This is a genomic window from Oleiharenicola lentus (assembly GCF_051660365.1).
Classification (GTDB): Bacteria; Verrucomicrobiota; Verrucomicrobiia; order Opitutales; family Opitutaceae; genus Lacunisphaera; species Lacunisphaera lenta_A.
Genome location: NZ_JBOZXB010000001.1, coordinates 3718701 through 3765525, shown reverse-complemented (window position 1 = coordinate 3765525; position 46825 = coordinate 3718701). Strand labels below are relative to the sequence as shown.

General features: G+C 59.2%; 41 protein-coding genes (1 of these 41 running past the window's edge). 15 read left to right on the top strand and 26 right to left on the bottom strand.

Features of this window, described 5'->3' with window-relative positions; translation table 11 throughout:
• The 7 genes from ACRRQW_RS14770 to ACRRQW_RS14740 all read right to left on the bottom strand — a co-directional run.
• Positions 1-129, bottom strand: a 129-nt coding sequence (locus ACRRQW_RS14770) for a GDP-mannose 4,6-dehydratase (RefSeq protein WP_438482330.1), incomplete at its 3' end; no start/stop codon positions are given.
• Positions 130-148: 19 nt separating this feature from the next.
• On the bottom strand, positions 149-1120 hold the full coding sequence (locus ACRRQW_RS14765; protein ID WP_438482329.1) for an NAD-dependent epimerase/dehydratase family protein: 972 nt from the start codon (positions 1118-1120) through the stop codon (positions 149-151).
• Positions 1121-1261: 141 nt separating this feature from the next.
• Complete coding sequence (locus ACRRQW_RS14760; protein ID WP_438482328.1) at positions 1262-1816, bottom strand: GbsR/MarR family transcriptional regulator; 555 nt, start codon at positions 1814-1816, stop codon at positions 1262-1264.
• An 85-nt stretch (positions 1817-1901) separates the two neighbouring features.
• A complete protein-coding gene (polX, locus tag ACRRQW_RS14755) occupies positions 1902-3656 on the bottom strand; it encodes a DNA polymerase/3'-5' exonuclease PolX (RefSeq protein ID WP_438482327.1) in 1755 nt (584 codons plus the stop codon).
• Between the two features lie 49 nt (positions 3657-3705).
• Positions 3706-4875 carry an AMP-binding protein gene (locus tag ACRRQW_RS14750; protein ID WP_438482326.1) on the bottom strand — a complete coding sequence of 390 codons (1170 nt, stop codon included), beginning with the start codon at positions 4873-4875 and terminating at the stop codon, positions 3706-3708.
• Positions 4876-4916: 41 nt separating this feature from the next.
• Positions 4917-5936: an o-succinylbenzoate synthase gene (locus ACRRQW_RS14745; protein WP_438482325.1), complete on the bottom strand. Its 1020-nt coding sequence runs from the start codon at positions 5934-5936 to the stop codon at positions 4917-4919.
• A gap of 49 nt (positions 5937-5985) precedes the next feature.
• Positions 5986-6747 carry a WecB/TagA/CpsF family glycosyltransferase gene (locus tag ACRRQW_RS14740; protein ID WP_438482324.1) on the bottom strand — a complete coding sequence of 254 codons (762 nt, stop codon included), beginning with the start codon at positions 6745-6747 and terminating at the stop codon, positions 5986-5988.
• A 203-nt stretch (positions 6748-6950) separates the two neighbouring features.
• Between ACRRQW_RS14740 and guaB the strand changes: the two genes are divergently transcribed.
• On the top strand, positions 6951-8522 hold the full coding sequence (guaB, locus tag ACRRQW_RS14735; RefSeq protein WP_438482323.1) for an IMP dehydrogenase: 1572 nt from the start codon (positions 6951-6953) through the stop codon (positions 8520-8522).
• A 21-nt stretch (positions 8523-8543) separates the two neighbouring features.
• On the opposite strand, the gene ACRRQW_RS14730 is transcribed toward guaB, so the two are convergent.
• From ACRRQW_RS14730 to ACRRQW_RS14705, 6 genes are all read right to left on the bottom strand, one after another.
• Positions 8544-9950: a hypothetical protein gene (locus ACRRQW_RS14730; protein WP_438482322.1), complete on the bottom strand. Its 1407-nt coding sequence runs from the start codon at positions 9948-9950 to the stop codon at positions 8544-8546.
• The gene (locus ACRRQW_RS14725) at positions 9950-10543 is read right to left on the bottom strand and encodes a redoxin domain-containing protein (RefSeq protein WP_438482321.1); all 594 of its coding nucleotides are present in this window, start codon (positions 10541-10543) and stop codon (positions 9950-9952) included. The genes ACRRQW_RS14730 and ACRRQW_RS14725 overlap by 1 nt, the downstream gene beginning before the upstream one ends.
• A 3-nt stretch (positions 10544-10546) precedes the next feature.
• Complete coding sequence (locus tag ACRRQW_RS14720; RefSeq protein ID WP_438482320.1) at positions 10547-11344, bottom strand: glycoside hydrolase family 16 protein; 798 nt, start codon at positions 11342-11344, stop codon at positions 10547-10549.
• Between the two features lie 12 nt (positions 11345-11356).
• Positions 11357-12769 carry a glycoside hydrolase family 30 protein gene (locus ACRRQW_RS14715; RefSeq protein ID WP_438482319.1) on the bottom strand — a complete coding sequence of 471 codons (1413 nt, stop codon included), beginning with the start codon at positions 12767-12769 and terminating at the stop codon, positions 11357-11359.
• A gap of 4 nt (positions 12770-12773) precedes the next feature.
• On the bottom strand, positions 12774-14147 hold the full coding sequence (locus ACRRQW_RS14710; RefSeq protein WP_438482318.1) for an MFS transporter: 1374 nt from the start codon (positions 14145-14147) through the stop codon (positions 12774-12776).
• 156 nt (positions 14148-14303) lie between these two features.
• Complete coding sequence (locus ACRRQW_RS14705; protein ID WP_438482317.1) at positions 14304-17387, bottom strand: TonB-dependent siderophore receptor; 3084 nt, start codon at positions 17385-17387, stop codon at positions 14304-14306.
• 342 nt (positions 17388-17729) lie between these two features.
• Between ACRRQW_RS14705 and ACRRQW_RS14700 the strand changes: the two genes are divergently transcribed.
• The 6 genes from ACRRQW_RS14700 (at position 17730) to ACRRQW_RS14675 (ending at position 24630) form a co-directional block, all read left to right on the top strand.
• A complete protein-coding gene (locus ACRRQW_RS14700; protein WP_438482316.1) occupies positions 17730-18782 on the top strand; it encodes a LacI family DNA-binding transcriptional regulator in 1053 nt (350 codons plus the stop codon).
• Between the two features lie 15 nt (positions 18783-18797).
• Positions 18798-20153 (top strand): GH1 family beta-glucosidase, encoded by a 1356-nt coding sequence (locus tag ACRRQW_RS14695; protein ID WP_438482315.1) that lies wholly within the window; start codon positions 18798-18800, stop codon positions 20151-20153.
• Between the two features lie 216 nt (positions 20154-20369).
• Positions 20370-20939, top strand: a complete 570-nt coding sequence (locus ACRRQW_RS14690; protein WP_438482314.1) for a hypothetical protein — start codon at positions 20370-20372, stop codon at positions 20937-20939.
• On the top strand, positions 20929-22380 hold the full coding sequence (locus tag ACRRQW_RS14685) for a matrixin family metalloprotease (RefSeq protein WP_438482313.1): 1452 nt from the start codon (positions 20929-20931) through the stop codon (positions 22378-22380). The genes ACRRQW_RS14690 and ACRRQW_RS14685 overlap by 11 nt, the downstream gene beginning before the upstream one ends.
• Positions 22381-22386: 6 nt before the next feature.
• A complete protein-coding gene (rrtA, locus tag ACRRQW_RS14680) occupies positions 22387-23013 on the top strand; it encodes a rhombosortase (RefSeq protein WP_438482312.1) in 627 nt (208 codons plus the stop codon).
• 93 nt (positions 23014-23106) lie between these two features.
• Complete coding sequence (locus ACRRQW_RS14675) at positions 23107-24630, top strand: adenylosuccinate synthetase (RefSeq protein WP_438482311.1); 1524 nt, start codon at positions 23107-23109, stop codon at positions 24628-24630.
• Positions 24631-24681: 51 nt separating this feature from the next.
• On the opposite strand, the gene ACRRQW_RS14670 is transcribed toward ACRRQW_RS14675, so the two are convergent.
• From ACRRQW_RS14670 to ACRRQW_RS14630, 9 genes are all read right to left on the bottom strand, one after another.
• A complete protein-coding gene (locus ACRRQW_RS14670; RefSeq protein WP_438482310.1) occupies positions 24682-25170 on the bottom strand; it encodes a DUF456 domain-containing protein in 489 nt (162 codons plus the stop codon).
• A 60-nt stretch (positions 25171-25230) separates the two neighbouring features.
• Positions 25231-26346 carry a DegT/DnrJ/EryC1/StrS family aminotransferase gene (locus ACRRQW_RS14665; protein WP_438482309.1) on the bottom strand — a complete coding sequence of 372 codons (1116 nt, stop codon included), beginning with the start codon at positions 26344-26346 and terminating at the stop codon, positions 25231-25233.
• Positions 26343-27347, bottom strand: a complete 1005-nt coding sequence (locus ACRRQW_RS14660) for an NAD-dependent epimerase/dehydratase family protein (RefSeq protein ID WP_438482308.1) — start codon at positions 27345-27347, stop codon at positions 26343-26345. The genes ACRRQW_RS14665 and ACRRQW_RS14660 overlap by 4 nt, the downstream gene beginning before the upstream one ends.
• A gap of 216 nt (positions 27348-27563) precedes the next feature.
• Positions 27564-28874, bottom strand: a complete 1311-nt coding sequence (locus ACRRQW_RS14655) for a bifunctional folylpolyglutamate synthase/dihydrofolate synthase (protein ID WP_438482307.1) — start codon at positions 28872-28874, stop codon at positions 27564-27566.
• An 8-nt stretch (positions 28875-28882) separates the two neighbouring features.
• On the bottom strand, positions 28883-29785 hold the full coding sequence (gene accD / locus ACRRQW_RS14650; protein WP_438482306.1) for an acetyl-CoA carboxylase, carboxyltransferase subunit beta: 903 nt from the start codon (positions 29783-29785) through the stop codon (positions 28883-28885).
• A 9-nt stretch (positions 29786-29794) separates the two neighbouring features.
• Positions 29795-30529 carry a double zinc ribbon domain-containing protein gene (locus ACRRQW_RS14645; RefSeq protein ID WP_438482305.1) on the bottom strand — a complete coding sequence of 245 codons (735 nt, stop codon included), beginning with the start codon at positions 30527-30529 and terminating at the stop codon, positions 29795-29797.
• Between the two features lie 12 nt (positions 30530-30541).
• The gene (truA, locus tag ACRRQW_RS14640) at positions 30542-31294 is read right to left on the bottom strand and encodes a tRNA pseudouridine(38-40) synthase TruA (protein ID WP_438482304.1); all 753 of its coding nucleotides are present in this window, start codon (positions 31292-31294) and stop codon (positions 30542-30544) included.
• Positions 31295-31399: 105 nt separating this feature from the next.
• Positions 31400-31825, bottom strand: coding sequence for a Holliday junction resolvase RuvX (gene ruvX, locus ACRRQW_RS14635; RefSeq protein WP_438482303.1), 426 nt, complete (start codon positions 31823-31825; stop codon positions 31400-31402).
• Positions 31826-31830: 5 nt separating this feature from the next.
• Positions 31831-32919, bottom strand: a complete 1089-nt coding sequence (locus ACRRQW_RS14630) for a mannose-1-phosphate guanylyltransferase (RefSeq protein WP_438482302.1) — start codon at positions 32917-32919, stop codon at positions 31831-31833.
• Here ACRRQW_RS14630 and ACRRQW_RS14625 point away from each other — a divergent pair.
• Positions 32918-33331 carry a rhodanese-like domain-containing protein gene (locus tag ACRRQW_RS14625; RefSeq protein WP_438482301.1) on the top strand — a complete coding sequence of 138 codons (414 nt, stop codon included), beginning with the start codon at positions 32918-32920 and terminating at the stop codon, positions 33329-33331. The two genes, ACRRQW_RS14630 and ACRRQW_RS14625, sit on opposite strands and share 2 nt — an antisense overlap.
• Before the next feature lie 246 nt (positions 33332-33577).
• Complete coding sequence (rimO, locus tag ACRRQW_RS14620; RefSeq protein WP_438482300.1) at positions 33578-35002, top strand: 30S ribosomal protein S12 methylthiotransferase RimO; 1425 nt, start codon at positions 33578-33580, stop codon at positions 35000-35002.
• A gap of 7 nt (positions 35003-35009) precedes the next feature.
• Here the strand turns inward: rimO and ACRRQW_RS14615 are convergent, their stop codons facing one another.
• Together ACRRQW_RS14615 and ACRRQW_RS14610 are read right to left on the bottom strand one after the other, a co-directional pair.
• Entirely contained in the window at positions 35010-36434 is a 1425-nt protein-coding gene (locus tag ACRRQW_RS14615; protein ID WP_438482299.1) for a UDP-N-acetylmuramate--L-alanine ligase, read from the bottom strand.
• Positions 36435-36494: 60 nt separating this feature from the next.
• Entirely contained in the window at positions 36495-37319 is an 825-nt protein-coding gene (locus ACRRQW_RS14610; protein WP_438482298.1) for a helix-turn-helix domain-containing protein, read from the bottom strand.
• Positions 37320-37387: 68 nt separating this feature from the next.
• On the opposite strand from ACRRQW_RS14610, the gene ACRRQW_RS14605 reads away from it, so the two are divergent.
• The 5 genes from ACRRQW_RS14605 to ACRRQW_RS14585 all read left to right on the top strand — a co-directional run bounded on the left by ACRRQW_RS14605 (position 37388) and on the right by ACRRQW_RS14585 (position 43485).
• A complete protein-coding gene (locus ACRRQW_RS14605) occupies positions 37388-38773 on the top strand; it encodes a hypothetical protein (protein WP_438482297.1) in 1386 nt (461 codons plus the stop codon).
• Between the two features lie 4 nt (positions 38774-38777).
• Positions 38778-39686, top strand: coding sequence for a carbohydrate kinase family protein (locus ACRRQW_RS14600; protein ID WP_438482296.1), 909 nt, complete (start codon positions 38778-38780; stop codon positions 39684-39686).
• Positions 39687-39818: 132 nt separating this feature from the next.
• Positions 39819-41129: a hypothetical protein gene (locus ACRRQW_RS14595; RefSeq protein ID WP_438482295.1), complete on the top strand. Its 1311-nt coding sequence runs from the start codon at positions 39819-39821 to the stop codon at positions 41127-41129.
• The gene (locus ACRRQW_RS14590) at positions 41126-42754 is read left to right on the top strand and encodes a hypothetical protein (protein ID WP_438482294.1); all 1629 of its coding nucleotides are present in this window, start codon (positions 41126-41128) and stop codon (positions 42752-42754) included. The genes ACRRQW_RS14595 and ACRRQW_RS14590 overlap by 4 nt, the downstream gene beginning before the upstream one ends.
• On the top strand, positions 42751-43485 hold the full coding sequence (locus ACRRQW_RS14585) for a glycosyltransferase family 2 protein (protein ID WP_438482293.1): 735 nt from the start codon (positions 42751-42753) through the stop codon (positions 43483-43485). Before ACRRQW_RS14590 ends, ACRRQW_RS14585 begins: the two co-directional genes overlap by 4 nt.
• 19 nt (positions 43486-43504) lie before the next feature.
• Here the strand turns inward: ACRRQW_RS14585 and ACRRQW_RS14580 are convergent, their stop codons facing one another.
• Positions 43505-43960 carry a hypothetical protein gene (locus tag ACRRQW_RS14580; RefSeq protein ID WP_438482292.1) on the bottom strand — a complete coding sequence of 152 codons (456 nt, stop codon included), beginning with the start codon at positions 43958-43960 and terminating at the stop codon, positions 43505-43507.
• 251 nt (positions 43961-44211) lie between these two features.
• Positions 44212-46443 (bottom strand): replication restart helicase PriA, encoded by a 2232-nt coding sequence (gene priA / locus ACRRQW_RS14575; RefSeq protein ID WP_438482291.1) that lies wholly within the window; start codon positions 46441-46443, stop codon positions 44212-44214.
• A gap of 96 nt (positions 46444-46539) precedes the next feature.
• Here priA and ACRRQW_RS14570 point away from each other — a divergent pair, with 96 nt between their 5' ends.
• Positions 46540-46825, top strand: the 5' portion of a protein-coding gene (locus tag ACRRQW_RS14570; RefSeq protein ID WP_438482290.1) for a Fur family transcriptional regulator. Its footprint extends 182 nt past the window's final position; the window shows 286 of its 468 coding nt (coding positions 1-286); its start codon is at positions 46540-46542; its stop codon lies beyond the right edge, outside the window.

The window sequence follows — 46825 nt, the reverse complement described above, 5'->3', positions numbered from 1 at the left end:
GATGCGGCTCGTATTAAAAGTAGAGGCGCGCCGGATAACCCCGTGCACTTCATACCCTTTCTCGAGCAACAACTCGGCGAGATAGGATCCATCCTGTCCGGTGATACCGGTGATCAAAGCTTTTTTCATAGCATCAATTAATAATAAATTATATTTGAACCGTTTTAAGCCAGTCCCGATTCGCAATGTGCCACTCGACAGTTTTCCTAAAACCGTCTTCGGCGCTCACCGCAGGCGACCAACCGAGGAGCCGCTTGGCCTTGGTGATATCAGCCGAGGTTTCTTGGATGTCCGCCCGATGAGCGGGTTGCGCATCGATGAGCGCTTTTTTTCCGAGCGCACTTTCGATAATTGAAATCACTTCGCGCAATGTCGTGGGCGTGCGCCCGCCACCGAGGTTGATAATTTCGTAACCGAGCGGTTTCGCGGCGAGAATCGTGCCTCGCGCAATATCGTCGATGTAGGTGAAATCACGCGCCTGCGTGCCATCGCCGAACAGCGTGATCGGCGTGCCTTCGTCGATCCACTTGATGAAGCGCAACGGCGCCATATCTGGACGCCCCGCCGGGCCGAACACGGTAAAATAACGCAGCACCGATACATCTATGCCGTAGAGCTGATGATAGCTATACGCGATCAGTTCAGCGGCTTTTTTCGTCGCCGCGTAAGGCGACTGCGGAGTGTTCACCGCTTGATCTTCCGTGAATGGCAGCGGACAACCCGCATACAGCGAAGAACTGGAAGCCAGCACGTGTTTCTTCACACCGTATTTCCGCTGACATTCCAAAATGTTGAGCGTGCCGAGCGTGTTCGTGCTGAGATAAACGTGCGGGTGCTCCATACTGTAACGAACGCCGGCCCGCCCGGCCAAATTGAACACCGCATCGAAACGGTTAGCGGCGAAAAGTTTCTCGAGTTCCGGCAAATTCTCGATGTCGAGCCCGAGAAACACAAACCGCTCCTGCCCACGCAACGCGGCGAGGCGGTATTCCTTCAACCGCACGTCGTAGTAATCGTTAAGATTATCCACGCCGACTACGGCATGCCCGTCCGCGAGTAACCTCTCACATACTTTCGACCCGATAAACCCGGCAGCGCCTGTGACGAGATAAGTCGACATCACTTTGTTACCGCTAATCCACCGCCCGCCCGCCGATTGTCTGACCGAGCTTCGCCCCGTCGCTTCTTTTGAAAAGCGACCGTGTGTTCGTGACTGGATGTAATCCGCATGAAAGCGGGGCGGCATCTCGTGCCGCGGACCTCACAGTTTTGTGAGGCTTAAAAATGTCCTGACTACCGGGAGCAGTGCGCGCGTGCGGTCATTCCACTGCTGAAGCTTCTGCACGCGGCTAAGGACCACCTTTTGCTCGGTCGCAGAGAAAGCCGCGGTCGCCCGATTGAGCGTAGCCAAACGGTTCTTTCCCGTATCGAGCTGCTTTTTTAAACGCTGCTCGATAAAACGATCGATCAAACTGCGCATTTCCATGTCCGGCATGAAAAGCTCGGTGCGATCAGCCGCCGTAGAAACTTCCTTCACCGCGCCCACTTCGCGCAACGCCCTCAAGCCCTGGCTCACGGAGCCTTTTGAAAAATTCAAGCGCGCTTCGATATCCGCGAAACTCAGCGGAGCCGGCGACGCCACAATCAGGCCATAAATGGCCGCCACCGACTTCGGCACGCTCAGTAGCTCAGCTGCACTCACAAAAAACTGCACCATCTCCGCCTCGAAACCCACAATCTCAGGGTTCCGCTCACCTTGAAGCACCAGATCCTGCGGCGCAGAATCGTTGCTTGAGAGGGAAGAGGGACGCGACATGGCCCATCAATAAGCACAGGGTGCGCCAACACTTCAATTCAAAATGAACTAAACTAACGGCAGTTCGTCACAAACTTGTGATCCTCTACTTCGAGAAGAAATCAGTTACCTCAGACAGTTTTAAACTATTGAAAATGTGATCTTTGCGCAACCATCCTTTGCGAGCCACGTTCACGCCGGTCCGGTAATATGACAACTGCTGCGTCGTGTGGGCATCGGGATTAATGCTGGTTATTAACCCTTTATCCGCTGCGCGTCGCCAGTGCCGCCAATCCATATCGAGTCTCCATGGGCTCGCGTTGAGTTCGATGATGACTTCGTTGGCGATGGCGGCGTCGATCACTTTGTCGATATCGACGTCGTAGGCTTCGCGCGCGAGCAAAAGCCGGCCCGTAAGGTGCCCGAGCATCGTGGCGTGCGGATTTTCGATCGCCCGGATGATGCGTTGCGTCATCGCCTCACGACCGGACTTGAACGACGAGTGCACCGACACCACGACGTAATCCAAGGTCGCCAGCACGTCATTTGCGAAGTCCAAACGCCCATCCGGCAGGATATCGCACTCCGTGCCAGAAAACACGTGGCACCTAAACTTCTTCGACGCGTTCAGTTTTGCGATCGCCGCCACCTGCTCCGCCAATCGCTCTTCGGTGAGCCCCCGCGCCTGCACGCTCGATTTCGAGTGATCGGCGATGCCCAGATACTCGAAACCGAGCGCTTGGGCCGCCGCCGTCATTTCTTCGAGCGTGTTATGCCCGTCGGATGCCGTCGTGTGATTGTGAAACACCCCGCGAATATCCTCCACCGTGACGAGCTCCGGCAGCGCATTTTTCTCCGCCGCCTCGATCTCGCCCAATCCTTCGCGCAACTCCGGCGCCACGAAGGCCAGGCCGAGTTTCTTAAATAAATCCGCCTCGGTCTTGATATCCGTTTTGCGGCCTGCGCTTTCTGCTTTCGCTTTCGCCGTGCCCTCGCCTTCCGACGGCACCAAACCCCATTCGCTCATGCTCAGCCCTTGCGCGAGCGCGCGCTGCCGCATCTGCACATTGTGATCCTTCGACCCCGTGAAATGGTGCAGGGCAAACACGAATTGCTCCGGCGGCACCAACCGCAAATCAGCCTGGATACCCGATTCCAGCCGCACACTGGCCTTCGTTTCACCGTGAGCCGTGACCTCTTTCACCCCGGGCTGCGCCACAAACCAATCGCCCACCGGTTTTGGGTCGGACGTCGCCACGAGAAAATCCAGATCTCCCACCGTCTCCATCCTGCGACGCAAACTCCCCGCGTGTTCCGCTTGCACGACTTGCGGCAACTTCCTCAACCCCGCGAGAATCGGCTCAGCCACCTCCCACGCGTCGATCCAGATATGACGTTTGCCGTAGGCTTCGCGATTGCGAATCCCTTCCAAGATTTTCTCCTGCGATTTTTCCCCGAAGCCTTCGAGTTCGGCGATTTTCCCCTCGAGACAGGCCTGCTGTAATTTCTCGATCGAATCGACCCCGAGCTTGGTTTGCAGCGCGCGAATCTTCTTCGGCCCGACTCCGGGGATTTGCAACAATTCCACCAATCCCGGCGGCAGTGACTCCTTCAATTTCGTGTAGAAACCCAACTCGCCGGTCTGGTGCAACTCGGTGATTTTTTGCGCCAGCGCTTCGCCGATGCCTTTCACTTCATCGAGTGTGCCCGCCTCGATGCGTTCCGCGATTTCTGTCTCGCTCAACGACTCCACCACCCGCGCGCCCGCCTGGTAAGCGCGCGTCTTGAACGGATTCTCGCCCTTCAGTTCGAGGAGCGTCCCGATGTCGATGAGGATGGCGGCAATGTCGGCTTTAGTCACAGCAGGTAAAATGAATCACGCCCATGCACAGACAAACACGAATCTCGGGCTAACTGCGTTTTAACTCCTCCATCGCCGCACGCGACGCTTCCGCGCGATTCACTTTTCCCTGCGCATTTGCCGGCCAATGCGGGATCGCGACGAACTGCTTTGGCCGCTTCGACGGGGTCAGCAAACGCGCGAGCGCCGCGCTGACCGCATCGATTCGCGGCTGGCTCGACGCCGGATACACCGCAATCACGCGTTGGCCCCATTCCGCGTCAGGCACCCCGACGACGATCACATCCAAAAATTCTCCCGTCCCGCGCAATGCCGCCTCCACTTCCACCGGATCCACTTTTTCACCGCCAGTGATAATCACCGCGTCACGCCGACCCGTGACATGGAGTTGCCCGCTTTCGTCAAAGTAACCGCCATCGCTCGTCGCAAACGACTCATCAGCTTCCCGCCACTCGGGAAAATATCCGCGAAACACCGAGCCACCTCCCACGAAAATATTGCCATCGTCGCTCAAACTCACCTGCACATGCGGCAACGGCGCCCCGTTACTGCGTGCGCCCGCAAGAAATTCCGCAGGCCGCAATCCCGCGATCATCGCCGCCGTTTCGGTCATCCCGTAGCCCGGCGAAAGTGGCAACCGCGCCACTGCCGCCTTGTCGAGCAACTGCGGCCAGGCCGCCGCGCCTCCTAGAAAAATAATCCGAAATCCGCGCAACCATTCCGTCGCATCGGCATCGCGCAACAACCGCTCCAGTTGCGTCGGCACGAGCGAAATCACCCAGCCATGCGTCTTTGTCGGCAGCACCGGTCGCTCGCCCCGCTCGATCGCTTTCCAATCCAGCGCACGATACTCGCCACCCGTCAGCGCACACCGCATCCACGCCATGAACCCGCTCACATGATAAAGCGGGAGCAGCCCCACTGCATTTACCTGCGCCAATTCGAAGTGACGCGTAAATCCACGCACCGCCGCCGAGATCGTCTCCGCGTCGTGCCGCGCAAATCGCACGCGCCCGCTCGTGCCGCCCGTCGGAATCATCAACCAACCCAACTCCGGATTCGCTTTCGCATCCGCCGGCGCGCTCCGCAGCAATGCATCGACTTGGTTGCGCTCAAATGCGCCCCAATCCGGATTGCAAAGAAACACCTCGCCCGCGCCGCCGCACGCGTGCGCAAACGCCTGCATGAATCGCCGCGGATCCGATTCGGCGATTTGCATTCTCGCCGCGCCCTGCGCAGACACGCCTCCCAGCAAACGAGCTAAGCCAGCGCGTTCCACAACGCCTCCCCGGGTTCTTGCTGGATGCACGACGCATCCGCCAGCGGCCCGATGACCGGGCCATCCCACACTCGTTCCCCAAAAATTTCGCCCACGCCAAAACCCAGCGCGCGCTGCGTTAACCCGCCGCCCAAGACCACCCGCAAAATCGCCGAACGCGCCAGCGTGGTTTCAATCGCGCTCGATAACACGATGTCCGCTTTCGTGTCACTCACCCATCTCACGAGTTCTTCCAAAGGCCCACTCAACGCCGGCTTGATCACAAACACTCCGCGCCAACCCAGTGCTTGCCAGTGCCGCGCTTCGCTCAAACGCACCACGGACTCATCCAGCGCGAGTTTCACCGGATAATCTTCCGCGAGCCCGAGCAGCGCGTCCTCGTCGCCAGCGGTCACTGGCTGCTCTACAAATTCCACCGGTCGATCCGCGCAACGTTCCAACCACCGCACGGCTTGGCGCGACGTCCATGCGCCGTTGGCATCGAGCCGCAACTTCGCATGCGCCGGCAGTCGCGCGAGCAAATCATCCAGCAATGCGAGTTCGTCGGCGATCTCACCGACGCCGACTTTCCATTTAAACGCCAGAAATCCCCCTTCAATCTTCTCCTTCAAAACCGTTAACGCCGCCCGCCCCGCCGGCAGCAATGCCGCCACCGGCAATCGAACCGGTTTCACCGATGCTGCATTAGCTGGGTCTGCCGCTTCGCTCGCCGCCGCCCTCGCCTGCGCCAATGCGAACCGCACGCACCCCATCCGCTCCGGCACCGCGTCGAGCACTTCATCCGAAACTTTATCGCCGAAACCACGGCAACGTTCCTCTCCTTCCGCCAGCGTCTCCGTGCCAAACCAGGGAATCGGAGCGATCTCCCCAAAACCCACGCGCCCGTTTTCCCTTTCCAGCCGCACAATGATTCCCTCTCTCTCCCGCCACGGACCATGCACCGTGCGCAACGGCGCACCGAATGACCGGCGATATTTTTTATAGACGAAACGGTAAATCACTCGCTCAACATTAAATAGCCACGCCGGCTTGGCAATTGCGCGTAAGCATTTAAGACGGCACTGGCACACGCTCGCGGTAGCGCACCATTAAACCGAACAAGCGAAGCGCCTTCCAATAGCGCGGCCAGAATTTTCGCGGCGATGACGCGAGCCGCCACAGCCAACCGAGATAAAAAAAGTCCACCCAGTTGGGTATCTTCACTTGGTCGCCACTGAGAAAACCAATCGCCGCCCCGATACAATGAATCGACGGCACGCGCACTCCGGCATCCTTCGCCAGTTCATTCCGAAGATAATATCCCAGGCGCTCCTGCACGCCGCCTCCCAGGCAAAGCACCACATGGTTTGGCCGACGCTCGCGCAGCACCGTGAGCAGCGCTTCGTCACGCAGCGCGCCTTCCCCATACATCGGCGCAAGATAACAGTCCCTCTCCGTGGTTTTGAAACCCTGCGTTTTCAACCAAGTTAAATTACGATCTCTCGCGTTCGTGCCAGGCATCACGAAAAACACCGCGCCCGATTGTTTCACTTCCGGGCGGTCGAGCAGCAGCTTCAAATACTCGAGCCCCGAGACACGCTCCAATTTTTTCCCTTTCAACACTCTCCACAAAAGCACCATCAACCCGCTGTCAGTGATCGCCATATCCGCGCCTAATACCGCTTCGCGCATGGCAGGAACCCCGGCCACATCGACTAACACGGGCGCAGATGGCACGACGATGAGCCCGCCTTTGCAGGCTTCGTCAACGACGGCCGGCCCGGGGCCCACTTTGAACCGGATACCGAGAATAGTGTGGATTTCGAGACTCACAGCGCGCGAACTTTCCAAAGATTTTTGCGCGGAGCAATCAAAGTCTCTCGGCTAGAATGTCTCAAAGAACGTTTTAACTCAAACTAGCAACACAGTCCTCCCGACGAGCCGCCTCTGTCCCGAGCTCACCGCCTAGCGTCCGCGTCACCAATGAATTTTTCGTTGAGGTTCGTCCGCACCGGAGTATTACGTTCACGGCAACGATGACCAAGCCTGTTGCCACTCCTGTTACCGATTCTGACTTCTATTTGCCGGCCGATCGCTTCTTCGCGGCCAACGTCCCCGATGCGCTGACGTTCGACGACGTATCGCTCGCCACGCTGCATTCGGATATCCTGCCTAAAGACGCGAATCTCGCGACGTCGCTCTCCGACTCGTTGAGTCTTCAGATTCCAATTATCTCGTCCGACATGGACACTGTCACCGAGTCGCGCATGGCCATCGCCATGGCACTCAACGGCGGCCTCGGGCTCATCCACTACAACCTTTCGCCGAAAGATCAGATCAAGGAAGTGGCGCGCGTGAAGCACCACATCCACGGCATGATTCAAGATCCGATGACCGTCTCGCCCGATCTCCTGATCGGCGACGTGCTCCAGATGATCGATCAAAAGCGTTTTGACTTCCGCACGTTCCCCGTCGCCGACGCGAGCGGCAAACTTGTCGGCCTGCTCGCCGGCAATCTCGTCAAAGACCGTTACAAATCCAAGAAAATCGCCGAGGTCATGACGCCGCGCCAGCAGCTCATCACCGTCCACGAAAAGAAAATGGCCGGCGACCCGATCAAGGAAGCGGATAAATTTTTCACCGAAAACGTCGGCATCCACAAGGTCCTCGTTGTTGATGACCACGATCGCCTAAAGGGCCTCATCACCATTTCCGACGTCGAGCGCATCACCAGCGAAGCGAAAACCCGCCGCAAAGCCGCGCGCGACGCCCGCTTCCGCCTCGTCGTCGGCGCCGCCGTCTCACCGGTGCGCAAGCCTGACGGTTCGCTCGATCGCGATAAAATCATCGCGCACATCGGCGAACTCGTGGACGAAGCCGTCGACGTCGTCGCGGTTTCCACCGCACACGGCCACACCGCCGGAGTCGGCGATGTGGTTAAATTAATCCGCGGCTCTTTCAAAGACCTCACGATTATCGCGGGCAATGTCACCAGCGGCGCGGGCGTGGAATTCCTCGCCGACGCCGGCGCCAACGCCATCAAGATCGGTCAGGGCCCCGGCTCCATCTGCACGACGCGCATCGTCGCCGGCGTGGGCATTCCGCAACTCACCGCGCTGCACGTCGCCGGCCACGGCGCCGCGCGCAAAGGCGTCCGCCTCATCTCCGACGGCGGCATCACGAAGTCGGGCGACATCGTCAAAGCGCTCACGCTGTCCGACGCCGTTATCCTCGGTGGTTTGCTCGCCGGCTGTCGTGAAGCGCCCGGCGAGATCATGGAAATTTCCGGGAAACTCTATAAACAATACCGCGGCATGGGCAGCCACGCCGCGATGAAAGCCGGCTCCGCCGCGCGTTACGGCCACGACAAAAATGACTCTACGCGCAAAGTCGCTGCCGAAGGCATCGAAGCGCTCAAGGAAGTTTCCGGCTCCGTCGACGATGTCCTCGGCAATCTCATCGGCGGCGTGCAAAGCGGCATGGGCTACCTCGGCGCTCCGACCTTGAGCGAATTGCGTTCAAAAGCCCGTTACATGCGCGTCACTCCCGCCGGTCAAAAAGAAGCGTCCCCACACGACGTCATCGAAGTCGCCACGCGCAAAGGCTGACGACCACGCGACGTTTCGCATTCACGGCGAGAGTTTCGTCGCGGCCGCACGAAACGCCTCGTCCCAGTTGTGCCGCGCGCGCTGCTCGGGAGTGAGGTCGGCGATTTTTTCGCGGAGCTTGTTTTCACGCGCCTCGGCAAACAACGGCACGTCGCCCAGGTTCATGGGCACGACGCCGAGATCGAGCGCGCACATTTCATCGGTAGCATTCGGCCCGAAGTGAATCGCGCGAGGCGGCGAGAACGGGTTCGCCGGATTATTGGCGCTGTTGTCGAACACCCAGCGACATTCGATCCGTGAACCTTTTGGCAGCAAAAACGGTTCGCGATATGCGTAACGATCCTGCCACTTGAAATTCCAACGCGTGACATCGATCAACGCGCGTTTCGTGCCGTCTGGAAACACGACCTGCGCGTGAATCTCCCTCGCCACAAAATGCATGTGCGGCAGCACGTTCATCACGATGCAATCCGCCGGCACTTCGAGAGAATCCTCGACGAGAAAATTCGCTTCGCCCGCCGGGATATCGAGTTTAAAGCTGCGCAGCAGCAGTGAATCCATGATGCGATTCGTCGGCTGCCGCATGAAGTGAAGCCCAATTTCTGATTGATCGATCTCGGCCTTGCCGGTGGCGCGATAATGGATTTGAAACACCACGTCGCCGCTCGCCGGCAATACGGTCGCCGCGATTCCCGGCGGCAACCGGCGCGGCGTCATCCCCGGCACGCGCCCACCCAACGCCACCGCCGGAGGAAACCCCGGCGTGCCGAAACTCGTGAAGCCGTTCCCGCCCTCCTCCGCTTCGCGTTGGCGCGCGGTGCCAGTGAGATCGACCCAGACATCGCCGTGGTGAAACACTTTCTCATTGCCCGCGCGAATCTCGACTGCGGCGACCGCCAGCACGTCGGAATCGGAAATTTTTGCCGCGGCAATCACTTCCGGCGAGAGTGCGCCAAGCGAATACGGCACCGGAAACACCTTATACGAATCAGTGGAACTCGCCGTCAATTCCGCTGGCTGGCGCATCCGCACGACCAAGTCAGGCTTTCCCAAAAGCCAGCCCTCGCTCGTTTCAGCCGGCGGCACGGGCGCCTTCGCAAGGTCACCTGAAGGCGCGCCCGCTTCCGACCATTTTTTCAACAGAGCGATTTCTTCGTTCGAGAGCTTTCGCTCGCCGAGGAAGGCGGCGTGCAGGCCATCCGGCAGCCACGGCGGCATAGCGCGCGACGCCGCAGCCTCGGCGATGAAGCGAGCGCGCTTGGCGGCGTCCTGATACGTCAGCAAGGAAAACGGCGCGACTTTTCCGGGCCGGTGACACTCCACGCAGCTTCGATAAAGAATCGGCGCAATGGCGTCTGCCCACGTCTGCGCTGAAGCGAGGCCCGCAGCTACAGTCACGCATCCGATCAAAATCAGAAAACGCTTCATCATTTTTCTAGCGCTGGAATCGAACACCCAAAACCTGGTCGTGTCGCGAACGGCGGTGGTTTCCCTGCATCCAGCGCAACGATCACGTCGCGAAGATCCGCCTGCGTCGCCGACGGCTTCGCGGCCCCGAAACTTTTCACCCGATCATCAATGCGGCCGCGATACTGCAATGCGCCGTCGCGGGAATACACGAACACCTCTGGCGTGTAACTCGCACCCGTGAAACGCACAATTTTTTGCGCACGATCATCGACGCACACAAACGTGAGCCGGTAGTCCGATGCGTGTTCCCGCAGGGTGGATATTTCGAGCGAAGGATCTGCATAGACGCCGACAATCCGCGTGCTCCGCGCAAACTCCGCCGCCAGCGCGTTGAGCACGGGAATGGCGGCATTCGCCACCGGACACTCCGGCGACAAAAACACGAAGACTACCCACGCAGTATCTTTTGCAAGCGCTGCTCCGGAAAGATCGCGCAGTTCCAAGTCAGTCCATTTCTGCGCTTTTTTATCGGCTGCAGCGACGATCGTTCCGCATCCGAGCACGCCTGCGACCAAAAGGATGCGGAGCGCACGACGCATAACGAAAGCCATGCGTCATTCGTGCCGATAGACGCGCACGTAGTCGATGCGGTATTCCTGGGGAAGCTGCGTCGTCGCGTCAGGATAGCCCGGCCACGCGCCGCCGACGGCGAGATTCAGCAACAGATAACACGATACCTCATCGAACACCCAACGTCCACCCGCCGGCAGATCTTTGGGCGTGAGTGTGTGATAGCTTTTCCCGTCGAGAAACCATTCGATTTTGCCCGGACTCCATTCGACGGAGAACACATGGTATTTATCGCGGAAGGTTTCTCCGGCGGGCAACTGGGTCGATTTGCTCATGCCGTGTTGACCAAAGTAACCCGGCCCATGGAGCGTGCCGTAGAGCGTGCCCGGTTGATGGCCGATTTGCTCCATGACATCGATTTCTCCGCACTCGGGCCACGGGGTTTTGTTGATCGCGTCGCCCAGCATCCAAAACGCCGGCCAGATGCCCTGCCCGTTCGGCAATTTAAGGCGCGCTTCGATGCGGCCGTATTTCGTGGAAAATTTCCCGAGCGTCTTGAGCCGCGCCGAGGTGTAACTTTTCTCGCCTGTCTTCACCGCTTTAATCACGAGCGCTTTGCCGTCGGTCGCTTCCGGATCATCGACGACAAATGAGTTTTCGCGCGAGTTCGTGTAGGTTTGCAGTTCCTTGTTACCCCAACCGTTGTCGCCGAGGTCATAGATCCATTTCGCCGAATCGGGCGCCGCGCCGACGGGTTGGTTGAATTCATCCTGCCAGACGGGAGTGGAAGCGAAGGAAGTCATGGCGGAAAGCAAAGTAATGAGGGTGAAATAAATTTTCATGCGTCGGCGGCGTTAGCGCGTCGCGCCCTGATAAGTGTGAATGGCGTGAGCCGGCACGGTGCACGCGAGGAACTCGTTCCCGACGTGAAGCGTGAAATTGATGGCCGCATCGGTGGGGTTGAGCGCGACCAGCACGAGCGAGCCGTCGGGATTCTGAAAGGCGATCGACTCGAGTTCCTTGGGCCCGCCGTGTGATGCGATGCGATACGCGCCGGGTTTAACAAACTTGCTGAAGTGCCCGATGTAATAAAATCCGCTCTGGTAGCGCACCGTTTTCGTCTTCGTATCGACGATCACCGGCGCGTCGCAGAAATTGCCGACATGATTCGGGCCGCCGCGTTCATCGAGCGCGATGTTCCAGTCGATGTAACCACTCACCCAGTTCTTCATGTCGCCAATCATGTGGCGCGCATAACCCTCGCCGTGCTCCCACGCGCCGAGATTTTTTCCGCCTTCGAAGCAGCCTTCCGTGAAAAGAATTTTCTTGTCCGGAAACTTTTCGTGCACCCGTGAAGACGCCGCGAAGTCGTCGCTCACATACCAATGCAGCGCGGCGCCCCAAAGATATTTGGCGGACTCGGCGTCGCCGAAAACCGCGTCAGCGTTCTTTTCAAGGATGTCGCGATTATGATCATGCGCCATGAGCTTAACGTCGCTTAAACCGGCGTGGGTGAGCGCCGAGCCCAAGTGGTTCTTAACGAAGTCGCGCTCCTGTTCCGGCGTGTAGAGACACGATTCCCACACTTGGTGCGCTTGCGGTTCGTTTTGCACGCTCAGGCCCCACACCGAGATTTTTTCTTCCGCCTTCATCGCTTGAACGAACTTCACAAAATAGTTCGCCCACGCCGGCGCGTATTCCCGGCGCAACGAGCCGCCGTCGTCCATGCGATTATTCGTCTTCATCCACGCGGGCGGACTCCACGGCGACGCCATCAAACGAAGGTTATTCCCCGAGGCCTTAATCGCATCGTGGATGAGCGGCAGCACCCACTTGCGCATCGGTTCGAGGGTGAAGTCGTGCAGGTCGTAATCGCCGGGCGTCGGCGCGAGCGCCCACATGCTCAGCGAAAAGTCACAGCTGTTGATGTGTGTGCGCGCGAGCGTGTAGCCGATGCCTTCTTTAGGATCGTAATAACGCCGCAGCACTTCCGCCCGCTTTTCTTTGGGCAGCTGCGCGAGCACCCACGCCGACGATTCCGTCAACGCGCCGCCAAAACCCACAATTTCCTGAAATCGCTGACTTGGATCGATGACGATTGCATTCGACGATTTCGCGACATCCGCACTTTTAACCGAAGCGTCGATGACGGTGAGACGATGGTCGTTGTAGCGAGCAGTTTCCACGACCGACCAGGAGCGAACGGTTTGCGCGGAAAGCATGGCGGTGGAGAGTCCGGCGAGCACGAGGAGCGAAAGTGATTTCATGAAGTTAGGCCGCGGGCACCGCGCCGCCCTTGCGCGCGGCGAGGTCGGCTTCGATTTGTTTCACCTGCGGCTCATCGAGTTTGTAGAAAAAGATCGCGAGGCCCGCGAGTAACGCGAAGCAGCCTGGCAACAGCGTGAAGAGGAGATTGATGCCGTGGATCGCCCGCGGAGTTTGGGCGGCGTTGGCGACGAAACCGTAGTAACTGAGCAACCAGCCGATCATCGCGCTGCCGATGGCGAGGCCGACTTTTTGGGCGAGCACGGTTGCGGAGAAAATCAGCCCGGTGGCGCGACGCCCGAATTTCCATTCACCGTAGTCGGCCGTGTCCGCGTAGAGCGACCACACGATGGCCGGCGTCGGGCCGGCGGCGAATGAACCGATGATATTCATCACATAAAGCATCGGGAGATTTTGCGGATCGACGAAGTAGCAACCACCGATGCCTGCGGCATTCACCACCGTCAGGACGATCATCAAGGAACGACGCGACCAGCGCTTCGTGAAAAATTTTGTCGCGAGCGCCCCGAGGATAAAACACATGAAGCCGACCAGATTAAACGTGCCGATCAGCGCCTCCTGGCCGACCGAGTATTTGAAATAATAAATACCCGCGCCGCCCCGCAGGCCGACGTTGGCGAGGTTCAGGAACGCCACGAAAAACAACACGAGCCAAGGGCCGTTGCCGCCGAGATCTTTGACGTCGCGTCCGAGCGAGGATTTTTGATTCGCGGGAGCTTGCACGCGCTCCTTCGTGTTAAGGAAGGTGTAGAAAAACATCGCGACCGAAACGACGGCGAAGATGGCCATCGTGTTGCGGAAGCCATTCGCGGGATCACCGCCATCGCCGGACAGCGCATCCTTGAGCCACGGCACGAGCCAGCCGATGAGCAACGTGCCGGTGAACGCACACGCGAAGCGATACGACGAGAGCGACGTGCGATCTTCCGACGACGGCGACATCACGCCCATGAGCGCGCCGTAGGGCGTGTTGATGGTCGCATACGCAATTAACATCAGCGTGTAAGTGACGTAAGCGTAAGTCAGTTTGCCGGCCGCGGAAATCTGCGGATTCGCAAACATGAGAAATCCGAGCACGCCATACGGAATCGCGCTCCAGAGAATCCACGGACGAAATTTTCCCCAGCGTGTATTCGTGCGGTCCGCGAGCAAGCCGATCACGGGATTCAAAAACGCCACGATGATCGGCATCGAAAGCAGCAACCAACCCACCTTCGCCGGATCGAGGCCGAAGATGTCGGTGTAGTAATACGCCAGGAACAGGTTGAACGCTTGGAAATAAAAATTCGAAGCCGTGTCACCGAGCCCGTAGGCAAATTTTTCCTTAAACGTAAGGCGGTTGCTGGGAACTGAAGTCACGAAGGGATGGGGTTGAGAAGTCGCGGCCGGATTGGTCGCGAGGGGTGACTGAGTTTGCGCGAGACGGAGTCGCGGAGAAAGCGGGAAAACGTGAGCGGCAAGCGCGCACCGGGTTTTCCGATGCGCGCCCCCCGCTAGCGATGCTACCAAACCAAGTTAGAACTTAATGCCGTAGGAGATTTTTCCGGTAATCGGCGCCTGATAAATCAAGCCGTAGAGGTCGGTGTCGTTGAGTGCATTGTCCACGTTGAGTTGGACGTATTGCTCAAGACCGCCACGACTCTTCCAGTCGTAGGAGGCGAACACATTCAAAAGGAATTGCTGCGGCGCTTCGAGGATCAGCAATTCGCCCGCGGTGTTGTATTGGGCCTGCCCGCCGCCGTGCGTGATGCCGGAGAACACCACGCGCTCGGAGCGCCACGTGCCGCCAACGCCAATCGCGAGGCCACGGAATGTGCCGCTCTTGTCGAATTTGTATTTCGCAAGCGCGCTCACCGCGTTCTTCGGGGTGTCGTCACCCGGATAGAGATTTTGTTTGTGCGTCGAAGTATTGGCCGGATCGCCATACGCTTCCGCGAGGGTGCTACCGACAAGGCCGAAGCCACCGTTCGGGAAATACCAAGAGGCCCACTTGTCCTGCGGATACGGATATTGCGGATACTGGCCGGCGGAGAGGCGTTTCACCGAGGTGTTGATCGACGCCGTGAGCATCAACTGAAGTTGATCGTTCGGCGTGTAAAGCAACGTGGCGTCCCAACCCTTCGCTTCGTCCACGACTTGGTAAGCCGGATTTTCCGTGCCGTTTTGAAAACCCGCCGCGTCGAGCGTGGCGTTGTTGATGTTGGGATCGTTGTCGGAATTACCTTGGTAAGGCCAGCCCGGCCACGCGCCGCCGTTGCGGAAGACGCTCGCAAATACGGCGTCCATGTAAGCGGCGCCTGCCGCGTTGCTGGCATTCAGGTAAATGCTACTCGCATCGAAACGGTTGTTCGTAATCGGCGAGTTGGCCGTGACCGCGCCCGCGGCGACGGCGTTGTTCCACGCCGCAATGACGACCGGGTCGGTTTGCACCGGCGAGCCTTGAGAAGATGCCGGGACGCCCGGCAGTTGCGTGGCGCCAGCGACGCCCTGGCCGTTGAAGCCGCCTTTCAAATTATAGACGATGGGGCGAGTCGGGTTGAAACGCACGTGGCCGAGCGGAGCCGGCGCATACCACGGTGCGCCCGTCCAGCCGGTCTTGGTGACTTTGTAGCGGCTGACCGTGCCGGAAAGTTTACCTTCGAAGAGATCGAACTTGATGCCGATTTCCTTGCTCTTAGCCGTGTCCGCGCCGACGGGCGCGCCGGTCTCGGCGTTGTGCAGCGAGCCGAAGTTCGGTTGGAAGCCTTCGGATTTGAGTCCGTAGATGGAGAGGCCTTCCGTGATTTTCACGATGAGGCCGTTCTGGTGCGAACGCGCGATGACTTGCGCCGAGCGGCTCGTGGTCGTCGTCGGCGTGGCGCCGGGCGCGCTGAGGTTGGTGTTCGTCGACCAGTTATCGTTTTTGTCGCGGCGAATACCGTTCATCAAAATGATGCGGTCGCTCACGCCGCCGACTTTAAAGGCTTTCAAATAGCTGTTGAGGTAGAAAGCGGAGTTCCAGCCGAGATTGATGTTATCGCGGTTGTTTTGATACATCGCGGGATCGGGCGTGCCATCGCCTTGCTTGCCGAAAACAATCGGGGTGAGGTCGAGCGGCGCTTTGAAGCTGTTCTGACCGGGAATCGTGGTGGTGCCGGCAAGTTGGAGATCGTTTTTGATTTCCGAGTAACCGCCGAGGATCTGCTCCTCGATTTGATACCATTTATCCTGGAAGAGTTGCTTGCGGAACGTGAGTTCGACGCGCTCTTGATCGCGCACGACGTCCTGATCCTGGCCGGTCCAATTATATTTCACGACCGAGTTAGGGAGCGTGCCGAACAGGAGATTCCCGTTGGAAACGCCCTGCCCGCCCAAACCGTTTTCGGCGCCGAGCGTGGTGATCGTTTGTGAAAGCGCGAAGCCGGGCTGGCCGGCGGAAATCGGGCCGGTGATCTGGCCGTTCAGATTCATCGTCTGCGTCTTCCACGTCGATCGGTTGTAGCCGATGTAGAAATTAATTTCCGGGACGAAGTCGGTTTCGCGCGTGATGAGCTGCGTGGCTTTGATCAACAGGTTGGTTTGCTGCTGGTCGTTGTAATTGTCGCCACCGCCGAGATTGAAGCTGCGTTTGTCGGCGCCGGGCGGCCAATAGAACGACACGGCTTCCAGCTGGTCGTTGTTGATCGGCGTGGAGGAATTGCCCTGCGCGGCGCGGAGCGCGCGGAAGGAATAACCGTTTTGCTGCGAGTCGCCGAGTTCGCCTTCGACGAGGATTTGCGTGGTCGGCGTGGGTTTCCACGAGAGCGACGGCGCGATGAAGAAGTGTTTGTTACGCTGGTAATCGATGTGCGTCTTCGAGTCCTGCCACGCGGCGGCGATGCGATAATCGATCTTCGCCGATTTGCTCAGCGGGCCGGTGACGTCGAGCGTCGTGCGCATGAAATCATAAGTGCCATACGAGAATGTCGCGGTGCCTTGCTGTTTGTTGAGCGGTTGTTTTGTGAGATAATCCACGACGCCGCCGAAATTACCGGTTCCGTAAAGCAACGCGTTGGGGCCGGAGACGACTTCGATACGGTCGATGTTCACCGAATCCGTCGAATTGCCGCGCAGGTAACCATCGCGCAGCGTGTTGTTCGTGATGAAGCCACGAATCTTCACTTGCACCTGATTGATGTTGGACGTGACACCTTCCGGATTGTTGACGCCGCCCGGACCGTAAACGCTGCCGAACGCGGCGCCGGCGTTGCCGAGATCGTTTTGAGATTGGAGCGTGATCCCCGCGACATAACCGAGCGATTGGCGCAGATCGGTCGCGCCGATGTCGTCGATGAACTCGCTCGTGATGACCTGAATCGGGATGGGGATGTCCTTGATCGGCGTGTTCACGCGCGAACCGGAAACCGCGTTAGTCGCCGCGTAACCGCGATCCTTGTCGGTCTTCACCGCAAACGGCGAAAGCACCACGACCTCCTCTTCCAAGGGTTTAACGCTCGCGTCTTTGGCGGCGGGGTTGGCGGGCGATGCCTGTTGGGCGACCGCGGTCAGCGGCCAGGCCGAAAAGGCGACCGCGCTGATCATTAATCCCGCGCAATAGGCGGAACGTTGCTTAAGGTTCATGGGGTCTCGGTTGTTAGGGGCGCGAGTTGGGCAAGGCAGGTTTCTGGGTGAAAAACCTACGCTGAATCCACAGCTCACAAGGGGTAAGGAGTTGGGTAAATGTGCGTCCGACCGACGTCGGGCACAGCGCAACAAAACGAAATATGGTGCACGCCTGTCAATTTTTATGTGCACAGTTTGTTGCATTGATTTAATCAATTCAAATAACGTCTTATTATGTTTGATATCAATATTTTAAGTTTTTAAATGAGGTATTTTATCCATCATTAATTAAAGCAGTTGTTTATTTTGTTGCATAAAATAAATCACCCGAGATTACTGCAATTACGCCCAATTTTCCGCATGTCGCAGGTAAACCAAGAACTCATCGCCCAGCGCTTAAATCTCTCTCGCGCCACCGTCTCGCGCAGCCTCGCGAACCACCCGGCAATCAGCGCTGAAACCCGCCGCGCCGTGCAGGAAATGGCGGCGAAACTCGGCTACCAACAATCGCCCGGCCGCGTCGCTCGTCGCGGCAAAAAATCCCGCACTTTCACCATCGGCGTGGTCATCGGCGTGCCGAGCGAGAACGTCGCGATGGCCACCTACCCGCATATCCTGAAAGGCATTCGCGCCCGCGCGGAAGTAGAGCGCGTGAGCGTCGACGTCTGTTATCAAGCGCCGGGGGATTTCGACACCGATTCCACGCGACAAAACGTAATGCGCCAGATGCGCGCCAACGACTGGCGCGGGGCCATCCTGATCCACCCTTTCCCCGAGCCGGCGGTCGCGTTGATCGCGAGCCGCATCTCGACCGTGTCTGTGCTCGAAAGTTATCGCGAGCCCGGCATCGACATCATCGATACCGACGACGCACCCGCGATTCTCGATCTCGTCTTGCGGCTGTCCGCGGCGGGACATCGCCGCATCGGTTTCGTTTCGTGGACTTACCCCGTCGGCGGTCACTGGGTCGCGCGTCGATTCAGCGGTTATGTCGAGGCGCTGTTTTATCAAGGACTCGAGTTCCGCTCCGATTGGGTGATTAACGTGCACAAAAATTCACCCCAACTCTCACCCACCGAAGTCGGCGAAACCGTGGCGCGGATTTTCAAAGACGACCAAGTCACCGCGTGGGTCTGCGCCGCCGATCACCAAGCGTATCCGCTCATGCAAGACTTGCAGGCGAAAGGCATTCGCGTGCCCGAGGATTGCTCGGTGACCGGCTTCGACGGCCTAGAACCGCCCCGTGGATTGCGCCGCGCGACTTCGATGAGCGTGCCGCACGAACACATCGGCTCTTCCGCGCTCACCCGGCTGGTGAATCGCATGCAGCACCCCACTTCGCCGCGCCGAAAAATCCTCGTCGAGGCGCAACTCGTCGCCGGCGAGACCATCGCACCGCCTCGGCAAACTTAAATTTCCTTTCCGTCCATGCCCGTTCGCTCGCAGCCGTTTTCTTTTCCACGTAATTTCACTTGGGGCGTCGCCGCCGCCGCCCCGCAAATCGAAGGCGCGGCGTTCTCCGACGGCAAAGGCGAGTCCGTATGGGATCGGTTCGCCCGCCAGCCCGGTGCGGTCGCCAACGGCGACACGCTCGACGTGGCCTGCGATCACTATCACCGCTTTGATCGCGACTTCGCCCTGATGGCGAAACTCGGCATTAAAAATTACCGCCTCTCCCTCGCGTGGCCGCGCATTTTTCCGAACGGCGACGGCGCGGTGAACCAGGCCGGCGTCGATTTCTATCACCGCATTTTCGATGCGATGGAGAAGCACGGCATCACCCCGTGGGTGACGATGTTTCACTGGGATTTGCCGCAAGCCCTCGAAGATCGCGGCGGTTGGCGCACGCGCACGATCGCCGACGTCTTCGCGCACTACGCCGACACCATCGTCAAAGCGTTCGGCCCGCGCGTGAAAAACTGGATCACGTTAAACGAAATCCGCTGCTTCACCCTCCACGCCTACGGCGGCGGCGGCAAAGCACCCGGCGTGAGTGAGGGCGCGCGCGTCGTTAACCAAACCATGCACCACGCCCTGCTTTGCCACGGCCACGGTGTCCGCGCCGTGCGTGAGCACGGCAGCCGCGGCTCGCGCGTCGGATTAACGGACAATTGTGAAACCGTCGTGCCCGTCAGCGAGACACCTGAGGATATCGCGGCGGCGCGCGCGTGGTTCATCGAAGCCAACCAGCCGATCCTCGACCCAATTTACAACGGACATTACGCGCCCGCTTATTTGCGCCGTTGCGGCAAGGATCGCCCAGTTGTCGCGAAGGGCGACCCTGCGCTCATCAGCCTGCCGACAGATTTCCTGGGCCTCAACATTTACACCGGGACGTTCATTCGCCGCCGCAAACGCGGCAAACCGGAAGTCGTCGTCCCCAGTGCTAGTTATCCGCGCACGGACAGTCCCTGGCTCAATCTCGCGCCGCGCGCGCTTTATTGGTCGCCGAAACTCGCCGCCGAAGTCTACGGCATTCGTGACATCTACATCACCGAAAACGGCTGCGGCTACAACGACGACGCGGTCGCAAACGGCGAATGCCTTGATCTGCATCGCGTGGAATATCTGCGCAATTACCTCCGCGAACTCCAGCGTGCCACCGCCGACGGCGCGCCGGTGCGCGGATATTTTCTGTGGTCGTTTATCGACAATTTCGAATGGTCCGATGGCTACACCCGTCGCTTCGGCATCGTGCACAACGATTTCAAGACCCAACGCCGCACCCCGAAGCTCAGTGCGCAGTGGTATGCGTCCGTGATGGCTGCCAATCGTGTGCTTTAACGAGCACCGGCGGATCTGAAAAACTGAGAATTTAAGGGTCGGCCCAAAAGACGCGATCAGACGGGGCCAACGCATCCGCTCGCAGGCCGGAAGCGTAGTTTTGACGCGCGCGGAAATCTTGTCATGTTCGCGCTGGGCCAAGGAACTCTCCTCAAAATCAGACCTCTCAATTCTATGTCCCTTCGTCGATCCACCCTGCTGTGTGCTGCCCTCTTGATGGCCACATTGTCCCCCACGGTTCACGCCACGAGCGTGCAGCCTCCGGAGTTCGATTCTCTTGTAACCCAAGCCGATTACGTCGTCCGCGGCGTCGTCAAATCAGTCACCTCCGACTGGCGCGAAGAAAACGGGCACCGTTTCATCGGCACCAAGGTCGAAGTCGAAGTCCTCGAGGTGATTCGCGGCACCCCACCCACTCCACTCATTCTCGATATTGTCGGCGGCAAGGTCGGTGAAACTGAGTTGGTCGTGACCGGTTCGCCCCGCTTTAATGTCGGCGACGAGGATATTCTGTTTCTCAAAGCAGGGACGCGTTACATCACGCCACTCGTCGGTATCATGCACGGACGTTACCCCATCATCCGTGACGCCAAGAGCGGACAAACCTACGCCGTCCGTAACAACGGCATGCCGATCTACAGCGAGAAAGATGTGTCCCTCCCGATGGAAAAACTCAGCACGACGAAAACCCAAAACACTGCCGCAAAACCCATGACGGCAGCTTCCTTCGTCGGCAAAATTCGCTCCGTTAACGGTCGCCAGCCCCTCGCCTCCGATGCAAAATAAAATTTCCAAAGCCACGCTTTGCCTCGGATTGGTGCTAGGCGCCGCGAGTGTCGCGCACGCGTTCGACTACATCCGCAACAGCCGCACTAACCTTCCTTACCGCTGGCAGAGTCCCACTTTCCCCATGCGGATCATGCTGGGCACTACGCCGACTCTGCAAGACGGCTCCAACTACAGCACGAGCGTGCAAGCCGCCATGGAAAGCTGGAACCCCATTATCGGCGCCATCCAGTTCCAAGGCACGATTACGACTGGCACTGCCGGCGACGGCAACCGCATCAACGAGATCGTCTTTGCCGCCAACACCTTCGGGCGCGACTTCGGCGAAAACACCCTCGCTGTGACCACCACCTGGTCTACCGGCAATCAGCGCACCGAGGGCGACATCATTTTTAACTCCGCCAGCAGGTGGAATTCCTATCGCGGAAACACCCAGAGCGCGACTGTAGGAACCGATATCCGTCGCGTCGCGCTGCACGAACTCGGTCATGCTCTCGGCCTCGATCACCCCGACGAAGCTGGCCAGACGATCACGCCGCCGCCGATCATGAATAGCCGCATTACCAATGTGGACACCCTGCTCAACGACGACATCACCGGCGCGCAAAACCTCTACGGCCCTCCCGGCATTCCCGCGAATAACAATTTCGCCAACGCCACGACGCTCGCCAGTAGTGCCAGCGTTACCGTCACCGGTCACAACACCAACGCCACCAAGGAAGTCGGCGAACCGAATCATGCCGGCAATGCCGGGGGTCGTTCCGTGTGGTGGAAATGGACCGCTCCGGCGCCTGGCCCGGTCGTGCTGGATACACGCGGCAGTTATTACGATACGACGCTGGCCGTTTACACCGGCACTGCGGTCAACGCCCTCACCAACTTGGCATCGAGCGACGACATCACCAACGGCGTCGTCCAAGCCAGCGACCTGACTTTTACCGCTGTAGCCGGAACGACCTATTATTTTGCCGTCGATGGCTTCGAGGCTGACCAAGCCGGTATCGTGCTTAATCTGCGCCTCACCGCGACAGGAGCGGCGTTGCCAACCATCACCTCGCAGCCCGTCAGCCTGAGCGTGACGACGGGCTCAATGGCCGCATTCTCCGTCGCCGCGAGCGCCGGGAGCGCAATTCCCACCTATCAGTGGCAAAAGAACGGCACGGCAATTGCCGGGGCCACGAGCGCCAGCTACTCCATCGCCAGCGCACAAACTTCTGATGCCGGTAACTACGCCGTCGTCGTTACCAGCCCAAGTGGTTCCGTGACCAGCAACACCGCTACTCTCACGGTAACGGCGCCGGTCGTCGTCACGCCGCCGACCACCGGTGGGGGTGGCGGAGGAGGCGGCGGTGGCGGCGGTGGTGGTTCACCCAGCCTGTGGTTCGTCGCCGCGCTCAGTTTGCTGGGAATCACTCGCCGCTTCCTGCGCGCGCGCGAGTAACGTTGCATGCGGTTTCTGCGCGAACTCTTCGCGGGCCGCTGGCCGTGGCTGTATCTCGCCGCCACGGCACTCGCGTTACTCATCCAACTCAATCCCGCCTGGCGCGACGCCTTGCTCTACGACCGCCACGCGCTCGCACAGGGCGAATGGTGGCGGTTGTGGAGCGGACATTTCGTTCACTTCGGCTGGCCGCATTTTGTCGCCGATGCCGGGCTGTTGTTCATCCTTGGCTGGTTACTCGATGCGCGCCACCGACTCTTCGGCGCAATCGCCCTGGTCGCGATGCCGCTGTTTATCTCGGCGATTCTTTATCGTTTCGATCCTGAGATGATCCGCTACGGCGGGCTGAGCGCGCTCAATCTCGGCCTGCTCATCTACTACGCGCTCCAAGGCTGGCAGCGCAACTGGGCCGACTGGTTCTGGCCCGCCGTGCTCGTGATTTATGTCGGCGAAGTGATCTACGAAATCGTCAAAGGCGGACGCGGCGGCGGCATGATCGCCTTCGACGACCCCGCGATCAAAGTCGCCACCAGCGCCCACCTCGCCAGCGCCGTTTACGCGCTTGCCGCGTGGGGCGTGGTGTGGGCGGTGCGACGTTATCGCTCTAAAATCGCCGCGGCCGCCGAGGGATGACACGACCGGCCTGAAATTGTGGTTGCGGCGACGGGGCAGGTCGCGTTTTTGCTTTCCCGCAACAGGGGCAACTCCCGGTTGCAGATTGCAACCATGCCACTCCTCCCCTTTTCCAGCCAGCTCATCGCCGATGTCGGCATTTCCTTCGGTGACGAAGGCAAAGGCCGCCTCATCCCCGAGGTCATCGAAGAGCTGAGCACCACTAGCGCTCGCGTCACCGTCGTCTTTAAGGTCAACGGCGGCTCCAACTCCGGCCACACCGCCGGCGGCATCAAACTCAATCTCCTGCCTGCGGGCGTCGTCGCGAAAAGCGTCCCGCACTTGGCCATCGGCGCCGGCGTCGTCGCCGATCCGCGCAAAATTCTTTGGGAAACCCGCCCTCTCGAGAAAAAAGGTTATGCCATTCTCTCCCGCCTGCTCGTGGACGAACGCGCCATGGTCTGCGATCTCACGCACCGCTTGCTCGACCTCGCGTGGGAAGATTACCGCGTCAACGTCCTCAAAGAAGAAGCGCGCGGCTCCACCGGGCGCGGCATCACGCCCGCCTACCAGGACGAAACCGGCCAGTGGCAAATCACCTTCGCCGACTTCCTCGGCGGCCCGAATTTCTTCGCCCGCAAACTCGCCGGTCGCGCCGACCGCGCGCTTCGCACCATCCAACACGTCTGCCGCGTCAGTCCGCAAACGTGGGACAGCTTCTTCGAAAAACTCACCGCCGGCGAGACTCGCGCCAACTCCGAAGCCGTCGAACTCGGCCTGTTCACGAAAGACGAATTCGATTTCTCGAAATTCAAAGGGAGCGAACCCTTCACGCTCAACATCGACGCGCTCACCGCGACGTATTGGAACGCCGGCCAGGAACTGAAAAAAAATATCGGCGAAGTGCGCGAGCTCGTGCTCCGCGAAGTGCAAGCCGGACGCTCGATCGTCGGCGAATTCGGCCAGGCTTACTGGCTCGACAAACGCCACGGCTATTCGCCCAACGTCACCGCCTCGCACACCTACACGCCGGAATTTTTCGAAAGCGCCGGCATTCCTGTGCAGCGCATCCACACCTTCGCTGTCGCGAAAGCTTACGACACCAAGGTCGGCACGCATACGTTTATCACGCAGATGCCGGACGACCTCCCGCTCTGCCAAAGCCTCAAGAAATTGGAATTCGGCGTCACCACCGGCCGCCAGCGCATGGTGGGCTGGTATGATGCCGTGGAAAAAGGCGACGCGCTGCGCTACGGCGGTTTCCAAGACGTAATGATCAACAAAATCGACGCCCTCAGTGGCGCGCCTGAGCTGTTGATCTGCGTCGCCTACGAAGACCCCGCCGGCAATCGCGTCGCGCACGTCCCGCGCAACGAAGCGATCCGCCGAACCCTCAAACCCGTTTACGAAAAACACGCCGGCTGGGCCGAAGATATTTCCGGAGTGCGCCGCTTCGCCGATCTCCCGCGCGCCGCGCAACTCTACACCGCCGCCATGGTGCGCAGCGTCGTTAAAGTCGCTTACGGCGACAAACTGCCCACCACGCTCCCCAATCTCCGCTACCTTGGCGTCGGCCCCGAGCCATCCCAAATCATCAAAGACGTGCCAAGCACCGCAGAGCTCCTGGCACTCAAATAAAGGTAGGGGCGGTTATCCTTAACCGCCCTTTTTTTGCGCTGCACGCACACGTCACGACGCGTGGTTCATCACCGAAACGATGTAACACGCGATCATCGCCACGGCGCAGAATACTTTCGCGACTGTGGAAACGAGAAACCCGATGGCGGCACCAGCGCCTGCTTTGAGCGAGTCTTCGGTGGAGCGTTTACCGAGCCATTTCTCAGCGACGAACGCGCCAAGGATCGTCGCCACGATCAAGGCGGGCAGCGAGAAAAACATCCCGCCCAACGCTCCGCCGGTTGCGCCGGCCATGCCCCATTTGCTGCCGCCAAACCATCTCGTGCCGAGAATTGTGCAGCCGATATCCGCGATCACCGATAAAACCCAAAACACCGCGACCCACGCAAGGGCGGTCCACGAAAGCGTTTCCGGCAAAAGCCATTTTTGCACCAACGCCGCGATCAGGATCAACGTTGTTCCGGGCAGAATCGGCACGACCGATCCCACCACGCCAATCAACATGAGCAAGACTACGAGCGTCCAGACGAGATATTCCATCGTCGAATGACACGGTAACACCGCGCAAAGTTGCACCGATAAACTGGCCGCGCGAACGGTTCAGACCGTTTCAAAGAAACCACGCACCGCAGCGATCACCCGCGCCACCTCGGCGTCGCTTAAACCGGGATGGAGCGGCAGCGACAAAACTTCAGCGCACGCTCTGTCCGTATTCGGAAACGACGCTTCACTATTCGCGTAAGCCGGCTGCCGATAAATTGGCACGGGATACAAGACGCCGCTTAAAATCTCTTCGCTTGCCAAAGACGTCTGAAGTTCGGCTCGCTTCGGCGTGCGCACAACGAACTGATGCCACGTGTGCGTGCGCTCCGCTGGAACCACCGGCAATTGCAGAGGTGTCGCGCTCAGCTCTGCCAAGTAGCGCTGCGCGATCGCTTCGCGCCGAACATTCTCAGCATCCAGCCGTGTCAGCCGAACACGCAGGATCGCGGCCTGCATCTCATCCAAGCGACTGTTACGGCCCGGCGTTTCGCTCACGTAACGCTGACGCCAACCGTATTGCCGAAGTTGTTTCACTTTCGCGACCAACGCCGCATCGGCACCGGTGACCGCGCCGCCGTCACCGAGTGCACCGAGATTTTTTGTCGGATAAAAACTAAACGTGGAAAGCGGCGCCCACGTGCCCGCTTTTTTGCCACCGACCAATGAACCGTGCGCTTGCGCGCAATCTTCGATAACCGTCGCTCCGTGTTTCGCGGCCATCGCTAGCAGTCGCGGCATATCGACTGCGAGTCCATAAAGGTGAACTGGAATAATCGCTTTGACCTTTTCCGCCTGCGGAGTCGCGAGCAGTTTTTCGAGCGCGCCCAAGTCCATGAGCATCGTGTCGGCTACGACGTCGACAAACACCGGCTTCGCCCCCGTTGAGCCGATGGCGGAAATCGTCGCCGTGACCGTATTTGCAACCGTCACGACTTCATCACCGGCAGCCGCTCCGATCGCAAGCAACGCGAGTTCGATGGCGTCCGTGCCGTTCGCGACGGTGGCGGTGTCAGCGGTGCCGAGCCATGCGGAAAATTCTTTTTCAAACGCCGCCACTTCCGTGCCCAGAATGTAATGCCCGCTTTGCAGCACGCGTTGAATCGCCGCATCGATCTCCGCTTTCGCGGCGAGGTAGCCAGCTTTGGGATCAGCAGGAAGAATTTTCGTCTTCACAGGTAATGCGGGAGTTCTTTGCGGTAGTAGGCCACTGTCTTGACGAGCGCTTGTTCGATCGTCGTCTGAGGCTTCCAGCCAAGCGTCTTTTCAATTAATCGCCCGTCAGAATAGTAATCACCAATATCGATCTTCTTTCGGTCTGACGGGAATTTTTTCACGCGGTAACTGCCGTTGCCAGTGACTTCGACGAGCGTTTCGGCGAGTTCGCGCAAACTGATTTGCCCGACGCCGCCGAGATTGAACACCCCACCAACGGCGTTCGGATGCGTGGCCGCGACGAGGAATGCCTCCACGGCATCGTCCACATAGGTAAAATCGCGCAGCTGCTCGCCGCCCCACACTTCGATCGGTTTGCTTTCGAGGATTTGCCGCACCCACACGCCGACGAAGGTTTGGCGCGCATCTTTCACGCGCATGCGTGGACCGATCGTGTTCGTGAGCCGCAGCACCGTGCTCGCGATGCCGTGCACCTGGCTGTAGAGAATGTGATATTCCTCACCCGCAAGTTTATTGATGCCATTTACATCAACGGGGCGGAGCGGGTGTTTTTCATCCACGGGTAAATAATCCGGTCGGCCGTAAATCTGGCGCGTGCTCGCGAAGACCACGCGAATTTTTGGATTATGTTTCCGGCACGCTTCGAGCAACGAGAGTTGCGCGCGACAGTTGATATCCAAATCCGTTTCCGGATCGGTCATCGAATCCATGTGGCTCGTCTGGCCCGCGAGATTGAAAAGGAAATGCTGACCGCGCAGGTATTCCGGCAGGCTGTGACGATCACGCACGTCCGCGATGTTTACTTCGATTTGCTTTTCGATGCCGCGAATATTCCGGCGATTCCCGCCGTATTCCGGAATCAAACTGTCGAGAATCGTGACCTTTGCGCCGAGGGCGACGAGCCGACGCGCGAGATTCGACCCGATGAAACCCAAACCTCCCGTGATCAAGACGCGCTTGCCACGAAAGGCTTTGGTTAATGACTGGCCGAGTTTGATCACGTGACGCCAACGCTTGCAGCGGAATCAACCGGAAACAAGCGCGCAGTGCGCGACTGAAAGCATCCGGCAATTTTTAATCTGGAACTCAGGGAATCAGGAAAAGACCGAGCACACTTCGACTGATTCATCGCTTTAAAGCCCACGCCGATTCTGGTTCGTTCCTGATTTCCTGAGTTCCAGATAAATCAGTTTTGTGTCGGAGTGCCTGATGCTCAGTCAGAAATCCTGCAGCTTACCCTCTCCGGCCCCGCGACGCGGCTCGATGCGCTCCAGCACTTCTCCCAGCAAATAAATCGACCCGGTCACCACCACGGTTTGATCGGTTGCGCCCAGCGTGCAGGTGTTGGCGTCCGGAAAAACAGTTTCGACTTCAGCGCGATGGACACGGGAACGCTCAGCGATCGGCACCCAGTTAATCATTTCCTCGAACGTGGACGCCCGCGCCTGCTTCGGCGTAATCAGATAAACCTGCTCTCCGTAACGCAGCACGACGTCCAATAGCGCGCGGGCGCGGAATTCTCCGAGCGCGCCCGCCACGATGATCGGTTTGCGGCCGGTCTCGGCGATGAGGTTTCGCAGGTTTTGTTCGAGGACTTCCACGCCTTCGGGATTATGCGATGCGTCGAGCACCAGCGAACGTCCCCCGAGCGTCACGCGTTGCCAGCGTCCGGGCCAATCCACCGCCTGTAGACCGCGCGCAATCACCGTATCCGATAATTCCCATTTTGCGGGCAGCAGTTTCGCGGCGAGCGTTGTGGTGGCGGCGTTCCAGCGTTGGTAATCGCCGGCCAGATTGGTTTGCGGGAAATTTTCGATGGTGTCGCCGAACGCTTCGCGCACGGAATGCACGGGAGCATTTTTTTCCGCCGCGACTTCGCGAATCACTTTCTCAGCCTCGGCGGGCAAACGCCCAATCACGACGGGACAATTTGGTTTGATGATGCCGGCTTTCTCTCGCGCGATTTGCGCGAAGCTGTTGCCGAGTTCCGCCACGTGATCGAGCCCGATGGACGTGATCACGGTGATGTCCGGTTGCACGACGTTTGTCGCATCGAGGCGACCGCCCATGCCAACTTCCACGATCGCGATGTCCACGCGCTTGCGCTGGAATTGCAGGAACGCCATCGCCGTCATGAATTCGAAAAAGGTCGGATGCTCGTCGTTGCCTTCACTCGCGATTTTGGCGGCGATTGGCATGAGTTCGCCCGCGTAGGCGACGATTTCGGCTTCGGTCAGGAGTTGCCGGTCGACTTGCACGCGCTCGCCGAGTTTCACGAGGTGCGGCGACGTGTAGAGGCCCGTGCGCCAACCCGCAGTGTGGAGAATGGCCTCGATCATCGCCGAGACGGAACCTTTGCCATTCGTGCCCGCAACATGGATGACTGGATAACTACGCTCCGGATGGCCCAGCGCGGCGGACAATCGCCGCATCCGGTCGATGCCGAACTTCACGCCACCCGCTTTGAGCGCGTAAAGGTAATCTTTAACCGAGGCGTAGTCGGTCAATTTCGCCTCCGGGCCGGACATTTCGAAACTCAGCTCGCCGCGGCAAACGGTGACGCGCTGGACGTTTTGCGCGCCTGATATTTGTGAACGTGCAACGCTTGAAAGAGACTCGCGAGACGATCCTTCATTTCCAAGCGACTGACGATCTGATCGACGAGGCCGTGCTTGAGCAAAAATTCCGCGGTCTGGAAACCGGGCGGCAGCGTCTGCTTCGTGGTTTCCTTGATGACACGCGCGCCCGCAAACCCGATCATCGCGCCCGGCTCAGCGATAATCACGTCGCCCAAGGTCGCAAAGCTCGCGGTCACACCGCCCGTGGTCGGATACGTGAGAATCGAAACAAACGGCAACTTCGCTTCAGCGAGGCGACCGAGCGCCGCACTGGTTTTCGCCATTTGCATGAGCGAGAAAATACCTTCCTGCATGCGCGCCCCGCCCGAAGAGCTGACGACGATGCAGGGAATCTTTTTCTTGAGCGCTCGTTCGATGGCCCGCGTGATTTTTTCGCCGACCGCCGCGCCCATGGCGCCCCCGCAAAAACGAAAATCCATCACCGCGAGAGAAACGGGAATACCGTGAAGCTTACCCGTGCCGCAGATGACCGCCTCGGGCAGACCGCTGTCTTTCTCGTAACGCTTAATGCGATCCGGATACGGCGCGGAATCGACAAACTTCAGTGGATCGCCCGATTTCACCGAGGCGTCAAATTCTTCAAACGTGCCCGCGTCCACCATGCTCGCGATGCGCGCACGGCAACCGATCGGGAAATGATAACCGCTCTTCGGCACCACCATGAGGTTGGCTTCGAGGTCTTTGTTGAAGACGATTTCGCCCGACACCGGGCACTTCGTCCACAGGCCTTCGGTGGTGACTTTGTTCTTGGTTTTAACGCCTTTGGAAGAAGGCAGTTTTGGTTTCGCGAAATGTGTCATGAGCAGAAATTAACCGTGTCCGAAGGTAATGACGTCGAGATTGGTTAGACCCGCGCGGCGGAGAACTGCCGCGCAAGAATTGAGGGTTGAGCCCGTTGTAAAAACATCATCGACGAGGATATAACGTGAGGCGGGATTAAGCTTAACGCTGCGAGCCAAAGCAAAGGCATTTTTTAGGTTCTTCTGGCGGGTTGCTCGGTCGTAATGCGTCTGGGATTCCGTGTCGACGATTCGCTTAAGCAATTCCTGCACAGTTGCTTGCCCGTCGCAGGCTTTCACGCAGCACTCCGCCAGCAACGTTGATTGATTATAACGCCGTTCGCGCAGTTTGCGGGGATGCAACGGCACCGGCACCAACACGGCCCCGCGCACATAGTCAGCGTAACCCGGCACCTCCCGCATGATCGCGACGAGGTCTTCCAATACGTGCAACCCGTGGTGATATTTCAACGCATGCACGAGCGCCCGGCCCGGGCCCTTGAGCAGCACAGCAGTTTTTCCTTCGCGGAATTTCGGCTCCAGCAATTCGCAATGCGGGCAAAGCCGGTTCACGTCGGTTTCACCGAAAAAAGGATGCCCGCATGTGGTGCAGTGCGGCGGTTCGACCACAAAAAGCTTTTTTTCGCACGCGATACAGACGTGGCGGAAACGGCCGCCTTCCACCGCGTCACCGCAATCAATACAACTGCGTGGAAACACTACGTCGAGTTTGTCGCGCCAGAGTTGCTGGAGAACGGAGGTCATCGTGCCGTCAGTTCAGTAGAGGACTTTAAGCATGAACAATCCCTGCGGCGGGGCCGTGACGACCGCGTGCACGCGTTTCCGAGTGATGAGAAGTTCCGCCACGCCTTCGGGCGAGATTTTGCCGAGCCCCACGCTGACCAGCGCACCCGCTAGGCTCCGCGCCATCTTGTAGAGAAACCCATCGGCTTCGAACGTGAAGGTTACGCGCTGGCCCTTCTTGGAAAGATCGAGACGGCGCAAATCGCGCACGGTCGTTTCGTAAGTGCGGTCGTTTTCACCCGAGAACGCCCAGAAATCGTGCTTCCCGCGCAATAGTTTCGCCGCCGCTTGCATCGCTTTCCAATCCAACTCGCCGCGAACCGACCAACAATATGGGAAATCAAACGGATCCGCTTCGCCTAAAAACACGTGGTAACGATACACTTTCCCCTTCGCATCGAAACGCGCGTGGAAATCCGGTCGCACTTTTTTCACCGACTTAATCTGAATCGAACGCGGCAGCCCTGTCTGGATCGCCAGCCGCAACCGCTCCGCACCGTGCGTCCACGCCGCATCAAAATGACAAATCTGCCCGTGCGAATGCACCCCGGAATCGGTGCGTCCGCTCCCTTCGATGCGGATCTGCTGATCGAAAATTTTCTTTAGCTGCCGCTCGATCAGATCCTGAACGGTGTTGCCGCCTTCCTGACTCTGCCACCCGTGAAACGTCGTGCCGTCGTAGGCCACGACGCACTTCCAACGCTGAGTTTTGAGAGATTTTTTCACAGAGAAAAAGGAGGATGCACCGAGGGCACAGAGCGATAGTTTAAGAAAATCTTACTCCGCGGACTCTGTGTAAACTCCGTGAACTCTGTGTCGAATCTTCAATCCCTAGCCCAAAAGCTGCGGGGGGAACTTCTGGTCGAGGAAATCCTGCAAAATCAGGCACGCCGCGCGCGAGTCCACCACGCCGCTCTGCCGGATGCCGCGCCGGTCTTTCTTGGCGATTGATGACTCGGCTTCCGAACTCGTCAGCGTCTCGTCGATCATGTGGATCGGCAGTCCAAACGCTGACTTTAAACGCGCGGCAAACGCGTCCACTTCCTTCGCTTTGAAGCCGACCGTGCCGTCCATGTTGTAAGGATAACCCAGCACAAGATCGGTGACGCGACGCTGCTTGATGAGCTCGCCTAGTTTTTGCCAGCGCACGGACTCATCCACATCGATCAGCGCCGGCAGCGGCGTCGCCACGCCGATCTCGTCGCCTTGGGCAAGGCCCACGCGTTTCGTGCCGTAATCGATGCCGAGGCAGCGCATAGCGCTTAAAGAAACTTTTTTCTTTCGGGGTCTTTCTTCAGGCGTTCGAGCAGCGCCTTGATGTCCTGCGCTTTGTCTTTTGGACACACGAGCGTCGCTTCGGGGGTATGCACGACGACAAGATCGCTCGCGCCGACGATCGCGGTCAAATGGCCGTCGGCGCTTACTACGATGTTATTCGAGCCGCCTTCCACCATCGCGATTCCGCGGAGCACGTTGCCGGCATCATCTTGCTTGAAATGTTTCGCAATCGCCGGCCAGGCGCCAACGTCGTCCCAGTCGAACGTGGCCGGCACGACGACCACGTTCGTGGATTTCTCCATGAGCGCGTAGTCGACGGAAATCTTTTTCAACGTCGGATACACTTCCGCCAGCGCCGGTGCCCAACCGCCGGCGGATTTCGACGCGGTTTCGAGTTTCGCGAGGCCGGCGTAAAGTTCGGCCGCGTGCGCTTTGAACGCAGCTTCCACGACTGGCACGCGCCAGACGAACATGCCCGCATTCCAAAAATATTCGCCCGACTCTACGTAACTTTGCGCGGTAGCCTGGTCAGGTTTTTCGACGAAGCGCTTCACCGTCATCACGTCACGCCCGCCGAATTTCTTCCACAAACCGGATTGCTGAATGTAGCCGAAACCCGTCGCCGGCTCGGTTGGCTTGATGCCCAGCGTCACAAGCACGTCCGCCGACTCCGCCGACTCAAACGCCACGGCAAGCAGCTTCTGATACTCCGTTGTGTCGTGGATAACATGATCCGCCGGCAGCATCGCCATGACGCCGTTCGCAGAACGTTCTTTGACCAGCAACATCGCCAGTCCGGCGGCGGCGGCGGTGTCGCGACCGATCGGCTCGGCGACGATATTTGCCGGAGGCAGACCCGTGCAGGCTTTGCGACAGCCCTCGAGTTGCGACTGGTTGGTGATGACAAAAATATTTTCCTTCGGGACTAAGCCGGTCACGCGATCCACCGTCTGCGCGAGCATGGAAGTGTCGCCGACGATCGGCAGCAAGTGCTTGGGCGAAGCTTCGCGACTTTGCGGCCAGAAACGCTCGCCGCGACCACCCGCCATGATGACTACAAAACGTTGAGACATGGCCGACCACGATTTGCGGCCTGTCGCCACCGTCAACGGCGAACTGGGAGTTGCCTTTCGAGGGCTGCCGCGCATTTTCCGCGGCTTCACCATGGAAACGCCGCTCGAAGTCGATGTCGTCACTGCCGCGCAACTCGTTCGCGAAGGCGCTTTGTTGCTGGATGTGCGCGAGCCCGACGAGGTCGCCACCGTGCACGTCGCGGGCAGCCAACACATTCCCATGCGCCAAGTGCCGGAGCACCTCGCCGACCTGCCGCGTAACCGGCATGTGGTGGTAATGTGTCACCACGGCCGGCGCAGCATGATGGTTACCCAGTATTTGCGCGGACAAGGCTACACGCAGGTCACGAACATCGCCGGCGGCATCGACGCGTGGGCCGAGCAAATCGACCCGAATCTGGCGCGTTATTAAGGATTCAGGCGCACGCTTGACTCCCGCCCTGCTTTTAAGGCACAAACGCACCCTTCATTCCAATTACCTATGGGTCAACAAACCAACAAGCACATCAAAAAGAAACGCCGCATCGCTTACCACAAGCGCCGCAACGCCGCCCTCAAGGCCACCATTAAGAGCAAGTCCAAGAAGTAAGCGCGCTTTCCGCACGTTTCGCTTGTTCAAGTGCGCGCCCCAGCCGGCGCGCCTTTGTTTTTATAGACCATGATTACAGTCAGCCTCATTTCCCTCGGTTGCGCCAAGAATCTCGTGGATAGCGAGATCATGGTCGGCCATTTGCACAAGGCCGGCATGGCCGTCATCCCGGAGGCCGAAAAAGCCGACGTGGTCATCGTCAACACGTGCTCATTTATCGACTCTTCCAAGGAAGAGTCCATCGGCCACATCCTCGAAGTTCACCAGAACAAGGGGATGAAAAAGCGTCGCAAGGAGCAGAAGCTCATCGTCGCCGGCTGCATGTCGCAGCGTTTCTCGAAGGATCTCTCGAGCTCGCTGCACGATGAAGTCGACGCGTTCATCGGTCTCGACCAGATCACGAAAGTCGCGCCGATCATCGAGGAAATCTACGCCAAGGAACGCGGCAAAAACGCGCCCAAGGAGGCGCCGATTAATTTCATCCAGGGCAAATCGGTTTACATCCCCGACTACGACACGCCGCGTTTCCGTCTCACGCCGAATCATTTTGCCTACATCAAGATTGCCGAAGGCTGCAATCACCCGTGCACGTTCTGCATCATCCCGCAAATCCGCGGACGCCACCGCAGCCGCACCGTCGACAGCGTCGTGCAGGAAGCGCGTCGCCTCGTGAAGGAAGGCGTGAAGGAAATTAACCTGATTTCCCAGGACACGACCTTCTTCGGCATGGACACGTGGGAACAGCGCCCGAACCCGCGCACGCCCGTCGATTCCTCCCGCGGCACCGCACTCACGACTCTCCTCCGCGAACTCAACGCCATCGAAGGTGATTTTTGGATTCGCCTGCTTTACACGCACCCGGCGCATTGGAGTGACGAACTCATCCGCACGATCGCCGAGTGCCCGAAAGTCGCGCGCTACATCGACATCCCGCTGCAACACATCAGCGACCACATGCTCGGCAAAATGCAGCGCGAGACGAGCGGCGACTACATCCGCGACCTCATCAAACGCATCCGCGCCGGCATCCCTGGCATCGCGGTGCGCACGACGTTCATCGTCGGTTTCCCCGGCGAAACCGAGGCCGATGTCGACGAGCTTTGCCAATTTATCAAGGAAACGAAATTCGAACGCCTCGGCGTGTTCCGCTATTCCGCGGAAGACGGCACGCGCGGCGCCAAGATGCTCGACCAGATTCCGCCGAAGATCAAAGAAGCCCGCTGGCATCGCCTCATGGCGCTCCAGCAGGAAGTCGCGCGCGAAGTCTCCAAGGGATTTGTGGACAAAACCATCAAAGTCCTCGTCGAAGAACCCGGCGTCGCCCGCGGTGAAGCCGACGCTCCGGACATCGATGGTCGCGTCTACGTCCCGCGTGAATTGCCCGTCGGCGAATTCGTGAATGTCGCGATCACCGGTTATCAGGATTACGATTTGCTCGCGCTGCCGAAAGGTCAGAAACCCACGACCCTCAAAGTCGCCAAGCAAGCGCAGTGAGTTGACGTCAGGCGGTCGTCTGGGCCGCTACGTATTTTCCGATAATCCCATCAAACGAACCGTTGGTGAAAAACACCACGAGCTGTGCGCGCTCAGCGAGCGCGGCGGTTTGTTTTAACATGATGTCGAGCAATGCCGCATGCGTGGGCGCGGTGTGCGCCGAGACGCCTTGTGTTTCGAGTTGCTGGATCACGGCCTCGGTATCGAAACGCTCCTCGGGCTTTAATTTCTCCGGTCGCGACACTGCGCCTAAATAAACTTCGTCGGCGAGCGCCAACGCGCGCAGGAAAGCCGTCTGCATGACGTTGGTGCGCGACGTGTTACTTCGCGGCTCGAACGCCGCGTGGATCACGTGCCCGGGAAAACGGCTGCGAAACGAGCGCAAGGTCTCCGCCACCGCGGTCGGATGGTGCCCAAAATCCTCGATCACTTTCAGGCGCGGCGTATCAAGCAGCATTTCCTGTCGACGCTTCACGCCACGAAATTTCGCGAGGGCTTCCAACTTAAACTGCGTCGGATTATCCGGCACAACCGCCAGCGCGGCAGCCGTCGCGGCCATCGCCGCGTTGCGCGCGTTAAAAATCCCCGGCTGTGTCCACTTCACTTCTGCCCACGGCGCGCCTTTCCACACCAACTTGAACGTCACGCCCGCAGGCGACTCCACAAAATCCGTGATGCGCACATCGTTGCCCTCGCTCAAACCCACGCGCACCAGACGCGTCCACGCAAACGAGCCCAACGCGCGCAGGTTGTCGTCGTCCCCATTCGCGACGATCCAGCCGTTGCGCGGCACAATCCGCGTCAGGTGAAAAAACGTCCGCTGCACATCCTGCACGTCGCGGAAAATATCCACGTGATCGAACTCGAGGTTGTTCAATACCGCCACGTGCGGGAGGTAATGGATGAACTTGCTGCGCTTGTCGAAGAACGCGCTGTCGTATTCGTCGCCCTCGATCACGAAAGGATCGTCCCTTTTCCCAAGGTGATTGCCCACCGGTGGATCCTGCGGCACGCCGCCAATCAGAAACCCCGGATCGCGTCCATTCTCGCGCAGTAAAAATGCCGTCAGGGCCGTCGTCGTGGTTTTCCCGTGGGTGCCAGCGATCACGATGTTTTTCCGGCCCTTCAACACAAAGTCCGCGAGCAGTTGCGGCAGCGACGTGAACTCGAGGGCGCGCGTATCGAGCAGCCACTCCACTTCCACATTCCCGCGCGACATTGCATTGCCGATCACGACCAGATCCGGCTTCAGCATTTGCAACCGCTCGACATTGTAACCTTCGTGCAACTCGATCCCGCTCTGCGCCAGCACCGTGCTCATGGGCGGGTAAATCCCCGTGTCCGCACCGAGCACCGTGTGTCCCGCCGCTCGCGCGAGCAGCGCCGCGTTGCCCATCGCCGTTCCCGCCACGCCCATGAAATAAAGTTTCATTTGTGGGGCTAGTAACCCAGAGCCGCTTTTCTCTTTAAAGACGAAATTTCCAATAACCGCTTAAACCACGCCCGGACGCTGCTGCTGCCGGTAACGACGCGGCGCCAGGCCATGCGCCGCCCGAAACAACGCGTAGAAATGCGACAGGTTGTTCAAGCCGCAATCCAGAGCGATGCTCGCGATGCTTCGATCCGTGATGCGCAACTCGCGCGCCGCATATTCCATCCGCTGGCGATTGAGGTAATCTGACGGCGTCAGGCCAAGCACCTGCCGCATGGTGCGCGCCACATGTTCGCCGCTGCGACCCGCCACTTTGACGAAACCGGGAACGCCTTGCGCGAGCAGTTCCGGTCGCTGCAGCTGCTCGCACGCGTGCTGCAGCCAGTCGGGCCCGGCGATCGCTGAGTGCGACCTCGGCGGTTGGGCCTGCAAGGCGAGGCCCAGCAAAAAATGCTCCAACGCCAGTCGCGAGCCGGCGTCGGCCGCGAGTGCCGCGAGTTCGCGCCGCGTCGGCGGTGTCAGTCGCGCTCGATGCGGTAATTTTTCCTTCGAATCAAAAATCGCTCCGAGCGTTTCCGGGTGACGCCGCAGCAAATCGCTCCGGACGCGCGGATCGTAAGCGAGATTTACCAGCGTAAATCCGCGCGCATCCGCGGCGCCCAACACGTGTTCGTCCTCGGCCCGCACAAAGATCACATCACCGGCCGTGACGCTGTGCTCTTCGCCGTTGATGCGATGCACGCCCGATCCGCGTTCCACCCAAAACACTTCTGGAAAATCGTGCGTGTGATACTGCGCCGGCCGGCCGGGTTGAAACAGGATGATGGCCAAGTGATGGCTGTGCGACGCGGCGGCGAGGTTTCGCCAGCGTTTTTTCTCAATCATATCAGTATAACACCAAAAAATGTCAGGCAACGGCAAGACAGACCTGACTCCCCATGCTAAATTAGCGCATGAGCCTGCCTTCCTACCCTTCGCTCCCTCCCCTCGCCGGCGTGTGTTCCCACGCAGCCGGAGCCCAGCCGGGCATTTCGGTCGACCGCAGCGTGCTGCGCCTGCGCCGCTACGTTTACCTGAAAGCCCAGTCGCTGTTTAATTTTTCCACGCACTTCAACCAACTGCCCGAGTGGGAACTGAAAAGCGCCATTTCGCTGCACTTGTGGCAGGAAGCGGAGCACTCCACATGGTTTCGCACGCGCATCACGCAGATGCGCACCCCGCCGCACAACCTCGACCGCGTCCCGGACGAAGCGTTGGCCGGCTTCGTGGCGGAGTTGCGGGCTTCGCGCGATTCGCTCGAATTCGTCACGGGCGTTTACGACGTGTTGAAACGCGCCACGGTCGCGGCGCTGCGCGAATACCTTGCCGACAGTCATCCGCTCGCCGATCACCCCACGCGCCGCTTGATCAAGTGGGTGCTCGATGAAGAAGAAGCCCAACTCGAGTGGGGCGAGTCTGCGCTCGCAACGTTGCGGCAGCACGCAACGCCGGCAGCACGCAACGCTGCCGATGCGTGGAAGACTCATTTAACCGCTTACCTCGCGTTCGCCGGAGGTATTCACGGCGAATCTCCAAGAATTGAAATCGTGCAATTGCCGCCTGCGCGCGCCACCACGCCACTCGCACCCATCTCGCAAGTGCCGCGTCGCGACGATCGGTTTGCGCACGTCTGGAAATCGCGCGGCGTCGTGCCGGATGCTGCGCGCCCGGTGCACGAACGGCTGTGGTGGATGATGGATGTGCGCCTCAATGAAATGCACGTCTCGGAACTGATTGCGTCGGTGATCGCCGACTGGAAAGGCCAGCCTTGGGAATTTTATCACGACCTCGCGCGCCATCTTTGGGACGAGACGCGGCACTGTTTGCTCGGTGAAGTTGCGTTTGTTTCCCAAGGCATCGACATCACGCAGATTCCCACGCACGTCGGTTTCGCCGAATATCCCAACACGAAACTCAGCCCCGCCGATCGCTACGCGTTTCTCTGGGGCATCGAACAAGGCCTCATGGGAAAATCCGGCAAGCAAAGCGAAGTCGCGCTCGCCAAAGCCGGCGGCGACGAGCTGGCGACCGTGTTTCAAGATTTCGATTGGGCCGATGAAGTGTTGCACGCTGCCATCGGCCGACGCTGGTTGGAACCGCACTACGGCGACCGCGAAGCGATGCTCGCCGTCTACGACCGCGTGCGTCCAGACTACGACCGCATGAAGGACGAAGATCTCAAGAAACCTGGTCGCGATTGGTTTCCCTCATTTTATAAAAAGCATCTGAGTTCCAAGAACCCCAATCTCCACGAAACCGAGTCGTCCCATCCCGAGATCTCAACTCCTTCCGGCTATTAATCCCATGAGTCTGGCAATTCTTGGCGGCACGGTGGTCGATGTGATTTTTCCCCGAGTGGGCCACCTGCCGCAATGGCCGCGACACACCGAATTTACGTCGACGAATCTCGTTCTGCTTAACACTCCACCGCTCGTGACGCTCGGCGGAAACGGCGCCAACGCCGCCTACGTCGCCGCGCGCTGCGGCGCCGACGTGACACTCCACACGCGAATCGGCGCCGATTCGTTCGGTAACATCGCAGCGAGTTGGCTGCAATCCGCCGGCTGCGCACTCAGACCGACCACCCGCCAAGGCGCGACTGCGATCAATGTCACGGCCGCCAATGCTCGGCATGAGCGCGCGACTTTCTTCTATGCCGGAGAACCGGCGACGTTGCCGCGTTACGCTGCGAACGCGGTCGCGCCGCGCGCGTTGCTCGTGTGCGGTTGGCCGCATCCGCCCGTGAAAGCCATGGCTGCGACATTTAAATCGCTTCGCGCCCGCGGCACGTTGACCGCGCTCGATATCGGCCCATTGCTCAGTCAAAAATGGGCGACCGCCGATCTCGCGCCGGTGTTTGCCCACCTTGATCTGCTGCTGGCTAATGCGCACGAAGCTGCGCAATTGACCAAATCATCCGGAAAAATTTCCGCTGCCATTCACGCACTGCGGATGCATCACGCGGGCCACATCGTCATCAAAAACGGCTCGAAAGGCGCCTGGTGGGTGCCCGCTGGCGAAACCAAAGCAGTGCACTTTCCGGCGAAACGCGTGCGCGTCATCAACACCGTCGGCGCCGGCGATAGTTTCAACGGCGCCCTGCTCGCCGCGCTGGTCAAAAAAACCGATTTCGCTGCCGCCTTGAAAACCGCCGCCAAAGTAGCGGCGAGCGTCGTATCCTCAAAAAGCGGCGTGCTCGGCGTCCGACCCTGAGCTCACGTTTCGATTCGAACGGGATTCGCTGCGGAGCGCACACGCGTTTTCAGAGTGACGCGCCACCGACGTGCGAAATGCGCTTTGGGATTGAGCCCCTATCCCGCTCCGCCTTGCTAGCAGATTCATCACATGCGTTGGCTAGACACACCGGCGACCCCCGACCTGCGCTTCCACCGCATCAGCTTCGTTCTCGCGTTTGTCATCACCCTCATTTGGGGCGCTTGTTATATTGGCTACAACAATCCCGGCCTGGTGGATGAGCCGGGGCAGTTCGAGGCGATTTTGCATTTCTTTTTCACGAGGCCGGGCGTGCCCGCAGCGCTGCCCAATCTTCCCGGTTATCATTTTTCAGTCATCTGGCTCACCGCCGGCCTGCCCACGTTAACCGATGCACGCCTCGTTACACTAGGGTTCGCCTGCGCCGGCCTGATCGCGTTCGCGGGAGCTTGGCGGCAACTGCATGGTTCGCATCCGGGCGGAGCGACTTTGCTCCTCGCGTTGCTGCCGGTCATGCAACCGTTCACGGCCATGGCTTACACCGATGTGCCGGCGATGGCCTTGCTCTTCGCGGCGTTTTGGGCGCATTTTTCCGGACAGCGTCCGCTTTCAGCGCTGCTGCTGGTGGGAGCCTGCTTTATCAGGCAAACCTGCCTCGTATGGGCGGCCTTTCTTTTGGTTGCAGACGCGGCGCAGATATTTTTTCCCGAGCGTGAGCAGCGAATGGTAAACCGGATGGCGCAGCGCGCCGCATGGCTGGAATTCATCGAACGCAATCGCTGGTTACTGCTGCTACTGGTCACCTCTGCCGGCATCGTGCTCTACGCCGGACGGTTGACGGTCGGATCGATTCACGGAAACAAACCCGATCCCAATATCGCCACGCTGCACTTCGCGGCGGTTTTAATCGCATTTTTTTGCCTGCCGTTGTGGCCTTCGCTGCTGCGGGGAAGTTTTGAGTTTTTGCGGAACCGATGGCTGCATCGTCGCACCTCCATCGTCGTCGCAGCTATCGGTGCGGTCGGGCTCGCCGCCATTTTTTTCCTCACTTACCGCAATCCTCATCCTTGGAATCAGCCGTTATTTTGGGACGAGCCGCCTTGCGCCCGCATCCTCCTGCGCAACTGGCCGATTGTCGGCATCGATCGCTTCGTGGCGCTCAAAGCAATTTCGAGCCTGCTGTTGGTTTTGGTCCCGGTCGCGCTGGGCGTTGCACTGCGCGGCCAGCGTTACGCCCGCGAGTTGTTCTTGATCGCGCCTTTCGGCGTCGCCCTGCTGCTCTCAAACGGGCTCGTTGATCCGCGTTACTTGATTCCGCCGTGCGCACTGGGATTATTGTTCATCCAGCCTGATCGACCCTCTCTCTGTATCATCGCCGGCTGGTTTTTATTACTCTGCCTGATTCAAAGTCCGCTGGTGATGGCGCGGTTGATCCTCTGGTGAAAAATCCGGCTGCACACTCCGACGGCACGTCGCCGCGCCGGGAATCACCTGCACGCGTCTTGATCGCGCTCACGTTGGTCGTCGCCGCGACGCTGCGCGCCGCGTGGTCGACGATGGACAGGTATTTTCTGGGCGACGATTTCGCGTATGTCGGGCGGTTCATCCAGTTAAAGTTCTCAGAATGGCCGAGTTTGTTCGTGAACGACTGGTCAGGCGGAGTGTGGGGCGCAGTGCTACCTGAGTTACGCCCGTTCGCAGCGCTTACGTTTCTCATCGACGGTGCGCTGTGGGGCACGAATCCCCTCGGTTACCACCTCACTAATTTCTTTTTGGACACGGGCTGCGCGCTGCTGGTTTTCCTCATCGTGTGGAGACTCCACGAAGCTCGACTTTGGGCCGGTTGCATCGCGGCAGTTTTATTTGCGTGGCATCCCACTCATGCCGAGCCGGTCGCTTGGATTACTGGACGCGTCGATTTACTGGGCACGCTCGCTTACCTGGGCTGCTTTTTTTGCGGAGCGACTTACCTCCGCCAGTCCTCGAATGTGAAATGGCTGGCGCTTTCCATCGCCAGTTTCGGCATCGGATGTTTTTCCAAGGAGTTCTGTCTCACCGCGCCGCTCGCCATCGCCGCATGGGCGATTTTCTTCCGAACGGCACTCACGTCTGCCTGGCGCCGACACGCACTGCACCTTTTCGTGGGATGCGTCGTCATCGTCGTCATCGTCGCCGTCTGCCGGCATATTGCCTTTAGTTCCATGGCGGGCCGCTCGCAGAGCACTGCTTTGTTCAGCGCTGAATTTGCCGAACGGCAATTCGACTACCTTCGCTGGTATTGGACGCCCTTGTATGACTTTGGTCGCGACTACCGGCCACAACTCGCGGCCATCGCCACACCCCTCGTCGTCATGGCTGGGTTTTTATCGATCGCCATTTTGGCCCTGTGGCACTGGCGCGGGCCGACGACTCCCCGTTGGCGCGCGTGGGCATGCTACGGGCTTGTCTGGTATTTGATTGCGACGCTCCCGATGGCGGCCGCGAGTTATTTTTCGCCGCGCCACCTTTATCTGGCGTCCGCGGGACTCAGCATCGCGCTCGGGGTGTGGCTCACCACATTTTCCGCGAAACGCTGGTGGGCATGCGGAGCGAGCGTCGTGGTGATGCTCTATCACCTCGCCTGTTTCGACCAAACCGCCGCCGCGTGGCGTCACTCCGCAAAACTTTCCGAACGACTCATCGAATCAATTCACGCCGAAATTCCCAAGCTAGGGAAAAATGAAGTCCTGTTGATCGACACACCTGACGTCTTCGAGGGTGTCGCCATGTGGTCATGGGCAACGCCGTTTGCGCTGCAGCCACCCTTCACTCCCCCCACGGCAAAACCGATCCTGGCTTCACCCAACACTTATTTCTCTCCCGGCCAGTGGGTGCATCAAAGAGCCTTTCTGGAGACATTAACGTCGTCCCACGCGACTCTCATTCGCGCTGATGCCGCCGGCCTCGTTTCCATCGTTCGCGTTGACGAAGCGACTTTTAGCAAGGCACTCTCCGCGCTGCAAACCGCGGATGAAACCAATCCATTTTCCGCTTGGAGAAAGTTTATCGCGGCGTTGCAAACACCATGAGCCATTCCACCCAACCGACCTACAGCGTCGTCGTCCCGTTTTATAACGAGGAAGGCGCGGCCGGCCCGTTGCTCGCGGAAGTGAAAACCGTCATGGAAAAAATCGGCGCTCCTTACGAAGTGCTCGCCATCGACGACGGCAGCCTCGACCGCACCGTGGAGCAATTGTCGCTCGCCGCGCGAAACTGGCCGGCTTGTCGCGTGATTTCAATGGAGCGAAACCAAGGCCAGGCCGCCGCCTTGCTGCGTGGCTTTGCTGAAAGTCGCGGCGCGTGGATTATCACCATGGATGGCGACGGACAAAATGCTCCCGGCGATATTCCCTCACTCATCGCGGTCTCTGGACACTTCGACATGGTGGTCGGTATTCGAGCCACGCGGCGCGACACGTGGCTGCGGCGGGCGATGTCGCGCGTTGCGAATACGGTGCGCGGATCGATGCTCGGTGATTACCTCAAGGACAGCGGTTGCGCGTTGAAAATTTTTCGGCGGGAAGTCGCAGCATCTTTCTGGCCGATCCGTTCGCTCTATTCGTTCATGCCCGCATTTGCGGTCGCCGGCGGTTTTTGCATCACTGAAATCGCCGTCGAACATCGCGAGCGCCGCACCGGCATCTCGAAATATGGCTTCGGCACCTTCGCGTGGCGACCGCTGCTCGATATGCTCTCGTTATGGTGGTTGCTCCGAAAAAGACCCGCCATCAAGCCCGCGGGCCAAGCCCGGATGGGCTAACGCCCTAACGCGAATCAGTTCATCGATCATCCTGCGCGACTTCGTGGTATTCAGAGGCTGCGTAGGTCGTCTCAGAGTTCAGACCGCGTGCGGTCAGTGATTTTTCCCGACCAAGCTTCGATCGGGTGGCAGCGAAAAATTCCGTTCGCGACGAAGCGAAAGCTTTCACGATCACTCCGACAAAATTATTCGGCGTCAACAATGCGTCGTCCTCTCGGGAGTTGCCGATTCCCTGCATGATGTAACCGCCTTTGGTTTCGCCCACGATACAATGCGCAACGCGCATTCCACGTGAATCCAGATAGATCACGGTCATGCCCTTTTTGAGGTTTTCATAGTCAGCCTCAGCGACGACGAGCGCCGTGTTGTGCGCATACATCGGCTCCATCGAATCTCCTGTCCCCCAGAACACACCCACCTCAGGCCCCATCGTTCGCGCGAAATACTCCGCCGCCTCCATGGGACGACCAGACACAATTTCCGGCTCGGGAGTCTGTTTGAGAATCGCGGCGAGAATTCGCTTCGAAGATATTCCTCTCGCCGATCCGTCCGTAATCAACCCACACGCTAAAAATAACGCGATCAGGCAACGAAGGATACCAGCGTTCGACATCATGCAGCTCACACCGACCGAGATCGCCCAACCAAGTTCACACGTAAAGCCATAACGCCTCTTCAATTAATACCTAAGTAGTTGCCGTGAGTTCGACGCTTTTAAAGCAAGCGTCACATCAAGCTCATCGGATCGACGTCGAGCACTTGGGTGACGTCGTCAGGCCATTTGACCTCGGCCTGCAGGCGCACGAGTTCAGGCACGACCTTCGTCGCACGGGCGCAGAAATACCAAATTTGGAAACGATACTCGTCCTTCGCTTTCTCAATGGGCGAAGGCGTCGGGCCGCGAATTTCCACCGCGTCGCCGAGCGCCTTCTCGACTTGTTTCGCCCAATGCTCGGCGAAGAACATGATCTTCTCCGGATTCGGCCCGCGAAAAATGTGATGGATAAGGTGCCGATACGGCGGGTAGTTGAATTTTTTCCGCATCTCCAACTCGGCCGCAGCGAAACCGTCAAAGTCGGATTGCTTCGCAAACTGGATCGCGTCGGCCTGCGGCGAGAACGTTTGCACCACGACTTCGCCCGAGCGATCGCCCCGCCCAGCGCGGCCCGCCACTTGCACGAGCAGTTGGAACGTGCGCTCGTTCGCGCGGAAATCCGGCACGTGCATCGAAAGATCCGCATCTACTAAGCCAACGAGCGTTACGTTAGGGAAATCGAGCCCCTTGCCGATCATTTGCGTGCCGATCAGAATATCGATTTTACCCGCGCGGAAATCACCGAGGATTTCGCGGAAACGGTGTTTTTTCGACATCGTATCCGTGTCCATGCGTTCGAGGCGCGCGCGGGGCAACACGCGCCGAACCGCCTCCTCCACCCGCTGCGTGCCGAGGCCGCGCCAGCGAATATCCGGCGCCGCGCAACTAGGGCACACCGACGGTGCGCCACGTTGATGACCGCAGAGGTGACACTTGAGCGTCTCGTCAGCGCGATGATACGTCATCGACACACTGCAATGCGGGCACGTCTCCACATGGCCGCACTTGCGGCACTGCATGCTCGACGAATAACCGCGGCGATTGATGAACAAAATCATCTGCTCCTTCCGCTCGAAGCGACCTTGCATCTTGTCCACCAGCTTACGCGAAAGGGTCACGAGGCCACGTTGCCGCATGATCTCGATGCGCATGTCGACGATGTGGATGTCGGGCATCTTTTTGTCGTCCACCCGCTTCGTCATCGTGTTGAGCAGGTATTTGCCCGAGCGCACATTTTCGAACGATTCCAGCGACGGCGTGGCCGAGCCTAACAAACACACCGCACTCGCCAGCTTCGCGCGATACACCGCGACGTCGCGACCATGGTAGCGCGGGGTTTCGTCCTGTTTGTAGGCGGGCTCGTGTTCCTCGTCGACGACGATGAGCTGCAAATTTTGCACCGGCGCGAATACCGCCGAGCGCGCCCCAACGACGACGCGTGCCTCGCCTTTCGCGAGCGCGTTCCAACCATCGAGGCGTTCGCCTTCGCTCAGGTGGCTGTGCCAGACCACGGTGCGATGGCCGGCCGCTTCGAAACGTCCCCGCAGACGCGCCACGGTTTGCGGCGTGAGGGCGACCTCCGGCACGAGGTAGATCGCGCTGCCGCCCGACGCTAATACCTTTTCGATCAGGCGGAGATACACCTCGGTTTTTCCAGAGCCGGTGACGCCTTTGAGCAGATGCACTTGGAATTTCTGCTTCGCAAGGCTCGCACCCACGGAGTCGACGACGGTGGATTGCTCTTCGTTCAGCGTCGGCGGCAATCCGGTGACGACTTCTCCCCCCGTCCAATTGTCGGCGTAAGCGACGCGTTCGATGAAGCGGGTTTCTTCGTGCACCAACCCGCGTTTCACCAGGGCAGCCGCAACGGCCGCGGTCACGTCGAGTCGCGACAGCACGAGTGATTTTTTCACCGGACGAAACTGCTGCTGGAGAAACTCGATCAAGCGCGCTTGCTGCGGGGCTTTTTTGCGGATCGCGGCGAGTTCGTCGGGGTTAACCGTTTTTGGCACCGTCAGGTATTTCTCCTGCTTAAGCCGAGTGCCGTCGCGCACGGCGCCGGGAATCATCGCCTCGAACACGCTCTCCATGCGCGCCGCGTAGTAATTGTGCATCCACCTCGCGAGGTGGATGAGATCGGGGGTCAACGCGGGAAATTCATGCAGCGCCGCGCTGACCAGTTTTAATTTCGCCACCGGCACGTCGGGCACGGCGTTAATTTCCAACACCATCGCCAGATGCGAGCGGTTCATGATCGGCACGCGCACGAGCGAGCCGGGGCGCACGGCAGCGACGAGCGTCTCCGGCACCTTGTAGTGCAGGAGCTTATCAAAGCCCGCCAATGGCTGAACGCCGACAATCATTGCCTCAAATGAGGGCGCCAGCTGACCCGTGGCAACGTGTTTCCGGTGCCTTGTTACGAGTTGACAGAGCCAAAGCGCCCCGCCGACATTCTGCCAGTGAGTTTCGAAGCTTCCCGCGATAAATTTCAAGCCTACCTGACCAAGCAAGGTCTCCGTGTAACCAACCAGCGGCTCGCGATCTTCGATGCGGCGTTTGCGCAGAAGGAGCATTTCACGGCGGAGCAGCTTTTGGACAAGGCCCGCGCAATCGACGATTCAGTTTCTCGAGCCACGGTGTATCGCACGCTGCCGTTGATGACGGAAAGCCAAATCCTGCGCGAAGTGGACATCGGCTCCGGAGAAAAATTTTATCTGCCGGCCAGCGGCACGAATTCGCAAGTCG

Bases quoted from the DNA above. Each gene is read 5' to 3' on its own strand.
- ACRRQW_RS14700 (WP_438482316.1), top strand. From the start codon at position 17,730: ATGTCGCAGGTAAACCAAGAACTCATCGCCCAGCGCTTAAATCTCTCT.
- ACRRQW_RS14730 (WP_438482322.1), bottom strand. From the start codon at position 9,950: ATGAAGCGTTTTCTGATTTTGATCGGATGCGTGACTGTAGCTGCGGGC.
- accD (WP_438482306.1), bottom strand. From the start codon at position 29,785: ATGACACATTTCGCGAAACCAAAACTGCCTTCTTCCAAAGGCGTTAAA.
- ACRRQW_RS14715 (WP_438482319.1), bottom strand. From the start codon at position 12,769: ATGAAATCACTTTCGCTCCTCGTGCTCGCCGGACTCTCCACCGCCATG.
- ACRRQW_RS14585 (WP_438482293.1), top strand. From the start codon at position 42,751: ATGAGCCATTCCACCCAACCGACCTACAGCGTCGTCGTCCCGTTTTAT.
- ACRRQW_RS14655 (WP_438482307.1), bottom strand. From the start codon at position 28,874: ATGTCCGGCCCGGAGGCGAAATTGACCGACTACGCCTCGGTTAAAGAT.
- ACRRQW_RS14615 (WP_438482299.1), bottom strand. From the start codon at position 36,434: ATGAAACTTTATTTCATGGGCGTGGCGGGAACGGCGATGGGCAACGCG.
- ACRRQW_RS14765 (WP_438482329.1), bottom strand. From the start codon at position 1,120: ATGTCGACTTATCTCGTCACAGGCGCTGCCGGGTTTATCGGGTCGAAA.
- ACRRQW_RS14720 (WP_438482320.1), bottom strand. From the start codon at position 11,344: ATGAAAATTTATTTCACCCTCATTACTTTGCTTTCCGCCATGACTTCC.
- ACRRQW_RS14610 (WP_438482298.1), bottom strand. From the start codon at position 37,319: ATGATTGAGAAAAAACGCTGGCGAAACCTCGCCGCCGCGTCGCACAGC.
- rimO (WP_438482300.1), top strand. From the start codon at position 33,578: ATGATTACAGTCAGCCTCATTTCCCTCGGTTGCGCCAAGAATCTCGTG.
- ACRRQW_RS14625 (WP_438482301.1), top strand. From the start codon at position 32,918: ATGGCCGACCACGATTTGCGGCCTGTCGCCACCGTCAACGGCGAACTG.
- ruvX (WP_438482303.1), bottom strand. From the start codon at position 31,825: ATGCGCTGCCTCGGCATCGATTACGGCACGAAACGCGTGGGCCTTGCC.
- ACRRQW_RS14600 (WP_438482296.1), top strand. From the start codon at position 38,778: ATGAGTCTGGCAATTCTTGGCGGCACGGTGGTCGATGTGATTTTTCCC.
- priA (WP_438482291.1), bottom strand. From the start codon at position 46,443: ATGATTGTCGGCGTTCAGCCATTGGCGGGCTTTGATAAGCTCCTGCAC.
- ACRRQW_RS14690 (WP_438482314.1), top strand. From the start codon at position 20,370: ATGGCCACATTGTCCCCCACGGTTCACGCCACGAGCGTGCAGCCTCCG.
- ACRRQW_RS14605 (WP_438482297.1), top strand. From the start codon at position 37,388: ATGAGCCTGCCTTCCTACCCTTCGCTCCCTCCCCTCGCCGGCGTGTGT.
- ACRRQW_RS14705 (WP_438482317.1), bottom strand. From the start codon at position 17,387: ATGAACCTTAAGCAACGTTCCGCCTATTGCGCGGGATTAATGATCAGC.
- rrtA (WP_438482312.1), top strand. From the start codon at position 22,387: ATGCGGTTTCTGCGCGAACTCTTCGCGGGCCGCTGGCCGTGGCTGTAT.
- ACRRQW_RS14645 (WP_438482305.1), bottom strand. From the start codon at position 30,529: ATGACCTCCGTTCTCCAGCAACTCTGGCGCGACAAACTCGACGTAGTG.
- ACRRQW_RS14630 (WP_438482302.1), bottom strand. From the start codon at position 32,919: ATGTCTCAACGTTTTGTAGTCATCATGGCGGGTGGTCGCGGCGAGCGT.
- guaB (WP_438482323.1), top strand. From the start codon at position 6,951: ATGACCAAGCCTGTTGCCACTCCTGTTACCGATTCTGACTTCTATTTG.
- ACRRQW_RS14675 (WP_438482311.1), top strand. From the start codon at position 23,107: ATGCCACTCCTCCCCTTTTCCAGCCAGCTCATCGCCGATGTCGGCATT.
- ACRRQW_RS14685 (WP_438482313.1), top strand. From the start codon at position 20,929: ATGCAAAATAAAATTTCCAAAGCCACGCTTTGCCTCGGATTGGTGCTA.
- ACRRQW_RS14725 (WP_438482321.1), bottom strand. From the start codon at position 10,543: ATGGCTTTCGTTATGCGTCGTGCGCTCCGCATCCTTTTGGTCGCAGGC.
- ACRRQW_RS14760 (WP_438482328.1), bottom strand. From the start codon at position 1,816: ATGTCGCGTCCCTCTTCCCTCTCAAGCAACGATTCTGCGCCGCAGGAT.
- ACRRQW_RS14595 (WP_438482295.1), top strand. From the start codon at position 39,819: ATGCGTTGGCTAGACACACCGGCGACCCCCGACCTGCGCTTCCACCGC.
- ACRRQW_RS14670 (WP_438482310.1), bottom strand. From the start codon at position 25,170: ATGGAATATCTCGTCTGGACGCTCGTAGTCTTGCTCATGTTGATTGGC.
- ACRRQW_RS14750 (WP_438482326.1), bottom strand. From the start codon at position 4,875: ATGCAAATCGCCGAATCGGATCCGCGGCGATTCATGCAGGCGTTTGCG.
- ACRRQW_RS14695 (WP_438482315.1), top strand. From the start codon at position 18,798: ATGCCCGTTCGCTCGCAGCCGTTTTCTTTTCCACGTAATTTCACTTGG.